Annotated in this window: 46 protein-coding genes and 8 pseudogenes (1 of these 54 only partly in view); 30 read left to right on the top strand and 24 right to left on the bottom strand. The window is 39.0% G+C overall.

Annotated elements, in window-relative coordinates:
* From ftsY to rpoH, 4 genes and pseudogenes are all read left to right on the top strand, one after another.
* Nucleotides 1-982: pseudogene (gene ftsY, locus P4S65_RS02250) on the top strand (signal recognition particle-docking protein FtsY) (it extends 697 nt beyond the left edge of the window).
* An 85-nt stretch (nt 983-1,067) separates the two neighbouring features.
* Entirely contained in the window at nt 1,068-1,745 is a 678-nt protein-coding gene (gene ftsE, locus P4S65_RS02245; protein WP_096793829.1) for a cell division ATP-binding protein FtsE, read from the top strand.
* A pseudogene (ftsX, locus tag P4S65_RS02240) lies at nt 1,742-2,727 on the top strand (permease-like cell division protein FtsX). The gene ftsE and the pseudogene ftsX overlap by 4 nt, the downstream one beginning before the upstream one ends.
* A 334-nt stretch (nt 2,728-3,061) precedes the next feature.
* A complete protein-coding gene (rpoH, locus tag P4S65_RS02235) occupies nt 3,062-3,925 on the top strand; it encodes an RNA polymerase sigma factor RpoH (protein WP_007376032.1) in 864 nt (287 codons plus the stop codon).
* Between the two features lie 480 nt (nt 3,926-4,405).
* Here rpoH and P4S65_RS02230 read toward each other — a convergent pair whose 3' ends face one another.
* The 4 genes and pseudogenes from P4S65_RS02230 to gpmM all read right to left on the bottom strand — a co-directional run bounded on the left by P4S65_RS02230 (nt 4,406) and on the right by gpmM (nt 9,212).
* Nucleotides 4,406-5,173, bottom strand: coding sequence for a divergent polysaccharide deacetylase family protein (locus P4S65_RS02230; RefSeq protein WP_373462520.1), 768 nt, complete (start codon nt 5,171-5,173; stop codon nt 4,406-4,408).
* A 66-nt stretch (nt 5,174-5,239) separates the two neighbouring features.
* The gene (locus tag P4S65_RS02225) at nt 5,240-6,472 is read right to left on the bottom strand and encodes a S41 family peptidase (protein ID WP_442961710.1); all 1,233 of its coding nucleotides are present in this window, start codon (nt 6,470-6,472) and stop codon (nt 5,240-5,242) included.
* Between the two features lie 57 nt (nt 6,473-6,529).
* Nucleotides 6,530-7,666 (bottom strand): annotated as a pseudogene (locus tag P4S65_RS02220) (murein hydrolase activator EnvC family protein).
* Nucleotide 7,667: 1 nt separating this feature from the next.
* Entirely contained in the window at nt 7,668-9,212 is a 1,545-nt protein-coding gene (gene gpmM / locus P4S65_RS02215) for a 2,3-bisphosphoglycerate-independent phosphoglycerate mutase (protein WP_008136787.1), read from the bottom strand.
* A gap of 264 nt (nt 9,213-9,476) precedes the next feature.
* Here gpmM and P4S65_RS02210 point away from each other — a divergent pair, with 264 nt between their 5' ends.
* From P4S65_RS02210 to gpsA, 4 genes are read left to right on the top strand one after another with little or no spacing between them, the layout of a single operon-like run.
* Complete coding sequence (locus tag P4S65_RS02210; RefSeq protein WP_007376037.1) at nt 9,477-9,908, top strand: rhodanese-like domain-containing protein; 432 nt, start codon at nt 9,477-9,479, stop codon at nt 9,906-9,908.
* A 31-nt stretch (nt 9,909-9,939) separates the two neighbouring features.
* On the top strand, nt 9,940-10,197 hold the full coding sequence (gene grxC, locus P4S65_RS02205) for a glutaredoxin 3 (protein WP_002957783.1): 258 nt from the start codon (nt 9,940-9,942) through the stop codon (nt 10,195-10,197).
* 34 nt (nt 10,198-10,231) lie between these two features.
* On the top strand, nt 10,232-10,717 hold the full coding sequence (gene secB, locus P4S65_RS02200) for a protein-export chaperone SecB (RefSeq protein WP_007376038.1): 486 nt from the start codon (nt 10,232-10,234) through the stop codon (nt 10,715-10,717).
* Between the two features lie 3 nt (nt 10,718-10,720).
* On the top strand, nt 10,721-11,728 hold the full coding sequence (gene gpsA, locus P4S65_RS02195) for an NAD(P)H-dependent glycerol-3-phosphate dehydrogenase (RefSeq protein WP_096793827.1): 1,008 nt from the start codon (nt 10,721-10,723) through the stop codon (nt 11,726-11,728).
* Nucleotides 11,729-11,769: 41 nt separating this feature from the next.
* On the opposite strand, the gene P4S65_RS02190 is transcribed toward gpsA, so the two are convergent.
* The 4 genes from P4S65_RS02190 to trmL all read right to left on the bottom strand — a co-directional run bounded on the left by P4S65_RS02190 (nt 11,770) and on the right by trmL (nt 15,808).
* Nucleotides 11,770-13,257 carry a methyl-accepting chemotaxis protein gene (locus P4S65_RS02190; RefSeq protein ID WP_096793826.1) on the bottom strand — a complete coding sequence of 496 codons (1,488 nt, stop codon included), beginning with the start codon at nt 13,255-13,257 and terminating at the stop codon, nt 11,770-11,772.
* A 198-nt stretch (nt 13,258-13,455) separates the two neighbouring features.
* Nucleotides 13,456-14,181: a substrate-binding periplasmic protein gene (locus P4S65_RS02185; protein ID WP_096793825.1), complete on the bottom strand. Its 726-nt coding sequence runs from the start codon at nt 14,179-14,181 to the stop codon at nt 13,456-13,458.
* Nucleotides 14,182-14,191: 10 nt separating this feature from the next.
* Entirely contained in the window at nt 14,192-14,866 is a 675-nt protein-coding gene (locus P4S65_RS02180) for a TorF family putative porin (RefSeq protein WP_096793824.1), read from the bottom strand.
* Between the two features lie 477 nt (nt 14,867-15,343).
* On the bottom strand, nt 15,344-15,808 hold the full coding sequence (trmL, locus tag P4S65_RS02175) for a tRNA (uridine(34)/cytosine(34)/5-carboxymethylaminomethyluridine(34)-2'-O)-methyltransferase TrmL (RefSeq protein WP_007376043.1): 465 nt from the start codon (nt 15,806-15,808) through the stop codon (nt 15,344-15,346).
* 159 nt (nt 15,809-15,967) lie between these two features.
* Between trmL and P4S65_RS02170 the strand changes: the two genes are divergently transcribed.
* Nucleotides 15,968-16,810 carry a cation diffusion facilitator family transporter gene (locus P4S65_RS02170; protein WP_081824583.1) on the top strand — a complete coding sequence of 281 codons (843 nt, stop codon included), beginning with the start codon at nt 15,968-15,970 and terminating at the stop codon, nt 16,808-16,810.
* A 103-nt stretch (nt 16,811-16,913) separates the two neighbouring features.
* Here P4S65_RS02170 and P4S65_RS02165 read toward each other — a convergent pair.
* The 3 genes and pseudogenes from P4S65_RS02165 to P4S65_RS02155 all read right to left on the bottom strand — a co-directional run bounded on the left by P4S65_RS02165 (nt 16,914) and on the right by P4S65_RS02155 (nt 19,944).
* Nucleotides 16,914-17,858 (bottom strand): annotated as a pseudogene (locus P4S65_RS02165) (alpha/beta fold hydrolase).
* Nucleotides 17,859-17,861: 3 nt separating this feature from the next.
* Entirely contained in the window at nt 17,862-19,277 is a 1,416-nt protein-coding gene (locus tag P4S65_RS02160; protein ID WP_337119493.1) for an ATP-binding protein, read from the bottom strand.
* On the bottom strand, nt 19,255-19,944 hold the full coding sequence (locus tag P4S65_RS02155; protein ID WP_007376047.1) for a response regulator: 690 nt from the start codon (nt 19,942-19,944) through the stop codon (nt 19,255-19,257). The genes P4S65_RS02160 and P4S65_RS02155 overlap by 23 nt, the downstream gene beginning before the upstream one ends.
* 189 nt (nt 19,945-20,133) lie before the next feature.
* Between P4S65_RS02155 and P4S65_RS02150 the strand changes: the two genes are divergently transcribed.
* Nucleotides 20,134-20,622: a periplasmic heavy metal sensor gene (locus tag P4S65_RS02150; RefSeq protein WP_008136801.1), complete on the top strand. Its 489-nt coding sequence runs from the start codon at nt 20,134-20,136 to the stop codon at nt 20,620-20,622.
* A gap of 59 nt (nt 20,623-20,681) precedes the next feature.
* Here P4S65_RS02150 and yacG read toward each other — a convergent pair whose 3' ends face one another.
* The 7 genes and pseudogenes from yacG to nadC all read right to left on the bottom strand — a co-directional run bounded on the left by yacG (nt 20,682) and on the right by nadC (nt 27,600).
* Nucleotides 20,682-20,924 (bottom strand): DNA gyrase inhibitor YacG, encoded by a 243-nt coding sequence (yacG, locus tag P4S65_RS02145; RefSeq protein WP_337119492.1) that lies wholly within the window; start codon nt 20,922-20,924, stop codon nt 20,682-20,684.
* A 115-nt stretch (nt 20,925-21,039) separates the two neighbouring features.
* Nucleotides 21,040-22,715 (bottom strand): annotated as a pseudogene (gene pilB / locus P4S65_RS02140) (type IV-A pilus assembly ATPase PilB).
* A gap of 278 nt (nt 22,716-22,993) precedes the next feature.
* Nucleotides 22,994-23,542, bottom strand: a complete 549-nt coding sequence (gene coaE, locus P4S65_RS02135) for a dephospho-CoA kinase (RefSeq protein WP_337119491.1) — start codon at nt 23,540-23,542, stop codon at nt 22,994-22,996.
* Between the two features lie 99 nt (nt 23,543-23,641).
* A complete protein-coding gene (locus P4S65_RS02130; protein ID WP_337119490.1) occupies nt 23,642-24,526 on the bottom strand; it encodes a prepilin peptidase in 885 nt (294 codons plus the stop codon).
* A gap of 15 nt (nt 24,527-24,541) precedes the next feature.
* Nucleotides 24,542-25,739: pseudogene (locus P4S65_RS02125) on the bottom strand (type II secretion system F family protein).
* A gap of 99 nt (nt 25,740-25,838) precedes the next feature.
* Nucleotides 25,839-26,294: a pilin gene (locus tag P4S65_RS02120; RefSeq protein WP_316825808.1), complete on the bottom strand. Its 456-nt coding sequence runs from the start codon at nt 26,292-26,294 to the stop codon at nt 25,839-25,841.
* A gap of 460 nt (nt 26,295-26,754) precedes the next feature.
* Entirely contained in the window at nt 26,755-27,600 is an 846-nt protein-coding gene (nadC, locus tag P4S65_RS02115) for a carboxylating nicotinate-nucleotide diphosphorylase (RefSeq protein WP_337119489.1), read from the bottom strand.
* A gap of 773 nt (nt 27,601-28,373) precedes the next feature.
* Here nadC and ampD point away from each other — a divergent pair.
* The 7 genes from ampD to P4S65_RS02080 all read left to right on the top strand — a co-directional run bounded on the left by ampD (nt 28,374) and on the right by P4S65_RS02080 (nt 38,272).
* On the top strand, nt 28,374-28,928 hold the full coding sequence (gene ampD, locus P4S65_RS02110) for a 1,6-anhydro-N-acetylmuramyl-L-alanine amidase AmpD (protein ID WP_337119488.1): 555 nt from the start codon (nt 28,374-28,376) through the stop codon (nt 28,926-28,928).
* Nucleotides 28,929-28,941: 13 nt separating this feature from the next.
* Nucleotides 28,942-29,793: a beta-lactamase regulator AmpE gene (gene ampE / locus P4S65_RS02105; RefSeq protein WP_337119487.1), complete on the top strand. Its 852-nt coding sequence runs from the start codon at nt 28,942-28,944 to the stop codon at nt 29,791-29,793.
* 403 nt (nt 29,794-30,196) lie between these two features.
* A complete protein-coding gene (gene pdhR, locus P4S65_RS02100; protein ID WP_002957764.1) occupies nt 30,197-30,946 on the top strand; it encodes a pyruvate dehydrogenase complex transcriptional repressor PdhR in 750 nt (249 codons plus the stop codon).
* Nucleotides 30,947-31,034: 88 nt separating this feature from the next.
* A complete protein-coding gene (gene aceE / locus P4S65_RS02095; protein ID WP_337119486.1) occupies nt 31,035-33,701 on the top strand; it encodes a pyruvate dehydrogenase (acetyl-transferring), homodimeric type in 2,667 nt (888 codons plus the stop codon).
* Between the two features lie 10 nt (nt 33,702-33,711).
* Complete coding sequence (aceF, locus tag P4S65_RS02090) at nt 33,712-35,631, top strand: pyruvate dehydrogenase complex dihydrolipoyllysine-residue acetyltransferase (RefSeq protein WP_337119485.1); 1,920 nt, start codon at nt 33,712-33,714, stop codon at nt 35,629-35,631.
* A 205-nt stretch (nt 35,632-35,836) separates the two neighbouring features.
* Nucleotides 35,837-37,261 (top strand): dihydrolipoyl dehydrogenase, encoded by a 1,425-nt coding sequence (gene lpdA / locus P4S65_RS02085; RefSeq protein ID WP_007378726.1) that lies wholly within the window; start codon nt 35,837-35,839, stop codon nt 37,259-37,261.
* Between the two features lie 324 nt (nt 37,262-37,585).
* Nucleotides 37,586-38,272 (top strand): tRNA-uridine aminocarboxypropyltransferase, encoded by a 687-nt coding sequence (locus P4S65_RS02080; protein ID WP_007378727.1) that lies wholly within the window; start codon nt 37,586-37,588, stop codon nt 38,270-38,272.
* Between the two features lie 108 nt (nt 38,273-38,380).
* On the opposite strand, the gene P4S65_RS02075 is transcribed toward P4S65_RS02080, so the two are convergent.
* Nucleotides 38,381-38,794 carry a hypothetical protein gene (locus tag P4S65_RS02075; protein ID WP_337119484.1) on the bottom strand — a complete coding sequence of 138 codons (414 nt, stop codon included), beginning with the start codon at nt 38,792-38,794 and terminating at the stop codon, nt 38,381-38,383.
* Nucleotides 38,795-39,648: 854 nt separating this feature from the next.
* Here P4S65_RS02075 and P4S65_RS02070 point away from each other — a divergent pair.
* From P4S65_RS02070 to P4S65_RS02055, 4 genes and pseudogenes are all read left to right on the top strand, one after another.
* The gene (locus P4S65_RS02070; RefSeq protein ID WP_096793811.1) at nt 39,649-40,653 is read left to right on the top strand and encodes an extracellular solute-binding protein; all 1,005 of its coding nucleotides are present in this window, start codon (nt 39,649-39,651) and stop codon (nt 40,651-40,653) included.
* Nucleotides 40,653-42,283 (top strand): annotated as a pseudogene (locus tag P4S65_RS02065) (ABC transporter permease). Before P4S65_RS02070 ends, P4S65_RS02065 begins: the two are co-directional and overlap by 1 nt.
* Nucleotides 42,284-43,333, top strand: a complete 1,050-nt coding sequence (locus P4S65_RS02060) for an ABC transporter ATP-binding protein (RefSeq protein ID WP_033038668.1) — start codon at nt 42,284-42,286, stop codon at nt 43,331-43,333. It begins immediately after the preceding pseudogene.
* 48 nt (nt 43,334-43,381) lie between these two features.
* Nucleotides 43,382-44,281, top strand: a complete 900-nt coding sequence (locus tag P4S65_RS02055; RefSeq protein ID WP_096793808.1) for a Dyp-type peroxidase — start codon at nt 43,382-43,384, stop codon at nt 44,279-44,281.
* 13 nt (nt 44,282-44,294) lie between these two features.
* Here P4S65_RS02055 and argR read toward each other — a convergent pair whose 3' ends face one another.
* Entirely contained in the window at nt 44,295-44,762 is a 468-nt protein-coding gene (gene argR, locus P4S65_RS02050) for a transcriptional regulator ArgR (RefSeq protein ID WP_006794541.1), read from the bottom strand.
* Between the two features lie 225 nt (nt 44,763-44,987).
* On the opposite strand from argR, the gene mdh reads away from it, so the two are divergent.
* The gene (gene mdh, locus P4S65_RS02045) at nt 44,988-45,920 is read left to right on the top strand and encodes a malate dehydrogenase (protein ID WP_002957751.1); all 933 of its coding nucleotides are present in this window, start codon (nt 44,988-44,990) and stop codon (nt 45,918-45,920) included.
* 84 nt (nt 45,921-46,004) lie between these two features.
* Here mdh and ispB read toward each other — a convergent pair whose 3' ends face one another.
* Nucleotides 46,005-46,976: an octaprenyl diphosphate synthase gene (gene ispB / locus P4S65_RS02040; protein ID WP_182695569.1), complete on the bottom strand. Its 972-nt coding sequence runs from the start codon at nt 46,974-46,976 to the stop codon at nt 46,005-46,007.
* A 422-nt stretch (nt 46,977-47,398) separates the two neighbouring features.
* On the opposite strand from ispB, the gene rplU reads away from it, so the two are divergent.
* The 5 genes from rplU (at nt 47,399) to P4S65_RS02015 (ending at nt 50,300) form a co-directional block, all read left to right on the top strand.
* Nucleotides 47,399-47,710: a 50S ribosomal protein L21 gene (rplU, locus tag P4S65_RS02035; RefSeq protein ID WP_002957748.1), complete on the top strand. Its 312-nt coding sequence runs from the start codon at nt 47,399-47,401 to the stop codon at nt 47,708-47,710.
* Nucleotides 47,711-47,726: 16 nt separating this feature from the next.
* Entirely contained in the window at nt 47,727-47,984 is a 258-nt protein-coding gene (gene rpmA, locus P4S65_RS02030; protein ID WP_002957747.1) for a 50S ribosomal protein L27, read from the top strand.
* 141 nt (nt 47,985-48,125) lie between these two features.
* Nucleotides 48,126-49,283: an Obg family GTPase CgtA gene (cgtA, locus tag P4S65_RS02025; protein ID WP_007378734.1), complete on the top strand. Its 1,158-nt coding sequence runs from the start codon at nt 48,126-48,128 to the stop codon at nt 49,281-49,283.
* Nucleotides 49,284-49,355: 72 nt separating this feature from the next.
* On the top strand, nt 49,356-49,847 hold the full coding sequence (gene folA, locus P4S65_RS02020; RefSeq protein WP_008136828.1) for a type 3 dihydrofolate reductase: 492 nt from the start codon (nt 49,356-49,358) through the stop codon (nt 49,845-49,847).
* 78 nt (nt 49,848-49,925) lie between these two features.
* Nucleotides 49,926-50,300, top strand: coding sequence for a DUF3718 domain-containing protein (locus P4S65_RS02015; protein WP_337119483.1), 375 nt, complete (start codon nt 49,926-49,928; stop codon nt 50,298-50,300).
* Nucleotides 50,301-50,590: 290 nt separating this feature from the next.
* Here the strand turns inward: P4S65_RS02015 and P4S65_RS02010 are convergent.
* The 3 genes and pseudogenes from P4S65_RS02010 to coaBC all read right to left on the bottom strand — a co-directional run bounded on the left by P4S65_RS02010 (nt 50,591) and on the right by coaBC (nt 55,390).
* Nucleotides 50,591-53,357: pseudogene (locus P4S65_RS02010) on the bottom strand (prolyl oligopeptidase family serine peptidase).
* 140 nt (nt 53,358-53,497) lie between these two features.
* Entirely contained in the window at nt 53,498-54,085 is a 588-nt protein-coding gene (gene slmA / locus P4S65_RS02005; RefSeq protein WP_007378613.1) for a nucleoid occlusion factor SlmA, read from the bottom strand.
* Nucleotides 54,086-54,196: 111 nt separating this feature from the next.
* A complete protein-coding gene (coaBC, locus tag P4S65_RS02000) occupies nt 54,197-55,390 on the bottom strand; it encodes a bifunctional phosphopantothenoylcysteine decarboxylase/phosphopantothenate--cysteine ligase CoaBC (RefSeq protein ID WP_008138084.1) in 1,194 nt (397 codons plus the stop codon).
* 142 nt (nt 55,391-55,532) lie between these two features.
* Between coaBC and radC the strand changes: the two genes are divergently transcribed.
* From radC to rpmG, 3 genes are all read left to right on the top strand, one after another.
* Nucleotides 55,533-56,207 carry a RadC family protein gene (gene radC / locus P4S65_RS01995; protein WP_007378615.1) on the top strand — a complete coding sequence of 225 codons (675 nt, stop codon included), beginning with the start codon at nt 55,533-55,535 and terminating at the stop codon, nt 56,205-56,207.
* 271 nt (nt 56,208-56,478) lie between these two features.
* Nucleotides 56,479-56,715 (top strand): 50S ribosomal protein L28, encoded by a 237-nt coding sequence (gene rpmB / locus P4S65_RS01990; RefSeq protein WP_004335549.1) that lies wholly within the window; start codon nt 56,479-56,481, stop codon nt 56,713-56,715.
* 11 nt (nt 56,716-56,726) lie between these two features.
* A complete protein-coding gene (gene rpmG, locus P4S65_RS01985) occupies nt 56,727-56,882 on the top strand; it encodes a 50S ribosomal protein L33 (protein ID WP_004335545.1) in 156 nt (51 codons plus the stop codon).
* Nucleotides 56,883-57,671: the final 789 nt, after the last annotated feature.

The raw sequence follows: 57,671 nt of genomic DNA, 5'->3' as shown, positions 1-57,671 counted from the left end.
CGAGTATTGAGGCTGAAAAACTTAAAGCGGAGAAGGAAGATAAACCCAAAAAAGAAGGTTTTTTTCTCGCCTTAAAAAAGGCTTATTAAAAACTCGCGTTAATATTGGATCTGGATTTGCGTCTATATTTAGCGGCAAAAAAATTGATGACGATTTATTTGAAGAGCTGGAAACCCAGCTATTAACTGCCGATTTGGGCGTTGATACAACCATGAAGTTAATCGATCGATTAACAGATGGGGCTAATCGTAAACAGTTAAAAGATGGCGATGCACTTTACGAGCTAATGAAACAAGAAATGGCCACTATGCTTAAAACTGCAGAGCAGCCTTTAGTGATACCAACTGATAAAAAACCATTTGTAATACTGATGGTGGGTGTGAATGGTGTAGGTAAAACCACGACTATTGGTAAACTGGCTAAGCAATTTCAAAACGAAGGTAAGTCGGTTATGTTGGCTGCTGGTGATACGTTTAGAGCGGCTGCTGTTGAGCAACTTCAAGTATGGGGTGAGCGCAATAGTATTCCTGTTATTGCACAACACACCGGCGCTGATAGTGCTTCAGTTGTTTTTGACGCATTTCAAGCCGCGAAAGCTCGTAAAGTGGATGTATTAATCGCCGATACAGCTGGGCGCTTGCAAAATAAAGATAATTTAATGCAAGAGCTTGAAAAAATAGCGCGTGTAATGAAAAAAATTGACCCTGATGCGCCGCATGAAGTGATGTTAACGATTGACGCAGGCACAGGGCAAAATGCGATTAGCCAAGTGAATTTGTTTAATCAGTGTGTAGGCTTAACTGGTATTACCCTTTCAAAACTTGATGGAACTGCAAAAGGTGGTGTTATTTTTGCGGTGGCTGATAAGTTTAATATTCCAATTCGTTATATTGGTGTTGGCGAAAGTATCGATGATTTACGTACTTTTAAGAGTGATGACTTTATTGATGCGTTATTTAGCCAAGATGAGGACGACGTTTAATTTACTAAGAGGGAGCTTGCTCCCTTTTTAATTGCGAGGAATACCAATTGCATTCGTGTTTATGATGAGGTTGGCATAATAAAAAATGATAAATTTTCAGCAAGTAAGTAAAACCTACCCAGGAGGGCATCGGGCCCTTGAAAAAGTTAATTTTCATATTAAGCCGGGCGAACTTGCATTTTTAACTGGTCACAGTGGTGCAGGTAAAAGTACGTTATTAAAGTTAATTAGCTTAATGGAGCGCCCATCTGCGGGTAACGTGTTTATCAACGGTGTTGATTTAAATAAGGTTAACTCGCGTCAAATTCCCTATGCCCGTCGTGACATTGGTATTATTTTTCAGAATCATCGCTTATTAGAGCGCCATACTGTATTTGATAATGTGGCATTGCCATTAATTATTGAGGGTACTCATCATAATCAAATTGCAAAGCGGGTTCATGGGGCGCTCGATAAAGTGGGCTTAATTGATAAAGTGAAATGCCACCCGTCTATGCTTTCTGGCGGCGAACAACAGCGCGTAGGTATTGCTCGCGCGATAGTTAACTCGCCACCAATTTTATTGGCCGATGAGCCAACAGGTAACCTTGACCCTGAACTTTCGATGGAAATTTTACGATTATTTGAAGATTTTAATAAACACGGTACAACCGTGCTTATTGCCACTCATGATTTAGGCTTGGTTGCGCGTATGAAATATAGAAGCTTAACTTTAAAAGACGGGCGAATGCTTCAAGACCCCTTAGCGCAGGAGGTTTTATGAGCTTACTATTTAAGGGGCGCCAAAATAAAAACGAAAAGCAAAAAAATCTATATTAGCTGGCGGTTATTTTTTTATTATTAATATTTTTCGTCAAGGAATACACAGCCTTGGTGAAATGTGGCGTACGCCTTTAGCTTCGATGATGACAATTGCTGTACTAGGTTTGAGTTTAACGCTACCAGCAACACTTTATTTAGTGGTTAAAAATGTTCAACAAGTCAGTAGCGGGTTTGAAGAAGCAAGCGAAATATCTTTGTTTGTAAAAGAGACGATGAGCGAGCAACAAACACAAACTTTGGTGAAACGTTTAGCACTGTATCCCGAAGTTGAGAGTGTGGCATTTATTTCAAAGCAGCAAGCACTTACAGAGTTTAAAAGTGTCTCGGGGTTTGGGCAAGCATTAGAGTACTTAGATAGTAACCCACTTCCTGATGTTGTGTTGGTCACGCCAACTAAGCGTGATCGTCAGCCTAATGCAGCTAGAGCTCTTTTAACTAAGCTGGAAGCTGAGCGTGAGGTTGATTTTGGTAAGCTCGATATAGCATGGTTAGAGCGTTTAAATGCATTGTTGAGTTTGTTAAAAGAGAGTGTAATAACGATCACGCTACTGTTACTTACTTCAGTCACGCTTATTATTGGTAATACTATTCGTTTATCTATTATGGATAAAAAAGAAGAAATACAAGTAATGAAATTAGTTGGGGCTACTAATACATTTATTCATGCACCATTTTTATGGACGGGTATTTGGTATGGTGTTATCGGTGGGCTATTTGCCTTCATATCGGTTGCTTTAATGATGTGGTGGCTATCTTCTGCTGTTAGTAGTGTAGCGGGTGTTTACCAAACAAGTTTTTCGTTAATTGGTTTAACATTAAAAGAGTTTGGCCTGTTAGTTTTACTTGCAACAAGCTTGGGCTTTATTGGTTCGTATCTTTCTGTAAATCGATACATTAAAGAAATAGAACCCGACAAAGTATAATTCGAATCTATTAGTCGTTCGATGCTTATGTACCATATAAGTGAACTAACCCTGCTCGGTATGCGTATGCTATCGGGTTGGGTAGTACCTCCTTTATTAAAACTGTCATGTTTGTGTACTATTCTCCTCAAGGTAATAAGTTATAAATGAGGTGCTGCGATGAGGTGAACCTCTTGCATCCCTTTAATTCATCACTTATTCAGCCGCTTATAGTAGACTTAAATAACGCAAAAAAACCTCTTGATTTATGATTAAAAAAAGTTTTAAATTGGGGTTAGCACTCTTGGTTAAAGAGTGCTAAGATGGTTTCAAATGTTTATCACCGAGGTGAAAAATGAGTAAAGATTTATACGCAATGGCACTTACAGTCGGACAACAAAGCGCAAGCATGGACGGTTACCTTCAAGCGGTAAGCACTATTCCTATGCTTAAGGTTGAACAAGAACAAGAGCTTGCTAAAAGGCTTCAGGAAGAAGGCGATCTTAGTGCTGCCAAGCAACTCATTATGTCGCATTTACGCTTTGTAGCACATATTGCTAAAAGCTACTCGGGCTATGGTTTACCACAAGCAGACTTAATCCAAGAGGGCAATATAGGCCTGATGAAAGCGGTAAAGCGTTTCGACCCTACAGTGGGAGTTCGTTTAGTATCGTTTGCAGTTCATTGGATTAAAGCAGAAATTCATGAGTTTGTGCTTAAAAATTGGCGCATAGTTAAAGTTGCGACAACTAAAGCACAACGTAAATTGTTTTTTAATCTTCGCAAAAATAAAAAGCGTTTAGGTTGGTTTAACCAAGCAGAAGTTAGCACTGTTGCGAGCGAGTTAGGTGTGAGTGAAAAGGAAGTTCGTGAAATGGAATCGCGTATGAGCGGCCAAGACATGGGCTTCGACTTGACAGGTGACGACGATGATAACGCACCAACAAGTACTTACTCTCCAGTACAATATTTAACGGATGGTGCAGCTGATCTGGCTGACGACGTTGAACAACAACAGTGGAAAGAGCAGGCGCATACGCGTTTATTTAGCGCACTTAAAACACTTGATGAACGCTCGCAAGATATTGTTAGCGCACGTTGGTTGTCTGATGATAAGGCGACTCTTCAAGAGCTGGCACAAAAGTACAGTGTATCAGCCGAACGTGTTCGTCAGCTTGAAAAAACAGCGATGAAAAAGTTACAAAGCGCTATGAGCTAAACACAGCTCAAGCAGCAAAATTTAAAAAGCCCTGCATGAAAATGCGGGGCTTTTTTGTTTACGGCCGTAAGCTTTCACCTGCCTAGTGCTAAAATTGATAACTGGCTCTACTTTAAATAAGTAACTGAGAATATCTATATATGTTTTTATGGCTGGTAAAATTATAATTAATGTAGTTAACGCGACAGCCCAAGGTTTACTAAACCACCATACTTTTGAAGTTTGAAAATAGTTGGGTGGGGCTTTTAATTTTTCTCTTTCAGAAATCATGGTAGGTGAAATCTCTATAACTTCAGCAACAATAAATTTTATTAAATGAAAATTACGTAGCTTGTTAATTGAAGCTTCAGAGTAAAAGCTTTGGCTATGGAGTTTAATTGTTTGTATTTCTTTACCATGATTCAGAAAATAATCAGCAAGGAAAAAAATTAGTTATTTTTCATGTTTGCTATACATATAATTTCCTTATTAAAGTACATATCATCGAGCACTAACCCCTTTGCCCTCAGCCTGCGCCAACTGAATGTATTTACGCTCAACCAGCTGCGAAACCGGCACAAGTTCAAAGCCTTGATCTATTAACTGTGGTAACGCTTCACGTAAAAAATCAATAGTTTCAGGATAAGGGTGGGCGATAGCAATGGCAAAATTGTGATCGGTTGCTTGCTGTTTTAATTCATCAAACCTTAACTGCAATTGCTCGGGGGTGATAATGTTGTCTAAAAATACTTGGCGGCTAATATTAGCAACACCTAAAAAGTTTGCCGCATTTTGAGCTTGGCTTAAATCTGTGGTACGACTATCTAAAAAGTATAAATGGCGTTTTTTAAGCACTTCCATTGTCCATTTCATAGCTTGGCTTTGTTGTGTTAGTGCTGAGCCCATATGATTATTAACGCCCTTAACTTGTGGCAGACTAGCTAAGGCAGTGCCTAGAGTTTGCTGGAGCTGCTCTTTACTCATACTTAATGTAAGCGCGCCGGGGCCTAGTTTTTTCCCATTTAGCGCCTGCATGGGCACATGAAGTAATAGCTCTTTATTTGACTGACTCGCTAGCGAAGCAAAAGCTTGCGAATAGGGGGTGTGAGGTAAAATTGAATATGACAATTGCCCCGGTAAGGTTAAGAACTCTAAATCTCTTTGATGGTAGCCTATATCGTCAATTACGATTGCTATTTGCTTCGCTTTAACATCAAAAGAGACAAAGCAAGTGACTAATAAAAGCCACGTTATAATGCTTGCGTTAATATTTTTCAAATTTATAATTTTTATTATCTTATTAAGCTCAGTAAGTTGCTCTAAATAAAGCGAATGTTATTGCATACTGAGCAACTGTTTTGCTTTAACTAATTGTAAATCAGCCAAATTACTTGAAAGTAATTGCTGAGTACCTTTAGTCTGTTCGTTTTTTATTATAACGGCTTTATTGTTTTGTGAAAGGTTTGTTTGATTAATCGCCACATCGGGCGTTATTCCTACACCATCAATTGATTTACCTGAAGGCGTAAAGTATTTTGCTGTAGTCAGTTTTAAGGCTGTATTACCGTCACCTAATGGGATGAGAGATTGAACAGAGCCTTTACCGAATGACTGGCTTCCTACAATCTTTGCACGATTATTATCTTTTAAAGCAGCCGCTAAAATTTCAGCTGCTGAAGCCGAGTTTTCATTTATGAGTACCACAATTGGTGCACCTTTTAACACATCACCGTGCTTGGCGTAAAAGGCTTGATTTGCATCAAAAAAACGCCCCTTAGTGGTTACAATAGTGCCGCTTTGTAAAAACAGGTCTGATACTGCCACAGCACTTTTTAAGGTGCCACCAGGATTGTCGCGTAAATCGATGACCAGTCCTTTGAGTGGGTAACCATAGTGATTTTGCATGGCTGCAACTTGTATTGCTACCTCATGTAGTGTGTGATTGGAAAAGCTATTGATAGCTAAGTAGCCAGTGCCGGTATCTAAAAGCTGACTGGTTACACTTTCTAAATCTATTTGGGTGCGGGTAACATCAAAAGGTATATGGGTTTTATTTGTATTACGTTGCACTGTTAAGTGAATGCTTGCAAACTTACTGTCCCTTATTAAAGCAGCTACTTGGTCAATTGTAAGTGTTGCAACAGTATGGTTATTAATACTAATTATAATATCGTTAGGTAAAATCCCTGCATTTTTGGCCGGAGAGTTATTAACAACATCGATAATAGTCATTTGCTCGTCAATATTTTTAACTTCAATACCAAGACCTGTGTAACGACCGTTTGTGTTGTCAAATAATGCAGTGAGTTCATGCTCGTCGAGGTATTTAGAATAAGGATCGAGCTTTGAATATAAGCGTTCAAATTGATGATTGTTGTATTTTATATGCATGCTATTTTGTAATTCTAAGTCATCAACATAATAAGCATGAATATTAAATAAAATTTCGTCTATTTGTTGCCTCTTCAATTGTTTTACTGAGCTGGCAGAGGCGCTATTGATAAAGAAAATAAAGACAAGTAAACACAGGCTTAAAATGAAACCTGTGTTTTGTTTTTTTCGTAGAATGTCGTTGGGGTTTTGTTTTTCATCAGCTGCTCCAGAGCGGTGCAGCGGTTTATTCAATTAAATGCGTCTGCACCATTTTACAGGATTTACTGCGCGTCCTTTGTGGCGTATTTCAAAGTATAGACCAGAACTTGCTTGTCCGCCGCTTTGGCCAACTAAAGCTAAAGTTTCACCTTCTCTAACCATATCGCCAACATCTCTGAGGAGTGTCTGTGCATGGCCGTATAAACTCATAAAGCCTTCACCATGATCAACAACGATCACCCAGCCATAACCTTTTAGCCAATCGGCAAATACAACTTGGCCATTGTGCACGCTATTAACATTCACGCCTTCTTTTGCACCAATTAACACGCCTTTCCAATCAATACCGCCATGCTTACGCTGGCCAAAGGTGTGCTCTAACTTACCTCTGGTCGGCCAATTTAGTTTACCCTTACTTTTATTTAGGCCGAGTAATTCGATCTTTTGCGTTTTCTCTTTTTCAAGCTCTTCAATGGTTGTAATTAAAGTTTGTTGGTTTTCTTTAAGGTAATTAATAGAGCTTTTGGTACTTGTGAGCTGAGCTTGTAAGTTTTTAAGATTTGCTTGGCGTTCACTTTGAGCGTTAAGCAAAGCAGTTTGACGCCTTTTTTGCTCGTCATGTAAAGCGATTAACCTTTGTTTTGTTTTAGCCAGCTCTATCTGATTAGAAGCTATTTCCTCTTGAAGGGCTTTTAGGTCTTCAATTTGCTCTATCCTGGCTTTATTTAAGTAATTGTAATAACTGAGAGTGCGCTCAAATTTTGCTGTGTCTTCTTGGTTCAAAATCATTTTAGAGTAGTCATCGCCGCCAGCCATATAGGCACTTTTTAATTGCGCGGCTAAAATGCGCTGAAATAGGGCGTGTTTTTGATCAAGTTGTTCTGCTTCTTGTTGTTGCAGTTTTTGCTGCTGTTGGTTTTTTAACCGATTGCTCAGCCATATTAAGCGCTTTAGCATTTTTTGCTATGTTGAGCTCATGACTTTTGAGATTTTTTTGTAGTTTTGCTATTTTTTTCGTTGTTCATTATATTGCGCTTGATTTTGTTCAAGCGCGTTTTGTACTTCGGATAAATCTTTTTTAGTGCGGTCTTCGTTAGCGACTGCAGGTGCAGCCGCTAACGAAGTAAGTATTAAGCCGCACTTAATTAACCGGTTAATACGTTTATTCATTTTATTTCAACATCATGATAGGCGTACCAGTCATTTCTCTTGGTTGCTCCATACCCATTAAGTGAAGCATTGTTGGGGCTACATCACTTAAGGCTTTACCTTGCATTGGCTCTGCATCGCGACCAACATAAATAAAATGCACCGGTTCGCTAGTGTGGGCGGTATGTGCTTGGCCTGTTTTGAGATCAGCCATTTGCTCAGCATTACCATGGTCAGCTGTTATTAACGCTTCACCACCAAACTCTTCTAGCGCATCAATAACACGTCCAATGCAGCTATCTACAGCTTCACAGGCTTTAACAGCAGCCTCAAATACACCAGAATGACCAACCATATCGCCGTTAGGGTAGTTGCAAATAATAGCATCGTATTTACCGCTTTTTATTGCAGCTACCAGCTTGTCGGTTAACATTTCTGAATTCATTTCTGGTTGTAAATCGTACGTTGCTACTTGCGGCGAAGGAATTAGTTCGCGTGTTTCGCCTTCAAATTCACTTTCGCGCCCGCCACTAAAGAAAAACGTAACGTGTGCGTACTTTTCGGTTTCAGAAATACGTAGTTGAGTTTTACCATTTTTTTCAAACCATTCACCTAAAACATTAACTAAAGGCGTAGGACCAAATGCCACTGGTGCGTTAATGTCGGCTGCGTATTCTGTCATCATTACAAAAGCACTAAGTTCAGGCGTTCTTTTTTTAGTAAACCCATCAAAATCAGGTTCAACAAATGCACGTGTAATTTCGCGGGCTCTATCTGCTCTAAAATTAGCAAATATAATAGTATCGCCATCATTTATTGTTGCTGGTGTCGCGCCTGCAGGGGTAATTGTGGTGGCAGCTACAAATTCGTCGTTTTCGTCGCGCTCATATGCAGCTTCAAGTGCTATTACGCCGTTATCGTAATTAAAATCGCCCTCGGCAAGAGTCATTACGTTATAGGCTTTCTCTACACGATTCCAGCGATTATCTCGGTCCATGGCGTAGTAACGGCCAATTAATGAAGCCAAACGACCGCATTTAAGCTCGCTAAATAATGCTTCAATACGTTCAATAGACGCTTTAGCGCTACGTGGTGGTGTGTCACGGCCATCTAAAAAGGCGTGAAAATAGACTTCTTTAGCACCACGTTTAGCAGCAAGTTCAATACTTGCAACGATATGATCTTCGTGGCTGTGCACACCGCCGGGGCTCAATAGGCCCATAATATGAACGGCTTTACCTGCTTTCACAGCTTTATCTATATTTTCAACAAGTGCAGGTGTTGAATCAAATTCGCCATCATTAATGGCTTTGGTGATACGAGTAAAGTCTTGATAAACGACGCGTCCAGCCCCTAAGTTTACATGGCCAACTTCAGAGTTGCCCATTTGCCCATCAGGAAGACCAACATCAAAGCCCGAAGCTGAAATTAATGTATGAGGGCGTGTAGCCCATAAGTTGTCTAGTACTGGCGTGTTTGCCGCCAAAATAGCATTACTTTGCTCATCTTCGCGATACCCCCAACCGTCTAAAATCATTAATACCAGTGGTTTTTTATGTTCTGTCATAGTCACTCCTGAAAGTTAGCACCTGTTTGGCTTTAGCATACCGTGTTTTGTAACTAGGGTCAGCATGCAAAGCCGCATATTAATTTTTTTCACTCTGCTGAAAAACGTAAACACACACTTAGATAAGGTATATATGGGGCGTTTTATGTACTTTTAAACAACGTCTAAACTCGCATTTTAAGTTGGTTTGGGTATACTTGCGTGGCTAAAGTCTAAAATATCTAAAACACTACGTTTTAGGATGTAATTTATAGTGGAAGTCGAATGGATCAATATATTGAATTTATCACCAATCACCCAATTTTAAGCCTTGCTTGGGTGGGTATTGTATTTCTTATTGTTAGTGGCTGGATAAAAAGTAAGTTTTCAGCTGTTCGTCAAATAAATCCTCAGCAGCTTACGTTACTTATTAACCGTGATGACGGTCAAGTAATCGATATACGTGCGCAAAAAGAGTTTAATGCAGGGCGTATTTCTGGTGCTGAGCACTTAAGCCCAGAGAATGCGAAAAAATCTGACTTTTCAAGCCTTGAAAAGTACAAGACTAAACCCATTATAGTTGTATGTACTACAGGTATGACTGCCCAAGGTACTGCAGCCGCTATGAGTAAAGCTGGTTTTGAACGAGTTTACTTATTAGCCGGTGGCATGGGTGCGTGGCAATCTGCTAGCTTACCAACTACAACAGGTCGCTAATCAGTTTAGCTAGGCCGATAGAGGATTTATTATGAGTAATGTTGTTTTATACACCAAGGCGTATTGTCCATTTTGTCAGCGTGCTCTTTCGCTTTTAAACAGCAAAGGCGTTGAATACACAAATTATGATATTGGTGTACAGCCTGAGCTACGCGATGAAATGATTGCCAAAGCAGGTGGTGCAAGCACAGTACCGCAAATTTTTATTAATGATGAACATATCGGTGGCTGCGACGACATGATGGCTATTGAAGCGCAAGGTAAACTTGACGCCAAGCTAAACGCTTAATTTAATTATAATAACGAACAAGTTAGGAATAACAATGAACGAAGAAACTCAAAACGTAGCAGCTGCAGAAGCCGGCGCACAATTTACTATTCAGCGTATTTACACTAAAGATGTGTCTTTTGAAACGCCAAACTCTCCGGCCATCTTTCAAAAAGAATGGACGCCAGAAGTTAAGTTAGATTTAGATACACGTTCTAACAAGTTAGATGAGGGTGTATTTGAAGTTGTTTTGGCATTGACAGTAACAGCTTCGCTTGGTGAAGAAACTGCGTTTTTATGTGAAATTCAACAAGCGGGTATTTTTACTATTGCTGATGTTGAAGAAGTGCAACTTGCACATATGCTAGGTGCATTTTGCCCTAACGTGTTATTTCCATATGCACGTGAGGCTGTATCAAACCTTGTTAACCGTGGTACATTCCCACAGCTTAATCTTGCGCCAGTAAATTTTGATGCGTTATTTGCACAGTACATGCAACAACGTACTGCGCCAGCTGACCAGGTTACAGCAGACGCATAACTTATGAGTACAGCAACTACAGCTGTTACTGTATTAGGGGCGGGGTCTTACGGCACCGCCCTTGCTATTTGTTTAGCCCGAAATGGTCACAACGTGACGCTTTGGGGAAGAAATAGCGACGACGTTGCCACGCTTGCAGCTGAGCGGAAAAATCAACGTTACTTACCAGATGCCCCTTTTCCTGACACCCTTACTCTTGAAGCCAACTTACAACGTGCCGTTGCTAGCAGCGCTATTGTACTTGTTGTTGTGCCAAGCCATGCTTTTGGCGATACACTTGCGCAAATCAAACCAGCATTACAAAAAGGCGCAAAAGTAGCATGGGCTACCAAAGGGCTTGAGCCTAATACTGGGCGCTTGTTGCAAGAAGTTGCACTGCAAGAATTGGGAGATGATATTCCACTTGCGGTGCTTTCGGGTCCCACGTTTGCAAAAGAAATGGCGATGGGTTCACCTACGGCTATTTCTGTGTCTTCTACGTCGCCTGAATTTGCCCAGCAGCTTGCGGATTTACTTCATTGTGGTCGCTCATTCCGAGTGTATAACAATGATGACTTTATTGGCATTCAACTTGGTGGTGCGGTTAAAAATGTAATTGCAATTGGTGCCGGTATTTCGGATGGCGTAGGCTTTGGTGCAAATGCACGTACAGCGCTCATAACGAGAGGACTTGCCGAACTTACTCGTTTAGGTTGTGCTCTGGGTGCTAAGCCAGAAACCTTTATGGGAATGGCTGGCCTTGGTGATTTAATATTAACCTGTACAGATAACCAATCACGTAATCGTCGATTTGGTTTAGCGCTGGGTAAAGGCGAAAGTGTAGATGCTGCTATTAAGTCAATTGGCCAAGTTGTTGAAGGCTTTAGAAATACTAAAGAAGTGTATTTGTTAGCGCAGCGCACTGGTGTGGAAATGCCAATTACTGAACAAATTTATAAAGTTCTTTATGAAAATAAAGACATGAAAGATGCAGCTATGGCGCTATTAGGCCGAGAGCAAAAGTCGGAATAAAAAATAAGCCTTTTAGCTAATATCTGAAAGGCTTATTTTCTTTACGTTTTAAAAACAGTTACTGATTTTTTCAGTTTAAGAGCGAGTGTTTTCATATCTTCTGAATATGTTTGAACTTGTTCAATTTTCCCCATGCTGTTTTGACCAGCACTGACAACTTCATTGATATTTTTACTTAGATCTTCAGCAACAGTGCTCTGCTCTGATACAGCACTAGAGATGTGACTCGACATATGTGTAATAGATTCTATTACTTCAGATATATTTTCTATTAATTCACTGGCTGCATTTGCAGCACTCATGCTTTCTTGACTCATACTTTTACTTAAGCCCATAACATTAACAGCAGATTGTGAGCCTTGTTGTAATTTGTTAATTGTTTCATGAATTTCAGCTGTACTCGTTTGTGTTCTACTTGCTAAAGAGCGTACTTCATCAGCAACAACAGCAAATCCACGGCCTTGCTCACCAGCTCTGGCTGCTTCAATAGCGGCATTTAATGCTAGCAAATTGGTTTGTTCAGCTATCGCTTGAATAACATCCAGCATAGATACAATATCTTGCACGCTATTTTCAAGACTAGCAATTACAGTTGATGCTTCATCTAATTGTCCCACCAAGTTCTCTATTGAATTTATAGAGCTTAGGAATGCATCATGAACTTTTTTTGCATCTATATTTGCTGTTTCGGCGGAGCTTAGCGTTAATTTGGCATTATTTTCAATTTCTACCGCAGACGATGCCATTTGCGTAATTGCAGTTGCTATCTGGTCTGTTTCTGATTGTTGTTCTGTTAAATAGTGAACACCTTCGCTGCTAACATTAGAAATACTCCCAGCAACGTTAAAGGAATCCTCTACTGATAGTTTCACACCGTTAATAAGCTCAGCAATTTTGTGTTCAAATTGGTTGAATGAAGCCGCGAGTTGGCCTATTTCGTCGTTGCGACGAACAATTATCTCTTGTGTTAAATCACCATCGCCATTGGCAATGGTTGCCATTTTTTCAGCCACTTCAGATAATGGTTGAGCAACTAATTTTTTGAAAATATAGATTAAAACTCCAGCTAAAATAGTGACGAGTAGTAATATTTCTATAACTGAAAAAATAGCCAGTTCAAGTAGCACAGCCTCAATATGACTAAACTCAATATAAAGATTAATTTTGCCTACTTTATTTTGTGTTCCTGCATCATCGTAGAATAACTCAGTTTGTGTCATTGATGGTGTTTCTGCACCATCTGTTTCAACGAATACCTCTCCATTCGTATCGTATACTACTATTTTGGATATATTTTGGGATGCAACTTCGGCATTTATTAGCTTTTTGGCTAATTCATCTTGGAAGTTCCACATCGCATTGGGTAGTGACAGCCCAACACGCTCTTTTGCAAGATTGATTTCAGTATCAAGCTTTAGCCTTAATTGATTGCTTTGTGCGGTGTAATCATAAATACCAAAGCAAAGCAAAACAAAAACCATAGCGCTTAATGTAGTAATAACCAGCCTAAATAGAATTGAACGAGTCAAAATATCTCCTTACTTAATCGGAACTCTGGTTAAAGTTGTTGATAACGTTTTGAACGATAGTTAATTTATTTTTCTGTCCAGGTATTTTAGGAGAGCAAAGCGAATTTACGCGTTAATAGCTGGCTCGTTGCAACTAAATTCAACGAGGTTAATGTTGAAAATAGTTGCTTGGGATATATTTACTATTCAAAGTCCAAATTACTTAAGATAATTTGCCATAATGGTGTTTACATCTATTTTTGTAAGCCCCTGATTATAGATTTTCTGCCATTTTTGCCCTTCAGCATCATTTCTAAAGGCAATGTGTAGTTTTTTATCTTCTAATAATGTTGTGTTCATTGCTACCTTATTTTTTAGTGCTGATAGCGACTTATCGGTATCCAGTAAGTACTTAAGTACGTTTGCGTCTATTACTGCAGCATCAATTCGCCCCGCAGCTACTTTTTTAATATTTAATACATCAGAAGGAGCTGCGTCTCCTTTAATTGTGCCAGAGGCAATCATGTCATCAAGTTCTTTTGTATTAACATAGTCTTGTACAACACCAATACGTTTACCTTTAAGGTCTCCCACCGATGAATAGGCAATTGGTTTAGCGTTATTTTGTAGCAGCCCCAGAGGTCCAGTCCCTGTTGCATCAGAAAAAACAAAATCCGATGTTTCATGCATATATTCTGGAAAGTAGCCAACATACTTAGAATTTGCTTGTGAAGCAGAGTTAACGGCACGTGACCAAGGATAAAAATCTACGATAAGCTCATGTCCTTCGGCCTTAAATGCTGCTTTTGCGACTGCGACTGATGCTCCTTGTTGTTCTAATGATTTATCTGAATAAGGAGGCCAAGCCAAGGATGTTAAATAAACTGTTTCAGCAGCTATAAAATTAGAAAAAGTAAGTAAAAGAAAGAATAATGTGGTTTTCATTTATAAACCCTTAGAAGTTAAATGTTCTTGAAACGGTTGCTAGTAAAGTTGCATCACCGTACGTTTCTAAATCTGTGTCTTCATAACCAGCAGTAAAATTCCACTCATTCCAAGTATAGTTTGCAGTTATACGCCAATGCATATAATTATCATCACCAGGCTCCCATTCCCACTTGTCATCGTCGAAACTCATAGAGTAATCGGCGCCTACATCAATTGAAAAAACGTCATTAATCGGAACGTTGTGCGTCAGCATAATGATGCTATGCCCAGCCCCTGTAGCAAAGTAATCCCATGCGTACCAAAAGTTAAGGTTAGTGTTGCCATAATTGAATTTGGCGTAAGTTTCAGCGTAGTTATAATCGGAGCTAAAATCTTCACCATGGTAAGTATATTGCGCAATACCAATATCTAGATTAATCGAGTCTGTTAAGCTTGTGTAATAGCCAATGTAGCCATCGGCTTCTATATCAGTGCCTTCACCAAAGTCGACATTAGAGCCCCAAATTCCGGCATACAACCCCGAGTTTCCGGCCCAATCAAAACTTGCTTGTAAAGCCGGGTCTTCTTGAGTTTGACTTACACCATTGAATAAGTAATCAGATGCTAAGGTAACTGTCGCTGATGTAGCAGCAATACTCGATGTAGAGCATAAAATAAGTGAGCAAAGAAATATTTTTTTCATAGAGTTTCAATGTAATTAAATAATTGTATGACATTGAGCTTAGTTCAATAATTATGATTATGAGAACTGTATAGTAAAAAATGAATGTTAATTTGATACAGGATAGTCTTTATTTTGGGGCGGTTTAAATGAGATGCATACAGATAACCTGAATTCCGGTTAAGGGATTTACTAATATATTGAACAATAATGATATTTTAATTTATTTTTCTATAGCAAGGGATTTGCAGTGAAAGCAAGGTGAATTTACACGCCAATAATGGGCCTATTGTAAGTAAGTTCAGGTTAGATAATACGCAGCCGAAGATAGGTTATTGCTTTTATTCCTGGGCTGTAATTTTGTAGTTCAACATTTTAAGTTTGTTGTATTTTCTGATAACTGCATACATTAGCTAATAGTGTAGCCAAGGGCTTTAATTTAGAGCTCATTTAAACTAAGAGCCATATCTTGGCTTACAATATTAGTAAGTGCATTAGTTATTGTGCGTTAGGGAAACCCAATTGACGCCAAGATTCATAAACAAATACAGCCACGGCGTTTGACAAGTTCATACTACGACTATTTGCTTGCATAGGAATACGAACACGTTGCTCATTTGGTAGGGCTTGGATCATATCATCAGGAAGGCCACGGGTTTCTGGACCAAATACAAGGCAATCGCCAGCTTCGTAACTTGCTTGATGATGAAACTGGCTACCTTTAGTAGTACATGCATATACTTTTTTAGGCTTACATTTTTCAAGGTATGCCTCAAATGAAGCGTGACGTTGAACATGGCTGAATTCATGGTAATCAAGGCCTGCACGTTTTACACGTTTATCATCCCATTCAAAACCCAAGGGCTCAATTAAATGCAGTGAATAGCCTGTGTTTGCGCACAGACGAATAATATTACCAGTGTTAGGAGGAATTTCAGGTTGGTATAAAACGATATCCAGCATAATAAGCCTTTTAAATGATCAGTAGTTTAACGATTTTCAGTATACACGAAACCTTTTAAAAAAATGATATACTCACTGTATTGAATACACCTATTAACGGATACAAACGTGCACAACCGCAGTTACGAATTTTGGGTTAAAACTTCTAGTATTGTTACCATGATAATGGTTAGTTTAATGATTACTGCAAAAACGTGGGCGTGGCTTGCATCGGGTTCAGCATCAATGCTTGGCTCACTAACAGATTCGTTAATGGATATAACGGCTACTGCAATGAGCTTTTTAGTTTTAGGTTATGCGCTGCGCCCAGCTGATGATGACCACCGATTTGGTCATGGAAAAGCTGAAGCTATAGCAGGGCTCGGCCAAGCCGCATTTATTGCAGGCTCAGGTTGCCTACTTGCTTTTCATGGTATTGAGCGATTATTTAACCCAATACAGCTCAGTCATTCTTTATTAGGCGTGTGGGTTAGCATTTTTGCTATTGCGTGTACCTTGGTTATTGTATTTGTACAAAATAAAGTGATTAAGTACACCGATTCAATCGCAATAAAAGCTGATTCAGTACATTACAAAGGCGACTTGATTTTAAATGCCGCCGTGTTGCTCGCTATTTTATTAGCATACTATGGCGTATTGTATGCCGATCCTGTTTTTGCTATTGGCGTAGCGGGTTACTTACTTTATAACAGTTGGGAAATAGCCAGAGATAGTGCCGATCACTTAATGGATAAAGAGCTGCCAGATGACGAAAAGCAAAGCATATTTGAAATAGCTAAAGCGCATGCTGATGTACATGGCGTACATGGCATTCGTACTCGCCAAGGCGGTAAGATAAAATTTATTCAAATGCATTTAGAGCTTGATGACAATTTAAGTTTGATTCGTGCGCATAACGTGGCTGATGAAGTAGAAGTATTGATAACCAAAGAGTTTGAATCTGAGGTCGATATTCTGATCCACCTCGATCCATTGTCGGTGCTTAACTTAAACTCGGATTAAGCGATTTTTAGCATATTGATTTGTAATGCCAACCTGTATAAATCTTTGAGCAATTTAACGAATTAAATTGCACTATTACAATAAAATTTAACACAATTAGCTATTAAATCGTCACCGATTCACAAAACTGATATAAGCTTTTAAGCAGTGGTTGGCGTATTTCATCGCGCTCAAAAAATAGTTCGTGTTTAGCGTCGGCAAAGCTCTCAAGTATTGTATTTTCGTGCCTGTTTGCCAGTTTATATTGCGCACTGTTATCAACTATTTCATCATTTTGAGCACTGGCAATATAAAGTGGAATATTAACCGTTAATTTATTCACGGATGAAATAAATGCAAAAGTAGTGTGTAGCCAACCATAAGTCACACCACCAAGTTGTAATTTAGGCTCTTGTTTATAGGCTTTCCTAAATAGTTCGTAACGTATTGGGCTACTGGTTAAGGTATTTATAGCAAACTCATCAGGCGTATAATCTGTTTGCCCGAGCGCATAGCTGTATTGAAAGCCAAGTAATGTTGCAGTACTTGCGACTAATTTAGCTAAAGGTTTTGGTGTGCCTTTGGTGTAAATGTCGAGCATTGGCGCAGATAAAAACGCGCCACTAAAAGTGTGTTCAAAATGTGCAAGATAATCAAATGCAATAGCCCCCCATTGAGTGACTGACTAATACCTTTTTACCTTGCCAATAATTATCTACAACTTCTTTATTAAATAAATGAAGGTCGGCGGCATAATCTTCAAAGCGCTTTACGTAGCCTTTGTGCTTGTTTTTTAAATGCCTGTAAGAACGACCTTGGCCTTGATGATCAATTATAAACACCGCATAATTATTATTATAAAGTTCCCATAGTAACTCTTTATATTTTTCTAAGCCCTCTATACGACCTGAGCTAATAACAATCGCAATGTGTGGATTTTTTGGGATAGCGTAAGCGTAAAAAGTTGTCCATAAGGTGTATTTAAATAAGATTTTGTCAGTGTATTATCATAAAAGTTACTAATGGCCGGTTGGTTACTTTTAAGCTCGTTCTCACTACTATAAAACATTGTTTACTCTTTAATTATTGGCAACGTTATATTTGCACATAAGCCGCCTTGTTCTTTATTCGATAATACTAAGTTGCCACCATGTGCAGTAATTGCATTTTTGGCAATTGCCAAGCCTAACCCCGTACCGCCGCTAACTCGGTCTCGCGCATCTGACTGTCTAAAAAATGGTTCACAGAGCTTATTAAGTTGGTTATTAGGGACTCCAGGTCCATCATCACATATTTCTATATAAATGGCATCAGTATGCTTTAGAGTAATGCTAATAGTGCTATTGGCGTATTTAATCGCATTGCGTAGTAAATTTTCAAGTGCGCTGGCAATTAGTGTTTCATCACAGTTAACACTAATGTCTGCACTTCCCATAATCTGTAATTGCTTGTTGTTTTGTTTTGCTTCAAATTGTGCGTCGTTAAGCACATGGTCAATTATAATTTGCAATGATTGTTGTTGAAGTGAAAGTGCCTGACTTTTCGCCTCTAAACGAGACACTTGCAGTACATCAGCAATCATTTTGTCTAGTTGATTCGCTTCTTTTTCTATGCGCAGTAAATAGGACTGACTCGCTTCATTTGCTTGCATTTGAGCAAGGCCCGTTGCCATTTTTAAGCGGGTAAGAGGTGAGCGTAACTCATGTGATATATCTGCAAGTAAGCGTTTTTGCGAGCTAATTAATTGCTCTAATTGATTAGCCATGCTGTTAAAATCACGACCGAGTATACCGAGTTCATCTTTTCTGCTTACTGAAATGGCCGCTCGAGCACTTAAATCACCACCAGATAATTTAACAGCTGCTTTTTTTAGGCTATTTATAGGGGCAATTAAGTTACGACTAAATAAAAAGCTTAAAATTAGAGAAGCGATGATGGCGATAGAAATTTTCATCCATCCAGGCATAAGCTTTAAGCGAAGGAACAAAGGTGGCTGATGATTTATGTCTATTTCATACAAGTAAAAGTTGCCCGAGGGTACTGTAATTTGAATAGGGCCAAATGCTTGATACTTTTCAGTAAAAATAATTTGCGGTGACATTGTCTTAGTAAAATTAAGTAGGCTCAAATCAACGTCATTCGGGACTTCTTTATTTGTTAATGAGTCTTCTTGTTGCTCAGCACTTAAATATAATAACTTACGTTTAGATAAGCGTGGGTGAGACAACATATCACTCAGTGTCCGCTTATGTTTTACAACAGAGCGTTCTATACTTTTGGCTGTATAGAGTAAGTTTTTTTCCATCGGACCGTGTAATGGCTCGTTACTAACGGCGTTGATTGCCGTAATGTTGCTTAAGAAAACCAGTGCTGTAATCGTGCCTATTATAGTTAGCCAAAACCATATAAATATTTTAAAGAATAAGTAATGCTCAGGATGTTTAAGCCAAGACAAAGAGCCTACTTTATTCTCCTTGGATAAAGACATAACCTGTTCCTCGCATTGTTTTGATTCGCTCGCCTGAAATATGCTCAGCTATTTTTTTACGGATATTGCTTACATGCATATCAATAGAGCGATCGAAGGAAGCTAAGCGACGGCCAAGTACCTCTTCACTTATGAGTTCTTTACTGACTACTTCGCCTGCATTTTTGCTTAAAAGGGCTAGTATTTCGTATTCGGTGCCTGTTAATGTAAGTGTATGATCATTAACAGACGCTTCTCGAGCGGCTAAGTTAACAGTGATCCCATTAACCTGTAACTTATTACTGGTAGTAATGTTAAAGCTATTAATATGTTCTATACGGCGTGTAATCGCTTTAACACGCGCAAGTAACTCACGGTGATTAAATGGTTTAGGGATATAGTCGTCTGCGCCAAGTTCTAATCCGAAAATACGATCGAAATCTTCCCCTTTTGCTGTAAGCATTATTACCGGCGTTAATTTTGTTTGTCTAAGTTGTTTAAGTACTTCAAAGCCATCTAGAGTTGGCAGCATCACATCAAGTAGTATTAACGCATAATCGTTTACTTGCGCTAGCTTAAGACCTTGTTCGCCGTCATGTACGCTTTGTATTTCAAAACCTTGGGCAGTTAAATATTCACTTAATAGCTCACAAAGGCCGGTATCGTCGTCAATCATTAATAGTTTCATTTACAAACCCTTAGAGTTGCTTATGGCGTTATTTTACCCACTAAATTGTGCAAAAGTGAATCTTTACACAACCTTTACACTGCTTTGCGTTACTTTGCATTGAGTTAGGTATAGTTAACTTAGTTGATTAAGCAGTCGCAACCACACAAATTGAACCAATAGTTAAACCAAATAATTAAGGTAATGATTATGACTAAATTAAATACACTTTCTAAATTAGTACTTGTTTTTGGCCTGGCAACAGCAACACTTGGTGCCGGTAGTGTTATGGCTAAAGCTGACGGGCATAAACAAGGTCATTCTCAAGCTCGTTTTTTACTTTCTGAGCGCGGCGTTGAAAAATTAAGCCTAACAGATGAGCAGCAAACTAAGCTAAAAGCTATTTTTGCAGCGCAAAAAACACAAATGAAAGCATTACGTAGCGACGATAAAGAAGCTCGTAAAGCGATGCGTGAAGCGCATAAAGCAAAAATGGATGCGTTACTTTCGGCTGCAACATTTGATGAAAATGCAGCTAAAGAGTTATTAAATGAACGCCATGAAAAGGGTGAACAATTTGGTTTAATTAAACTAAAAACGCAGCACCAAGTAATGCAAGTACTTAACGCTGAGCAAAAAGAGAAATTTGCTAAAATGCAAAAGCGTATGAATAAAAAGCACCGTAAACAAAAAAGTTAATTTTACTTTTTTGTAAATACTAAAAAACCAGCGTAATGCTGGTTTTCGTTTTTAGGGCATTATGGAGATAAATTATTTAAAAAGTCATCTTCATTTTTGGCCATCATAGCTTCAATATCTTCAATCATATCTTGGCTAAACTCTTGTGCTGATGTAATTGGCGCTGAAATTTTATTATTTTCAAACGACCACTCACCAAGATCAATTAGTTGGCAGCGTTTAGAACAAAAAGGCCGATGTGGGCTCTGTTCTGACCACTCAACTTTAGCTTTACAGGTTGGGCAGTTTACAATAGTAGGCATAATTTACTCTCTACAATCTTTTTTTGCATTTTACATTACTTAGATATGAGTCTCTAGGTATAAGTAAGGCTCTGAATTTAGTGTTCAGAACCTTGTCGCTTTTAACTATGGATCTTTAAAAACTTGTTACTCGATTAATTTCAGCAAGCGAAGTCATTCCATCAGCCGCTTTGCGAATACCTGATAATCGCAAGTTATTAAATCCTGCTTTAAGTGATACTTCTGCTATTTCTAATGAATTACCGCCACGCATTATAATTTGTGCTATCTCTGGTGTTATTTGCATTACTTCATAAATACCGACACGACCCTTATAACCATCAGTGCAATTATCACATCCTTTAGGTGCATAGAGGGTCATTTCACTAATTTGTTGCTCGCTAAAACCTTGGCGGGTAAGTTCTTCGTTTGGTAATATTTCCGGTGTTTTACATTTAGGGCATAAACGTCGAGCCAAGCGCTGGGCTATAATCAAACTAATTGAACTTGCTACGTTATAAGCTGGTACTCCCATATTTAATAACCGAGTTATCGTTTCAGGTGCTGAATTAGTATGCAGAGTTGATAGTACTAAGTGACCTGTTTGCGCCGCTTTTATTGATATTTCAGCTGTTTCGAGGTCACGTATTTCACCTACCATGACGACATCAGGATCTTGGCGTAAAAATGCACGTAATGCATTTGCAAAGGTCATATCGGCTTTAATATTAATTTGCACTTGGTTTATACCTTCGAGATTAATTTCGACAGGATCTTCTGCGGTACTAATATTACGCTCTGGTTGATTAAGTATATTTAAACCAGTGTAAAGTGATACTGTTTTACCCGAGCCCGTTGGTCCTGTAACTAAAATCATCCCTTGAGGCTGAGCAAGCGCATCCATATAGAGTTTTTTCTGTTCCGGCTCGTAGCCTAATACATCAATACCTAGCATTGCGCTTGATGAATCAAGAATACGCATTACTATTTTTTCCCCCACAGGGTCGGCATTGTACTTACACGAAAATCGATACTTTTACGTTCAGTAATTTTTAGCTTTATACGACCATCTTGTGGTTTACGTTTTTCGGCAATATCTAGGCGTGACATTACTTTTATTCGTGCAGAAAGTTTTGTTGCTAAGGTATTAGGTGGGCTGGCTACCTCATGTAAAATACCATCAATACGAAAACGGATGCGGTACTTATGCTCATAAGGTTCAAAGTGTAAATCAGAGGCGCCTTTTTTAATGGCATCCATTAGGATTTTATTGATGTAAACAATGATAGGTGCATCATCTTTTTCATCATCTTGTGGGGTGGCTTCTTTAGTGTTTTCACTATCTAAGTCAGCAAATTCTTTAAATTCGTCATCGCTTAAATTTAAGCTACCAGTTGCATCAAGCAATTGGTCAATTTTTTTATCAAGTTCAATGTAGTCAACTACTACTATTTCACAGGATAAGCCGGTACTAAATTCATAGTTTTCAAACGCACCATAATCGGTCGGATCAGACGCGGCTATGTATACTTTTCTACCTTTTTGCACCAAGGGTAAAATATGGTGTTTACGGATCAGCTTTTCTTTTACAAGTTCGGCAGGGATCCTTGCAGGTTCAAAGTCTTTTAAATCGAAATAAGGTACGCGAAATAAATCAATACATTGCTCAGCTAAATCTTTGCTATCGATGTTTCCACATTTGGCAATAAGCTCGGCGGTTGAGGCAAAATCTCGTTGTTTTACTTTAACGGTATCTGCATCAATACGGCCAAGGGTAATAAATTTTCTTAGTAACGGTGAGTTAATATTCATTGCGCACCTGCTTAATTCGTTAATGATTAGCAATTTATCAGAAAAAACAAGGAGATTATATTACTCTTCATCAGATGGACTAGTTTTGCTAACTAAATATTGTTTTATAAATTATATTATTGTTTTAAATTACTTAACCTGAACTCTGATTAAGGGATTTATTAACATATTGAACCATAATAATATTTAAATTTAGTTTTCTCTAGCTAGATATTTCAACGCAGTTAGCGCTGAAAGTAACAGCTTAAGATAGATTTATTATCCAGAGTTCGGGTTATCTAACTCGCATTTTTTAATGCTAATTGCATATAACGAGTATGTAGAGACCGAAGAGATAATTTGACTAACGCTAAATCCCTATCATTATTTAAAATATCATCTGCTTTTTTACGTTTATTTTCACGAGACATTTGTGTTGCAATAATACTATTTACTTGTTCAAGGCTCACATTATCACGCTTAAGTGTGCGCTCGACTTGGACACTTTTAGGTACGTCAATGAGTAGGGTTCGGTTACAGTACTTATCGAGACCATTTTCAAATAATAACGGGGCAACTAAAACCACGTAAGTACTATTAGCGGCATTTAAATCAGCGACTATTTTTTTGCGAATAAGAGGATGCAGCAAGTTATTTAGCCACTGTTTATCTGCATCGTTAGTAAAAATGCGCTCTCGTAAGGCACTTCTGTTTAGCGTGCCATCGCTAAGTAATAACGTATTGCCAAAGTGCGTTATTATTGCATTTAAACCGCAGCTCTTGGGCTCAACTACTTGGCGAGCAATAATATCCGCATCAACAATGGTTATATCAAGTTTCTCAAACATGTCACTAACTGCTGTTTTTCCGCAGCCAATACCACCTGTTAAACCCAAAACCCAATTGTTTTTTTATTGCTAGAGAGTTTAATTGTTTGCTCACTCATTTTAATAACCAATCAAATTAAAATAAATGTTTTGTAATTCAGTGCCCCATAGCATAGTGATCCAGCCTGCAATGGCAAGGTAAGGACCAAATGGAATCGGGGTCGCTTTGTCTTTTCCTTGAATACTGAGTAATACAATGCCAATAACAGCGCCAACAATGCTTGAAAGTAATATAATGCTAAGTAGTGATTTCCAACCAAGTAATGCACCAAATACAGCGAGTAATTTAAAGTCGCCATAGCCCATACCTTCTTTATCCGTTAGTAACTTAAATAGCCAAAATACACTCCATAGGCTCAAATAACCAAAAACAGCCCCCATAATTGCATCGCTCGGCGCTACGGTATAGCCCATTATTGACGCTATTAAAGCAAGCCATACTAGTGGTAATGTAAGTTGATCGGGTAATAGCATATGGTCTATATCAATAAAGGTTAGTGCAACTAATGCCCAAGTAATCAATATATACAGTAAAGCTTGTTCACTTGCGCCCATAGTATAAGCAATAAATAAGCTTAATATTGCTGTAATGGCCTCGACTGCAGGATAGCGTATTGATATAGGGTTATTACAACTTGCACATTTTCCTTTTAAAAATAACCAGCTAATAACAGGAATATTTTGCCAAGGTTTAATAGCCGTTTTGCACTTTGGGCAGGTTGAGTTTGGCTTTACTAAATTAAATTGCTCGTTATTTATTGCTTTACTATTTTTAAGCTCGTCTTCTAACAGTATTCTGCACTCACTCTGCCATTCTTTTTGCATCATAAGTGGTAGGCGATAAATCACTACATTTAAAAAGCTGCCCACACATAAACTAACCAAGCCAACGGTGGTTAGATAAAACCACAGCTCATTTTGCATTACTTCTACAATACTTTGCATATAAAAACCAAATAATTAAATAACAGAACCGAGTTGGAAAATAGGGAGGTACATAGCAACAATTAAACCACCAACAAGTACACCTAATACAGCCATAATTAATGGCTCTAGTAAGCTCGATAAGCCATCTACAGCATCGTCTACTTCTTGCTCATAAATAGTCGCGACCTTAGCTAACATACCATCGAGCGAGCCAGATTCTTCACCGATAGCAACCATTTGAATTACCATGTCAGGGAAGATTTTTGAGTTTCTCATTGCCCAGTTCATTTGGTTACCTGAGCTAACCTCTGCTTTAATATCTAAAATAGCATAACGGTACACTGCATTGCCCGAAGCACCTGCTGCTGAATCAAGTGCATCAACTAATGGAACACCGGCAGCAAATGTGGTCGAAAGTGTTCGCGCGTAACGTGCCACAGCCGCTTTGTTTAAAATCATGCCAATAACAGGGAGCTTAAGTATGGCTCTGTCGGTTGCATCCCTGAGCTTTAGGCTTCTTAATTTAGCCTCTTTAAAAGTGCAGCCAAAAGCCACTATCGCAATCAGAATCATCCACCAAGATTCTTGCATAAAATCTGAAATACCAATTACAAATAATGTAAATGCAGGGAGTTCAGCCCCAAAGCCCGCAAAAATGTCTTGAAATTGCGGCACTACGAAAATAAGTAAAATTGATGTAACCATTAGTGCGATAACAAGTACGGCTATAGGGTAAAACATCGCTTTTTTTATTTTTGATTTAAGCGCTTCTGATTTTTCTTTATAAATAGCTATGCGATCAAATATTTTATCAAGTGCTCCTGACTGCTCGCCAGATTCAACTAAATCACAATATAAGTCATCAAAATAACGTGGATATTTTCTAAGTGCTGAGGATAGGGGTGACCTGCTTTTACATCATCGCCTACAGCTGAGATAAGCTTAGTAATGCTTTTATTAGTTGAGCCAGTTGCAATCATCTCAATAGATTGAATTAAGGGTACGCCAGCCATTAACATAGTGGCAATTTGGCGAGTAACCAAAGCGATATCTTTGGGTGTTATTTTTTGAGTGTGTACACCAAATAAAGGTTTTGCTTTACGCTTAACTTTTGAGGGGTGACCCCTTGTTTGCGAAGTTGTGCTTTAACTAGTGCGATGCTGCTTCCCGAAAGCTCCCCTTCAAGCCGTTTACCTCGGGCACTAACACCGACCCACTGAAAAGTATCAATTTTTTTGAATCAGATTGTATTGCCATTTGTGACTCTCACTAATCAATACAAATAAAAAAGGTAGCCAAATATGACTACCTTAATGTTGTAGTTTTCTAATTATTTCGTAGTAACATTGTGGCATGAACTCGGTACGTACTTGTTTTTAGTCGCTGCATCAATAGAACAAGTCCAATTAATTTCACCGGCTGGTGGAGTACCTTTTACTAAAGCTGCTGAGCCTGTTTTTGGAGTCATTGCTATTGCAACTGCACCAGCTTTTGCTTCAGATGTTACTGTGATAACGCCTGTATCAGCAGCAACTGCAACTATGCCACAGTTTTCAGTTTTAGCATTCGCGTTAAAACCAGAGTTAAAGTCAGCACCTTCAGATGCATTCATTGCAACAGTTGTTTTTGCTGCGCCTGCTAGGCTAATACACTCTGATACACGAGCTTTAACAGTGTAGTCTTGATAAGCCGGCAGTGCTACAGCAGCAAGAATACCGATGATTGCTACTACAATCATTAATTCAATTAGGGTGAAACCCTGTTGTTTTTGAGTCATTGTTTTCATGTTTCCTCTCCTAAAGGATAGATTTTTGTAGGTTAAATCATATAAGCGGCAAAATTGCCTAACTTAATTTAGCTGATTTAGTTTACAGTTTTACTTAAAAAAACTTTATTTCACGTTAACTTTTGAGTGTTGATCACAAAAGCTATAAATTCATTGTGTGCTACTACGTTGTATCAATCAAATTATACGTTAGCAACGAATACTAGACACTTGATAAAATAATTTAGTGTATTTAGTTTTTAAACTAAATTGCCAAGTAACTATTTTGGCTGAACTTATAAAATAAGTTGATACAACAGTGCGAGTCTAGCACTGTTTATTGTTATTTAGCATACGTATTTAATGTTAAAGGTACTTTATTTAACAAAGTATTAAAGAGTAGTCCTTTTTTACTATTAAATGCTCAATTATTTAAAATGTCAATGAATTAGCTATGTTTAAACCTTTTTTGGCGTGTTTTTTATTCAAAACGCATTGATAAATCGATTGATTGTAAATTTTTTGTAAGTGCACCGCTTGATATGAAATCGACGCCCGCTTGAGAATAGGTTTTGAGTGTTTCTAGTGTCATATTACCAGAGACCTCAAGTTTGGCGCGTTTATGCGTTAATGTAACTGCCTGCTTAATTTGCTCAATGCTAAAGTTATCAAGCATTATAATGTCGGCACCAGCCTCAATAGCTTGTTTAAGCTCTGGAAGTGATTCAACTTCAACTTCGACAGGTTTGTTTGGGTGGTTTTGTTTTGCTTGAGCCACTGCTTTATCAATTGTGCCACAGGCTGCTATATGGTTTTCTTTAATTAAGAACGCATCAAATAAGCCAATACGATGATTTGTGCCACCGCCACATTTTACTGCGTATTTTTGTAATGCGCGAAGCCCTGGTATTGTTTTGCGAGTGTCGAGTAGTTGTGTAGTGGTACCGCTTAACTCTTTTACATAATGCGCTGTAGTAGTCGCTGTACCTGATAAGGTTTGCACAAAGTTAAGTGCAGTACGCTCGGCAGTTAATATTGAACGTGCTGAACCAGTGGCTGTAAATAATGTGCTGTTTGCTTTAATTACGTCGCCATCATTTACTAGTACGGCTACTTTTACAGTCGGGTCTACTTGTTTAAATACTTCAAGGATGATGTCTTTTCCGCAAAAAACGCAGTCTTCGCGCGTTATTACTTTGGCATTTGCTTGCTCGTTTAGTGGGATCAGTTGTGCGGTAATATCGCCATCTTGCGCAGTTTGGTAATTTAAATCTTCGTCGAGTGCAAGAGTAACAAGTTGACTAATTAAGGTGTGCGAAATAGACATAGCAAAGCTCATAAGCGTTAATAAATTAAGGAAATTTTACTATGTTTGTAGATGAAAGAGAAGCGATTGGCTTTGTTCCGATATAAAGATAAGCGCGCAAAGTAAATTTACACCTACGGTTTGGTGTATGTTGTAGGTGAGGTTTTACACCTCGCTTTTAATTTAAAAAGTTACGTTACATGAGCGGACGTAAATTCGCACCTACGGTTTGATGTATGTTGTAGGTGAGGTTTTACACCTCGCTTTTAATTTCAGAAGCTACTTTACATGAGCGCGAAATAAATTCGCACCTACGTGTGGGTTTAAATTATTTGTAGGTGAGGTTTTATACCTCGCTTTTTAAACACCCAAGCCAAGTTACATGAGCGGACGTAAATTCGCACCTACGGTTTGATGTATGTTGTAGGTGAGGTTTTACACCTCGCTTTTAATTTCAGAAGCTACTTTACATGAGCGCGAAATAAATTCGCACCTACGTGTGGGTTTAAATTATTTGTAGGTGAGGTTTTATACCTCGCTTTTTAAACACCCAAGCCAAGTTACATGAGCGGACGTAAATTCGCACCTACGGTTTGGTGTATGTTGTAGGTGAGGTTTTATACCTCGCTTTTTAAAAACCCAAGCTACGTTACATGAGCGGGCGTAAATTCGCACCTACGGTTTGGTGTATGTTGTAGGTGAGGTTTTATACCACGCTTGTTACTATCATTGTTTTAATAAATCCTTTAGCATCAGCGATATGTATATCTTGATATTTATATAGCAAACGTATCATGAAAATAGATTTAAGTGGTGTTTTAAGTACGGTAGTGCAGCGGCCTTGTTCGCATTTTGATGAGCGCCCTGATGAGGCTGATATTTCTTTATTGGTGATTCACAATATATCATTGCCAGCAGGGCAGTTTGGTACACCTTTCGTTGATGAGTTATTTATGGGTAGCATTAACTGTAATGCTCATCCGAGTTTTAGTGACTTAAAGAGTTTACGTGTATCTGCCCATTGCTTTATTAAGCGCACCGGGAATATTTTACAATACGTGCCATTTAATAAGCGCGCATGGCACGCTGGCTTATCTGAATTTGAAGGGCATGCGGCGTGTAACAATTTTAGCATTGGTATTGAGCTTGAAGGAACTGACACCACTCCTTATACTTTAATGCAATATAATGCGTTAGCTGTTTTGAGCAAATCAATAATGCAGCGCTATCCAAAAATAACGCCTTCACGTATTGTGGGGCACTGCGATATTGCTCCAGGGCGAAAAACCGACCCAGGTAGTAGCTTTAATTGGCAATTGTTTTTAAATATGCTTGAGCAATCAAGCTAAGAGAGTAACTACAATGATTTTGGTTTCTATAATAATTGCACTAATACTTGAGCGTCTAGGTGCTCGGTCTAATTATTGGCAAATAAGTTATTACGCAAATGGTTATTTAAATCGCTCTAATAAATTACTTGGTGATAAGGGCTTATTTAGCTCAACACTGGGATTTTTAGTTTGGCTTGCACTCCCTGTTATAGCTATAGCGCTAGTTTATTGTTTGTCAGATTTTGTATTGTGGCAGTTGGGTATTAACATCGCGGTACTTTTAGTGTGCTTTGGTTGTGCTAAGCAGCGTGCTTTATATAAATCGTATTTAAATGCGTTAACGCGCGACGATGGTACTGCAGCATCTTTATATGCACTACAAATAGGGCAAAAACGTACTGAAGCGCAAGAAAACGGTGAAACTTTTGGGCAAACATTGGCGTGGGTAAATTTTAGATTTTACTGCGCGGTTATTTTTTGGTTTGTTGTTTTAGGTGCTCCAGGTGCGGTTTTATATGCACTGGTACGTACTTTAGCTGATTTAGTACGAGAGGATCATAAAGTAATCTTTGCTAAGCGCTTTAAACTCATACATAAACTACTATTTTGGCTTGATTGGTTACCTGCGCGTATTACTAGCTTTGGTTATTTAGTAATAGGTAACTTTAATAAAGGCACAAGTTGCTGGTTACGTTATGCGCTTGATTTTTCAAGTCCTAACCGTAAAGTTGTGACGTATACCGCATTAGCTGCTGAACAAGTAGAAAAACGTTATTATGGTTGCACTTACGAAGCCACCTGCATGATTAAGCTAGTAAAACGTAATGTATTATTTTATTTAGTGTTAATCGCGCTATTAACCTTGTTTGGCGGACTGTCTTAGTAACGCTGAGTTCTCTTCTATAAAATCGTTTAATAAAATGAGTGGTGGGGCATTTATATAAAGTGCAGCATCCCACCCTCCGTACTTATTTTTTGATATCGCTTTTTCGTTAGCGAACCCTCAATTAAAGTAGAGTTAAAACTCTAATTCCATCTGGTCAGACCAATTGTTTTCATCCTATTAACGTTATAACAATTTTTGTAAATTGCGCATTGTTTAATCTTCGTTCAAAATGCGTTACGCTACTGCCAACGTATAAATACACTGTAAATTGACAGCTATTAGGCTTTTTGATACCGTATTGAAAATTTTTGGTATGACCAATTTACCTTTTGGGTAAATCATACGACTTAAAGCCCCGTTTTGTGGGCTCTTGGTATTTATACAACGCGGACGTTGATTCATGTCTTTAAAGATTAAAGCAGCAAAATTATCTGATGTTATTTTACAGCAACTTGAGAACATGATTCTTGAAGGCTCGTTAGCACCAGGTGAAAAGTTGCCACCAGAGCGTGAACTAGCAAAGCAATTTGAAGTGTCTCGCCCGTCACTGCGAGAGGCAATTCAAAAGTTAGAAGCGAAAGGTTTAGTTACGCGTCGCCAAGGTGGCGGCACGTTTGTAAAAAATCAGCTCGAAGAAGGGCTTACTGATCCACTTTTTGATTTGATTAGTAAACACCCTGAGTCGCAGTTTGATTTACTTGAATTTCGTCATGCATTAGAAGGGATTGCTGCTTACTACGCAGCACTGCGCGGGACCAGCAACGATTTTAGCAAAGTAAAACAAAGCTTTGATGAAATTGCCTTAGTTAATGATGATTTACAGCAAAAAGCAAAAGCAATTAATGCATTTCACTTTAGTGTGGCTGAAGCTTCGCATAATGTCGTGTTATTGCATTTAGTTAGAGGTATGAAAGCGCTGCTTGAGCAAAATGTACTGCAAAATTTAACTGTTCTATTAAAAAAGTCAGATATTAGCAGTCAATTAGCCCAACACAGGCGTTTATTAATGGATGCCGTTATTGACGGTAATCCAGAACAAGCCCGTTTAGCAAGTAATGCGCACTTAGCATTTATAGAAGAAGCATTGCTTGAAGCAGGCAAAGAACATTCGCGAATTGAACGTAGTTTAAGACGCACTAAACAAAATTAAGTTAGTACATAATTACTTTGAACACACATTAAGTAGCTGTGATATTAAATTAACAATATTCGTATTTTAAACATAAGGAAACCTCCATATGTCTGAAGTCAATAAAATTGACGTAGACGCGCTAGAAACACAAGAGTGGTTACAAGCTCTTGAATCAGTTGTGCGCGAAGAAGGTGTTGAACGAGCTCAGTTTTTACTTGAGCAAGTATTAGAGCAAGCCCGTTTAGACGGCGTTGATATGCCAACGGGTATTACCACGAACTACGTTAATACTATTCCTGTAGATCAAGAACCTGCTTACCCGGGTGATGTAAATCTTGAGCGTCGTATTCGTTCAATTATCCGTTGGAACGCGATTATGATCGTTCTACGTGCATCTAAAAAAGATCTCGACTTAGGCGGCCATATGGCGTCTTACCAATCATCTGCTGCATTTTATGAAGTGTGTTTTAACCACTTCTTTAAAGCACCAAATGATGTAGACGGTGGTGACTTAGTTTATTACCAAGGTCATATTTCTCCAGGTATTTACGCACGTGCATTTGTTGAAGGGCGTTTATCGGCGGCACAACTAGATAACTTCCGTCAAGAAGTTGATGGCGAAGGCTTACCATCGTACCCACACCCTAAGTTAATGCCTGAATTTTGGCAGTTCCCTACGGTATCAATGGGCTTAGGTCCTATTTCATCAATTTACCAAGCACGCTTCTTAAAATACTTAGATGGTCGTGGCTTAAAAGACACTAAAAATCAGCGTGTATACGCGTTTTTAGGTGACGGTGAAATGGATGAGCCAGAGTCACGGGGTGCTATTTCTTTTGCTGCACGTGAAAAACTAGATAACCTTTGTTATTTAGTTAACTGTAACTTACAGCGCTTAGACGGCCCAGTTATGGGTAACGGTAAAATTATTCAAGAGCTAGAGGGCTTGTTTAAAGGCGCTGGCTGGAACGTAATTAAACTAGTGTGGGGCAGCGGTTGGGATATTCTTCTAGCTAAAGACACAACGGGTAAATTACTACAGTTAATGAACGAGACTGTGGATGGTGATTACCAAACATATAAAGCGAAAGATGGCGCGTACGTACGTGAAAACTTCTTTGGTCGTTACCCAGAAACAGCTGCACTTGTTGCGGACATGACAGATGACGAAATTTTCGCGCTTAAGCGTGGTGGTCATGAATCGTCAAAACTATTTGCTGCATTTAAAAAAGCAGAAGAAACAAAAGGTCGTCCAACTGTAATTCTTGCTAAAACTGTAAAAGGTTACGGTATGGGTGAAGCAGCTGAAGGTAAAAACATTGCGCACCAAGTGAAAAAAATGGACATGTCGCATGTTGCACATTTACGTTCACGCCTTGGCCTTGATGACTTAGTATCTGAAGATCAATTAAAAGAATTACCATACCTAGAGCTTGAAGAAGGTTCACCTGAGTACAAATACTTACATGCGCGTCGTGATGAGCTTAAAGGTTACACACCTAAGCGTATTCCACGTTTTAGTGAAAAACTAGCATTGCCAGAAGTAGACGCATTCAAGCCGCTACTTGAAGAGCAAAAACGTGATATCTCTACCACTATGGGCTTTGTTCGTGCACTTAATATCTTATTAAAAGATAAGGGCATTGGTAAAAACATCGTACCAATTATTGCCGATGAAGCGCGTACATTTGGTATGGAAGGTTTATTCCGTCAAATTGGTATTTACAACCCACATGGCCAAAACTACACGCCGCAGGATCGCGATATTGTTTCTTACTATAAAGAAGCGACTTCAGGTCAAGTACTGCAAGAAGGCATTAATGAGTTAGGTGCTATGTCGTCATGGGTTGCTGCTGCAACTTCATACAGCACTAACGATTTGCCAATGATCCCATTCTACATTTACTACTCTATGTTTGGTTTCCAACGCGTTGGTGACATGGCATGGATGGCGGGCGATCAACAAGCACGTGGTTTCTTATTAGGTGCTACTGCGGGTCGTACAACGCTAAATGGTGAAGGCTTGCAACACGAAGATGGTCACAGTCATATTCTTGCTAATACGGTTCCTAACTGTATTTCTTATGACCCAACTTACGCGTTTGAAGTTGCTGTTATTGTACAAGACGGTATTCGTCGTATGTACGGTGATGACCAAGAAAATATTTACTACTACCTAACGCTTATGAACGAAAACTACCATCAGCCAGCTATGCCAGAAGGCGCTGAAGAAGGTATTCGTAAAGGTGTTTATAAGCTTGAAAGTTACGCAGGTAAAAAAGCCAACGTACAGCTATTAAGCTCAGGTACTATTATGACTGAAGTACGTAAAGCCGCTACGATTCTAAGCGAAGAGTATGGCATTGCGTCTGACGTGTTCTCTGTAACGTCTTTCAACGAATTAACGCGTGAAGGTCAAGATGTTGAACGTTTCAACATGCTTAACCCTGAAAGCGAGCAAAAAACAGCATATATCACAAGCGTATTAAACGACTCTGTGACTGTTGCAGCAACGGATTACATGAAAAACTACGCAGAACAAGCGCGTTCATTTATTCCAAGCAGCAACTACAAAGTGCTAGGTACAGATGGTTACGGTCGTTCTGATAGCCGTGAAAACCTACGTCGTCACTTTGAAGTTAACGCGGGCTACGTTGTTGTTGCTACGTTATCTGAACTTGCTAAACGCGGTGAAGTTGAGAAGTCAGTAGTTGTTGAAGCACTTAAAAAGTTCAACATCGACACTAACAAACTTAACCCACTGTACGCATAAGAGGTTTGCAATGAGTATTGAAATTAAAGTACCTGATATTGGTGACGACGAAGTAGAAGTAACCGAAATATTAGTAAGCGTTGGCGACAAAGTAGATGTGGACCAATCACTATTAAATGTTGAAGGCGACAAAGCATCAATGGAAATACCTGCTTCGCAAGCGGGTACAGTGAAAGAGATTAAAGTGAACGTTGGCGACACCGTTACAACTGGCTCTTTAGTATTTTTGTTTGAAGGCGAGAGTGAAGGCACTGGCTCGACTAATGCATCAGCCGCTGCTCCAGCTAAATCTGAAGAGGCAGCACCTGCTGCTTCTACAGGTTCTTCGACTAAAGAAGTAACCGTACCAGATATTGGCGATGACGAAGTTGAAGTAACTGAAATCATGGTTGCTGTTGGCGACACCGTTGAAGAAGAGCAATCTATCTTAAACGTTGAAGGCGACAAGGCTGCAATGGAAGTGCCAGCACCATTTGCTGGAACGGTTAAAGAAATTAAAGTCGCCGCTGGCGATACAGTTAAAACAGGCTCGTTAGTGTTTGTTTTTGAAGTAGCAGGAAGTGAATCTGCAGCACCGGCTAAAGAGTCGGCTCCTGTAGAAGCGCCAGCAGCTAGCTCAACAGCAAACGCAGCACCAAGTACTAAAGAAGTTAATGTACCTGATATTGGTGGCGATGAAGTTGAAGTAACTGAAATTATGGTTGCCGTTGGCGACGAGGTTTCAGAAGATCAATCAATCTTAAACGTTGAAGGCGACAAAGCTGCAATGGAAGTACCCGCTCCATTTGCAGGTACAGTTAAAGAAATTAAAGTAGCCGCTGGCGATAAAGTATCGACTGGCTCATTAATTTTTGTATTTGAAGTTGCAGGCAGCGCGCCAGTAGCAGCACCTGCACCAGCTGAAAAATCAGCACCTGCAGCTGCGGCTAAAACAGAGTCGGCTCCCGCTCAAGCAGCACCTGCAAAAGCAAGTAATGAAAGCTTCACAGAAAACAGCGCGTATGCTCATGCATCACCTGTTGTTCGCCGTTTAGCGCGTGAGTTTGGTATTAACCTAGCTAACGTTAAAGGCACTGGTCGTAAAAACCGTGTGGTTAAAGAAGACGTGCAAAACTATGTTAAAACACTGGTTAAGCAAGTTGAATCTGGTCAATTATCAGCAGGTAGTAATGCTGGTGGCAGCGAGCTTGGTCTAATTCCATGGCCTAAAGTAGATTTTGCTAAGTTTGGTGAAATTGAAGAGAAAAAACTATCTCGCATTCAAAAGCTATCAGGCAAAAACTTACACCGTAACTGGGTACAAATTCCACACGTTACACAGTTTGACGAAGCTGATATCACCAGTCTTGAAGTATTTCGTAAAGAGCAAAATGCACTTAGCGAGAAGAAAAAGCTGGGTGTTAAAATCACACCACTTGTGTTTGTGATGAAAGCAGCGGCTAAAGCACTTGCAGACTTCCCAACATTTAACTCTTCACTGTCTAACGATGGCGAAAGTTTAATTCTTAAGAAGTACATTAACATTGGTGTTGCTGTTGATACGCCAAATGGTTTAGTAGTGCCAGTGTTTAAAGATGTTGATAAAAAAGGCATTATTGAATTATCACGAGAACTAATGGAAGTATCTGTTAAAGCCCGTGACGGTAAGCTTACATCGTCTGATATGCAAGGTGGTTGTTTTACTATCTCTAGCCTTGGCGGTATTGGCGGTACGGCATTTACGCCGATTGTTAATGCGCCAGAAGTTGCTATTTTAGGTGTATCTAAATCTGAAATGAAACCTAAATGGAATGGTAAAGAGTTTGAACCTAAACTAATGGTTCCACTTTCTATGTCATACGACCATAGGGTTATTGACGGAGCATTAGCTGCACGCTTTACTGTGACCCTTGCAAGTTACATGAGCGATATTCGCCAGTTGGTGATGTAACCAGTTTAGAAAAATTGGTATACGCAATAAAATAAATAGAATCGAATCCCAGCCAGTTGTTTTTAGCTGGGATTTTTACCATTTGCAATGATACAATCTTTGTACGAATTGCATCACTTTGTGCGCTGCTCACTCTTTCTGCCTTGCAGAAACATGGCAGTTAAATTTTAGGGCAGTGTCCCGTTCAAACAATTAAGGTAAAAGCATGAGCAACGAATTAAAAACTCAAGTTGTTGTACTAGGCGGTGGTCCTGGTGGTTATTCTGCGGCTTTCCGTGCTGCTGACTTGGGCTTAGAAGTTACATTAGTAGAATCTCGCGAAACATTAGGTGGCGTATGTCTTAATGTTGGTTGTATTCCTTCTAAAGCACTTTTACACGTAGCTAAAGTGATTGATGACGCAGCTGAAATGTCATCTCACGGTGTTACTTTTGGCGCACCAAAAATCGATCTTGACCAAGTTCGTACTTGGAAAGATTCTGTAGTTGGCCAGTTAACTGGTGGACTAGAAGGCATGGCCAAAATGCGTAAAGTGAAAGTTGTATCTGGATACGGCAAATTCACTGGCAGCAATACTTTAGTAGTTGAAGGCGCAGACGGCGCTACAACTATCACGTTTGATAACGCGATTATTGCAGCAGGCTCTAAACCAGTTAACTTACCTTTCATCCCACAAGATGACCGTGTAATTGATTCAACTGGTGCACTAGAGCTTAAAGACGTACCAGAAAAATTACTTGTACTTGGTGGTGGTATTATCGGTCTTGAAATGGGTACGGTATACCGTGCGCTAGGTTCTGCAATTGATGTTGTAGAATTTGCTGATCAATTAGTACCAGCAGCTGATAAAGACATTATCAAAATTTACCAAAAATACGTAAGCAAAAAATTCAACGTAATGCTTTCAACTAAAGTTGTTGGTGTTGAAGCTAAAGAAGACGGCTTATACGTAACGTTTGAAGGTAAAAACGCACCAGCAGAACCTGTACGTTACGACAAAGTACTTGTTGCAGTTGGCCGTACTCCAAACGGTAACTTACTTGATGCTGAAAAAGCGGGCGTAAACGTTGATGAACGTGGCTTTATTAATGTTGATAAGCAATTACGTACTAATGTAAGCCATATTTTTGCAATCGGCGACTTAGTTGGCCAGCCAATGCTTGCGCATAAAGCGGTTCATGAAGGTCATGTTGCTGCAGAAGTTATTTCTGGTCAGAAGCATTTCTTCGACCCTAAATGTATTCCTTCAATAGCGTACACAGACCCAGAAATCGCTTGGGTAGGTGTTACTGAGAAAGAAGCAAAAGAGCAAGGCTTAAAAGTTGAAACTGCGGTATTCCCGTGGGCAGCATCTGGTCGTGCAATTGCATCTGCTCGTACTGAAGGTTCTACTAAACTTATCTTTGATAAAGAAAGTGGCCGTATAATCGGTGGTGCTATGATCGGTATTAACGCGGGCGAAATGCTTGGCGAAATCGGTTTAGGTATTGAAATGGGTGCTGATGGTGAAGACTTAGCGCTTACAATTCATGCTCACCCAACATTGAACGAATCAATCGGCCTTGCAGCTGAAATTTTTGAAGGTTCGATCACTGACCTACCAAACAAAAAAGCAGTTAAAAAGAAGTAATTTAACTCTTTAGCATTTGTTTGAAAAACCCAACTTAGGTTGGGTTTTTTTATGTCTGGTTTTTAATTTAAGAGATGTTGAATTAATTCAATGATACCAATCTGTTTATATATGGGGTCTATTTAGCGTTAAGAAAATTACGCTAGAACTAGGCAAAAGTTTTTGTATCTAGTTGTTCTAAATAAAAAATTTTTAACGAAGTTATAGTGCAATTTAATTCGTTAAATTGATCAAAGATTTATGCAGGTTGGTATGGCTATAAATATAAGATTAAATAACAATAAGTCGTTACAATGCGCGCTTAATTAATTGAAGGTAAATACAGTGAAAAACTCAGTTTTAGCATTACGCGCTCAACAAATAAGTGAATCCCGTCGAGAGTTTAATGCTCGAGGCGGTAAATTAGATCGCTGTGAGCAATGCTTAATAGCTAAGCACTACTGTATTTGTAAAGGTGTTGAACAGGCTGATTGTACGGCTGCAGTCTGTTTATTGATGTACCATAATGAAAGCTTTAAACCTTCAAATACCGGACGTTTAATTGCTGAAATAGTGCCTGATAATCACGCTTTTAGATGGGACAGAACAGATCCTAACCCAGCGCTTTTAGCTTTAATAAATGATTCGCAGTATCAGCCAATGGTCGTGTTTCCTGCTGAAGATGTAGAAGAGGGCAGAGCTATTACCGAAGTGAGTATTGAATTAGGTAAAAAGCCGCTATTTATATTTTTAGATGGTACGTGGCGAGAAGCAAAGAAAATGATTCGTAAAAGTCCCTATTTAGATAACCTGCCAGTGCTTTCTGTTACTGCTGATAAATTATCTGATTACCGATTACGTGTAGCCCCTCATGCGCATCAACTAGGCACTGCTGAAGTGGCTATTATGGTGTTAGCCCTTGCGGGCGAAATGGATGCATCAACAAAGCTTGAGCAACATTTTATAAAGTTTCGCGATGCGTATTTATTAGGTAAACGTAATAAAGGCAGGCCTGAGTCTGATCAGAGCTAACTTAAGCCGATTGTTTGCTCGTGTATTCTAAGTAAGTTATCGCTTTATTTTGAAGTGCTGTAAAACTTTCTTCAGATGTTAACTTTACAACTGTTTCATATAGTTGATTCATACTTGTATGCACTTGGCTAAATGAATGGAAGTCACTGCTTTCCATTTTTTTGCTTCTTCTACTCTTTTTAAAAAATACTTATTAATATTAATATTAACTTTACCATTAAAATTTGTGCGGCCTATTGCATTTGCTAGCTTATTTAATTGATAACTAAATTCGTCATCACGGGCGGTTTCACCTCTTTGGGTTGTTCTGATATCACTTTCTAATTGAATAATAACGTTGAGTATCGTTTTAAACTCACTCATAGACATGTTAGAAAAATCGTATCCTTCTGGATTAAACAAAGCAGAATAAGGATTTTCTTTTGGGGTAGGAGCCGTAAAAATACAAATATACTCTGCTGTGCTATTTACTGGGCTATTAAGTGTGGAGACGTTTTTACTCGATTTAAAATTTATATCCATAAACTATTTATGTTCCTTCATATAAATTGTGCTCTGAAGCTGATGAGATTGCTATTTCCTCTATTATTAATATGTTTGACTTAATTACCTATGCAAATAAAAGCGCGCTCTATCTCTAGGCGCGCTTGCGGAATCTTCTAATTTTCTGCATCCTGCAATTGAACTTAATCAACTCCAATTTTTACTAATCCATGTTATTACAATATTACTTTTTAGTTCTATGTAATCTAGGCTATCCGGGCCTGTCTCCTTTAATTCCTGAACATCCTGTAAGGTAAATACTATTACCAAATCCTTCCATTGCACTTCCTAGTGCATCCGTGTATTAATCAATCCATTGTGTTGCCTAAAAGGCCTGTCCATCTATTCCTTAAACATCCTGTCAAACAACTTAAACCCTTGTTGTTATCCCTTTCGCACCTTCCTGATGCTATCCATTTTTACAACATTCCATTGTGTTACTCATCCTGAGCCTGTCCTAAAATCCGTATTTCCTTGGTAACCTAATCATTGGTTGGTCGAATAAATAATTTGCTTGTATTTAATCGATAAGCATCACTGCTTGGTTGATGGGTAAATTATAGGTGAATGGAGCAACTTAAATAGGGCTGAAACCATATTTAATTAGTATTTATGCAATAGCTAAAGTTTATTAATGCTTTATTTTCAATTAGTTATTTAACTAATGCTTGTTTTATATGTTGCTTTTTACTCATTAGCTGTCACATCCGTGAGAGATGTCTTACATGACATTTCTGTTTTAGACACCTTTTACCTACTTACAGCTATTTAAGGTGTGCACTTTTTAACTGTTCACGGTAGAATTATTTGATAATAATTATTATTTAGGTGGAATAATGAAGACACTCGCTATCACTTTAGGATTAATAGTATCGGCGCCAGCCTTTGCAAACGACGTCGTTAATATTTACTCTTTTCGCCAACCGTTTTTAATACAGCCAATTTTGGATGATTTTACAAAACAAACCGGCATCCAAACGAATGTTGTTTTTGCTAAAAAAGGATTAATTGAACGTGTTAAGCGCGAGGGAAAACATAGCAAAGCCGACTTAGTACTAACTTCTAACTTTAGTGCACTTATTCAATTAGAAGATTTAAAGTTAACGCAAACTATTAAAAGTGACAGCGTAAATGATAATGTGCCTGCAGCATTTCGTGATGGCGAAGGCCAGTGGGTTGCGCTAACAAAGCGTGTACGTAATGTTTATTCATCAAAAGAGCGAGTAGGTGCGTTACCAAACCTAACTTATGAAGAGTTGGCTGATCCTAAATATAAAGGGCAAATTTGCACTCGTTCGGGTAAGCATCCTTATAATTTGGGGCTTGTTGCATCAATGATAGCTCACCATGGTAAGGCTGATACTAAAACATGGCTTGAAGGCGTCAAAGCTAATTTAGCGCGCAAACCCCAAGGTAACGACCGTGCTCAAGTTAAAGCTGTTAAAGAAGGTTTGTGCAATTTAGCGTTAGGTAATAGTTATTACCTTGGAAAAATGTTGCAAGATAAAGAACAAAAAGGTTGGGCGGAAGCGGTAAATATTAATTTCCCGAACCAAATTAATCGTGGCTCGCACATAAATGTATCGGGTGCGGTTATTACTAAGTTCGCTAAAAATCCTGAAAATGCCTTGAAACTCATAGAGTATATGACCGACAATAAAGCACAAAACATGTATGCCTCACTAAATATGGAGTATCCAGTTAAGCCAGGTGTGCAATTATCCAGTTTGGTTGCGTCTTGGGGGAGCTTTAAGGAAGACAGCTTGCCACTCGATGAGATCAGTAAATATCGTCCGTTAGCGCTTAAGCTGATTGATGAGGTGAAGTTCGATCTTTAATGACTTATAAATTTAAGCTGTCTAAATGGCAGCTCTTTGCGTGGTCGACGGGTTTGATTCTGTCGGCCCCGTTGTTTTTTCTTCTTTTTGAATCTCTGCAAGGTAACTCTGAGGTGTTTTCTCATCTTTGGGATACAGTGCTTTGGGATTACATTACTAATACTGTGTTGCTGGTTTTAGGCGTTTGTGTGCTTAGCTGTGCTATTGCGCTGCCACTCGGTTGGCTTACTGCTTACTGTAGTTTTCCTGGTAAAAAGCAGTTTGAATGGGCACTTATGTTGCCCCTTGCTATGCCTACCTATATTATTGCCTATGTATACACTGATTTATTAGACTATGCGGGCCCTGTGCAAATAGCACTTAGAAAATGGTTTGGCTGGCAATCACCTAGTGACTATTGGTTTTTTGATATACGTACACTACCTGGCGCTATCGTTATGATTGCCTTGGTACTTTACCCGTATTTATTTTTAATTTTTAAAACAGCCCTTCGCGAACAGTCATTCAAATTAGTACAAGCTAGTCAATTAATGGGGCTATCTCCTAAACAAAGTTTTTTTAAAGTAAGTTTGGTGCTCTCTCGCGGCGCAATTGTTGCGGCTCTTGCACTCATTAGTATGGAAACTATGGCTGACTTTGCAACCGTCAGCTATTTTGCCGTGAGCACATTAACGACCGCCGTATACGATACATGGTTTGGTTATTATTCGCTTACAGCGGCCGCTAAAATATCGGGTGTAATGCTCTTACTTTTATTTTTGGCATTAATGGCAGAACGCTTTAGCCGCCGTAACCAAGCGGTATTTGAGCGCCAATCAAGTGTAAATAGCGAATCTCTCTATGTATTAAAAGGAAAGTCGGCTTGGCTAGCAACTGCATTTTGTGGCTTTATTTTACTTATCGCTTTTTTAATTCCCATTGCAGTACTCGTAAACTACGCAATTACCTACTTTGATAAAGCGTGGAACATTGAGTTTTTTAGCTATGCTTGGCAAAGTTTAAAAGTAGCAGGGATAGTGAGTGTAATAACCATTACGTTGAGTATTTTTGTGGTTTTTTATCAGCGTGTTGCAAAGCAAACGTATCCGCTTATTCCTGGGCGTTTAGCCAGTACGGGCTATGCATTGCCTGGTACAGTGCTCGCTATTGCTGTTTTATTACCACTTACATTATTAGAAAACACCATCAATGAAGCGCTCGAACCATATAATTTAGATATAGGTTTACTGCTTACAGGCAGTATTCTTACTATTATTATTGCTTACATTGTTAGGTTTTATGCCATCGCACACGGAGCGATAGAATCGAGTTTTTACGCATTAGCCCATCACTCGATATGGCAAGTCAATCAATGGGTAAAAGCCAAGGGCAAACATTGCGTTTAATACATCTACCTTTATTACGCCGTGGACTACTTACGGCGGCATTACTGGTGTTTATTGAGTGCATGAAAGAGCTACCTGCGGCGTTATTGCTCAGACCGTTTAATTTTGAAAGCTTAGCAACTCATGTATTTCAGTATGTGAGTGACGAGCAGTTAGAGCTTGCTTCAATTTCGGCATTATTTATTGTTATTGTCGGGTTTATTCCTTTGTATCTTATTAATCGTTCTATGGAGCAACGTAGTTAAATGAGTAGTTTAATTTTACAAGGCGTGAGCTATCACTATAACGGCACAAAGGTTATTCACGATTTAGATTTAACAGTGGGCAAAGATGAAATTGTTTGTCTGCTCGGTGCAAGTGGTTGCGGTAAAACAACCACATTAAAAGCCATTGCAGGTTTAATTGAAGCCAAGCAAGGGTCTATTTTTATAGACGGTAAATTAGTGAGTAATGAGCAATCATTTGTCTCACCTGAGCATCGTAACATCGGCATGATGTTTCAAGACTATGCATTGTTTCCGCATTTAACGGTGGCAAATAATATCGCATTTGGGCTTAGTAAAATGAGTAAAGCCCAAAAGCAGCATCGTGTTGATGAAATGCTTAAGCTTGTTCATTTAATTGGCTGTGCCGATAGATTTCCTCATCAGTTATCGGGTGGTCAGCAGCAACGCGTAGCGATTGCTCGCGCATTAGCTTATAAACCTAGTTTGTTATTGCTTGATGAGCCTTTTTCAAACATTGATACACAAGTACGCTTTGAGCTAATCGCCGATATACGTCGAATTATTAAGGCAACACAAGTCTCTGCTGTATTTGTTACGCACTCAAAAGAAGAGGCATTTGCCTTTTCCGATACACTTGCCATTATGCATCGCGGTAAAATTGCGCAACAAGGCACGCCAGAACAGCTTTTTGCAGCCCCAAGCTCAAAGGAGGTTGCAGAGTTTCTGGGTCAAGGCATATACTTAGAGGCAGAAGTATTAACGACAACTGAATATAATACACCGTTCGGCTTAGTTAAATCATATATTGGACATGAGCATAGAGCGAGTGTAGGTAAAATATATGTTCGTCCTCACCAGATTGAATTGGTAAGTGATAATCTATGTGACAGGCACTGTGAACGAGCTACAATATTAAGTAGTCGCTTTATTGGTTCAGCGTATGTTTACACAGTCGTTATTGCTGAGCAAGAAGTTGAAGTTGCTGCACAATATGACCAATCATTTGAAAAAAATGAACAGGTTATAATAAAAATAAAACCTCACACGGTGAACTTTTTCGAATCATAATTAATTTGTTATTCGCTGTGTTTTTATCTATAAAACTAAGGAATAACAATGGCGCAAGCGCAATCAGGGATTTGTGCTGAAGCAAACTTACACGGTTTGCACTTATTTTTTAATGTGTTTGATGGTCAAGATGAATCGCTACGCGTAAAACTAAAGCAAGTAAGCGCTATTGAAGAAGAATTTAGCGATCAGTTTTCAGAATCAATGCTCTCTTGTATGGTCGCTATTGGTGCGCAATATTGGCCACATATCCTTCCGGAGTACATTCCAAGCGAATTACAGAGCTTTCCTAATATAAATCACAGCGATCACCAAATGAGCGTGCAACCGTGTGATTTGTTTGTGCAAATTCGCTCTGACCGTGAAGACGTTAACCATTTATTTGCCCTGCAAGTATTAAAGTTATTTGCTCCTGATGTAGAGCTGGTAGAGCAGGTTCGTAATTTTCGCTTTTTAGATGGACGAGACTTTAATGGCTTTATTTATGGTGGCGATTCTGCTCATGGTAGAAAAAAGCGTGCGACGGCACTAATAAATAAACCGGGTAGCTTTGAAGATCAAGGAAGTTATATTCATGTACAACGTTATAAGCATGACTTAACTGTGTGGCAGCATTTATCATTAAGTGAGCAAGAGCAAATAATGGGTCGTACGCGCCTTGATAACACACTAATTACCCCCGCGATCGAAACCAGCCATGCTTCGCGTAGTGAGCTAAAAGATGAAGACGGGCAACCGCTACTATTAAATCAAAGCATGCCTTATGGCGATGTGTATGAGCAGGGAATGTTATCAATTACATGTGCATGTAAAGGAACCGCGTTCGAAAAAATACTTAAAAGCCGTTTAGGCGAAGGTGATTGTTACGACCACTGGCTTGATTTTACTCAAGCCGATATGGGTTCTGCTTTTTTTGCACCTTCGGTCGGATTTTTAAAACAGATTTAATTACGATTAATAATCAAACCGTATCAAATAAAATGCGAACGCGTTCAAGCGTCACGTCTATTTCAGATATTTTAGCCGGGGCGATAAAAATAGTGTCATCGCCGGCAATAGTTCCTAGTACGCCATCTGCTTTACCTAATGAATCTAATAAACGTGCAATAAGCTGAGCCGCACCTGGGCTGGTACGAATGATGATCATCATTTCGTTGTGCATAATGTCGATTACTAATTGGCGTAATGGGCTTTTAGCCGTAGGTACACCCATTTCAGCAGGTAAGCAGTAAACCATTTCTTGTTTGGCATTACGTGTGCGTACAGCGCCAAACTTACTTAACATGCGTGATACTTTACTTTGGCTTATATTGTCAAAGCCTTGCTCTTTTAACGCATCAACTATTTCGCCTTGAGAGCCAAAGTTTTCTTCTTTTAAAAGCGATTTAAATGCTTTTACCAGTGCTTCTTGTTTATCTTGTGGTTGCATAGCCTTTATTCATTTTTGTTATTTATGCTGCAAATTCTACACAATAATGAATAATTATGCAGCAGTTGTTTAGTTAACTTGCCAGTTTGATGCGTTAAATCACAAAAGTTTACGACTATGGTCGAAAATATACTTGAAATAGACAGGATAAATTTGTTTTTAGTCGCTAATTTCATTATCTTAAGAGCCACAAATATTTCCTACCTCAAATGACGGAGAATTCCAATGAAAGTTGCTGTATTAGGTGCTGCAGGCGGTATCGGCCAAGCGTTGTCTTTATTATTAAAAACAGGCTTACCAGCTGGCTCTGAATTATCACTTTATGATGTTGCACCAGTAGTACCAGGTGTTGCGGTTGACCTTTCTCACATCCCAACAGATGTTAAAGTTGCAGGCTTTGGCGCAGACGATTTAAATAAAGCGCTTGAAGGTTCTGACATCGTTCTTATCCCAGCGGGTATGCCACGTAAACCAGGTATGGATCGTGCTGATTTATTCAATGTAAATGCTGGCATCATCAAAACGTTAGCAGAAGGCATTGTTGCCAGCTGTCCTAAAGCGTTAGTAGGTATTATTACTAACCCAGTAAACGGCACAGTTCCAATTGTTGCTGAAGTATTCAAAAAAGCAGGTACTTACGACGCTAAACGCGTATTCGGTATTACTACGCTTGACGTTATTCGTTCAGAAGCATTTGTTGCTGAACTTAAAGGCGTAGACGTAGCAACTGTAAAAGTACCAGTAATTGGTGGTCACTCAGGCACAACGATTCTGCCTCTACTTTCTCAAGTTGAAGGTGTTTCTTTCACAGATGAAGAAGTTGCTGCACTTACTCCACGTATTCAAAATGCGGGTACTGAAGTTGTAAATGCTAAAGCAGGCGGTGGTTCAGCTACGCTATCTATGGGTGCTGCTGCAGCGCGTTTTTGTATGTCTTTAGTTAAAGGCCTACAAGGTGAAGAAGTTGTAGATTACGCTTACGTTGCTGTTGAAAATGGCGATGCAGAGTACTTTGCACATCCAGTACGTTTAGGTAAAAACGGCGTAGAAGAAATTCTTTCTTACGGCGAACTAAGCGCATTTGAAACAAAAGCAAAAAATGACATGCTTGAAACTCTGAAAAAAGACATTAAAGAAGGTGTTGATTTCATGGCGTAATAGCCGGTTTAAGCAACAAAAAAGCCTGCATTTGCAGGCTTTTTATTGCTCAGAATTAATGTCACACTGTGTAACTAGTTAAAACTAGTGGTCGCGGTCAACCGCAATACGGGCAAGGCTTATAAGTGCTTGCTTATAGTCAGACTCAGCTAAAAAGTCTAAACAGGCAATGGCTTTTTCGGCCTCAAGCTCTGCTTTTTGCATTGTAAACTCAAGCGCATTAGTTTGTTTTAGTGCAGTTAAAATTTCTTCTAAATGCTCCATACCATTACTGTGCTCTATTGCATCACGAATAAGTTGCGTTTGCTGCTCGCTACCATGTTGCATAGCATAAATAAGCGGAAGGGTTGGTTTGCCTTCAGCTAAATCATCGCCAATGTTTTTACCTAGCTGCTCAGCATCCGCATTGTAATCGAGTACATCATCCACTAACTGAAACGCGGTGCCTAAATGCATACCGTATAAGTTTAATGCGTCGAGTGTCGCTTGGTCTTGCTCAGTAATAATGGCAGCAAGGCCTGTAGCTGCTTCAAATAATTTAGCCGTTTTAGAGTAAATAACCTGCATATAGCTGGCTTCAGTCGTATCTGGGTCATTGCAGTTCATTAGCTGCAATACTTCACCTTCAGCAATAATGTTTGTTGCATCGGCAAGTACTTGCATAACCTGCATTTTTCCAAGGCCAACCATAAGCTGAAATGAGCGAGTGTAAATAAAGTCACCAACCAATACGCTAGCAGCATTACCAAATTCAGCATTTGCAGTAGGCGTGCCACGTCGTAAGTTTGATTCATCTACAACATCATCATGTAATAGCGTTGCTGTATGAATAAACTCAACAATTGTTGCAAGTGTTATGTGATCTTTACCCTGATAACCGAGCGCCTTGGCTGCTAAAATTGCGAGCATTGGACGAACACGTTTGCCGCCACTGCTAACTATATATAAACCAAGCTGATTAACTAACGCCACATCTGAGCGCATTTGCGCATGTATAAGTTGATTGACGTCATTCATATCGCTTTCGATTAACGCCTGGATAGCTTTTATATCCATTGATCTCCGAGCCAATTTTTATGTGTGAACGGCGCAGATTGTACAACAAAAAATGCACTAGCTCGATATTTTGTGACGATTGATTGAAAAAACACTATTAAAGTACTGAATAAGAGCTTAATTGGTTGAGATAACTGATTAATAGATAACCAATATGCAATATGAGTCGCGCTTAGATATTATACAGCGAGAGCTCTATTTAAGCGCATTAACTTATTTCGCTTAACAGCTAAAAAGCACTTGGCAAAAGGGTCAATTAATATAAACTGGGGGAAATATTGAATTACTCTCAATGCAGCTACTTTTTATTCATTTTAATTACAAAATAGGCTTGCTAGTTATTTCGCGTTAGCGTAAACTTCGCGCCCTATCGAAGAATATTTTAGTTGCACCGATTTGAGGGTGCACAGACGGAGTTAATTATGTACGCGGTTTTCCAAAGTGGTGGTAAACAGCATCGTGTGACTGAAGGTCAAACGATTCGTCTTGAAAAATTAGACGTTGAAACTGGTGCGGCAGTAGAATTTGATTCAGTACTTTTAGTTGCTGATGGTGAGAAAATCGAGATCGGTGTACCGTTCGTAAACGGTGGCAAGATAACAGCTGAGGTTGTTTCACATGGTCGCGGTGAGAAGATTAAGGTTGTTAAATTTAGACGCCGTAAGCATTCTCGTAAGCAAATGGGCCATCGTCAATGGTTCACTGAAGTTAAAATCACTAGCATTAGCGCTTAATTAGAGGTACTTAGAAATGGCACATAAAAAAGCAGCTGGTAGTACTCGTAACGGTCGCGATTCAGAAAGCAAACGCTTAGGTGTTAAGCGTTTTGGTGGCGAATCAGTTCTAGCGGGTAGCATCATTGTTCGTCAGCGTGGAACTCGTTTCCACCCTGGTACAAACGTAGGTATCGGTAAAGACCACACTATCTTCGCAAAAGCAGATGGTAAAGTTCAGTTTGAACAGAAAGGTCCTTTAAACCGTAAATACGTAACTATCGTAACTGAGTAATCAGTAAGGTAGTTAAAAAACCCCGCCTTTGCGGGGTTTTTTGTTTTAAGAAAAAAATATATACCCAAGCCAAGCCTGCAATCAGCTTGGCTTCGGTATATAATAGTTAAATTAACAAGCCAATCCCTAAAGTGAGTAATCATGAAGTTTGTAGATGAAGTAGAAATTCGCGCAGAAGCTGGAGACGGTGGCAGCGGCATCGTGTCTTTCCGTCGTGAAAAATATGTTCCAGATGGTGGACCAGACGGCGGTGACGGTGGAGACGGTGGTAGTGTTTATCTACAAGCTGATGAAAACTTAAATACCCTCATTGATTATCAGTTTGAGCGTTTCCATAGAGCTGAACGTGGTACTAACGGTCGTAGCCGTAACTGTACAGGCCGAAAAGCCGATGACTTATTTGTTATGGTGCCTGTAGGCACACGTATCATGGATGTTGATACCCAAGAGGGACTTGGTGATTTAACGCAACATGGTCAACGTATTTTGGTTGCAAAAGGTGGTTTCCACGGCTTGGGGAATGCACGTTTTAAATCAAGTACTAACCGAGCACCTCGTCAAAAAACCTTGGGTACTGAAGGCGAAGTACGTAATTTAAAATTAGAGTTGCTACTATTAGCGGATGTAGGCTTACTAGGGCTTCCTAACGCAGGTAAATCTACGTTTATCCGTAGTGTATCAGCAGCAAGGCCTAAAGTAGCTGATTACCCGTTTACAACGCTTATTCCTAATTTGGGCGTAGTGCGTCCAGAAGCGAATAAATCATTTGTAATAGCTGACATACCAGGCTTAATTGAAGGTGCATCTGATGGTGCAGGCTTAGGCATCCGCTTCTTGAAGCATTTAGAGCGTTGTCGTGTGTTATTACACATTATTGATGTAATGCCGGTAGATGGTTCAAACCCTGTTGATAATGCATTCTCGATTATTAACGAGCTACATCAATACAGCCCTAAATTAGCTGAAAAGCCACGTTGGTTAGTTTTTAATAAAATAGACTTATTACCAGAGGACGAAGCAAAAGCGTTATGTGAAGCTATTGCAGAAGAACTGGGCGAAACTGAAAATATTTATCACATTTCAGCGATTAATAAACTCAATACTCAACCTTTAATTCACAACATAATGACACTGCTCGATAGCATGCCTAAAGAGAAGTTTGTACAGGTTGAAGATGAAGAGATTGAATTCAAGTGGGATACCTATCATGAAAAAGCCACTAAAGGTAAAGGCAATGATGATGATTGGGACGACTGGGATGAAGATGATTACGACGTAGAAGTTGTCTACGAGCGCTAATTAAATAGAATTTATAAAAAGGAGCTTATGCTCCTTTTTCTTTGTTTAAAAATAAAGTACTAGGTATTTAATATGATAATTTCAATGATTGCAGCAATGGCAAATAACCGTGTAATTGGCCTAGATAATAAAATGCCATGGCATTTACCTGCAGATCTTCAGCATTTTAAAAAAGTGACTACAGGTAAGCCTGTAATTATGGGTCGTAAAACTTTTGAATCTATCGGACGTCCTCTGCCTGGGCGACGTAATATTATTATTACTCGTAATCTTGGGTATCAAGCTGATGGAATTGAAACGGTAGCAACACCAGAGGCTGCATTGAATTTAGTTTCTGACGCTGAAGAAGTAATGATCATTGGTGGTGGAAATATTTATCAGCAGTTTTTAGAGCGTGCAGATCGCTTATATTTAACGTTTATAGATTTAGATGTAGAAGGCGATACACAATTCCCAGATTATCAAAAAATAGCTAAATGGGAGCTTAAAGAAGAGTTAAGTATGCAGCCTGATAATAAAAACAAATCTAGTTATAAATTCGTAACTTTATATAAAATTCAATAACATTATTGCGAAAATCTACGTGTGTTGGTACAATATTAACCAATCAACATAGGTAAAAAGTACCATAAAGGGTTTTTCATGTTTAAATTACCAAAGCTAGTTATTGTTACTGCTATTGCAGTAGGTTCATTTTCGTATGTAGCGCCTGCAAACGCTGAAGATCAATTAGCTGTATCTATTTGCGAGTATATAGCAGCGGACGATAAAAACCGTTTACGTAGTAAACTTAAAAGTTCTCGTGTAAAAATTCGTAATATCTACGATGCAATACAATGTAATGGTAATAACTTATTACGCCATGCAGTTGCAAGCAACGCAATAGATACTGGTGAATACATTGTTAAAAACCTTTCAAAAAGTTCATTAGCTGATGGCGCAGATATCGCTTGGGCTGAAGGTAACCATGCTGGTTCACCACTTATTGCTGTAATTAAAGACCGTGCTGGTCTGTAATTAAAAAGCATTTAAAAGCCGCGTTTTATACGCGGTTTTTTTGTAATTAAAAATCACGTAACTGTGATTTTTCAATAAAAAGCCGATATTACTATGTAATATCGGCTTTTTATTGAAAGGGTAATTATCTTATACCAATCTGCTTATATATGGGGTCTATTTAACGTTAAGAAAATTACGCTAGAACTAGGCAAAAATTTTTGTATCTAGTGTTTTAAATAAAAAATTTTTAACGACGTTATAGTGCAATTTAATTCGTTAAATTGATCAAAGATTTATGCTGGTTGGTACTACTCTTTAATAAAGGCCTCACCTTCCACCATCCATTTAGCAGCAGGTTTACCTTTTAAGTAATGATCAAAATACTGCATCATACGCACTGAAAAATCGACCTGATTAGGAAACTTTTTCAAATGATGCGGTTCGCCTTCGTACTGCAAGAAGGTAGCGTTCTTTCCTGCACGACGAAGTGCTAAATAATACTGGACGCTTTCATGCCAAGGTACGGCATCATCTTTATCACCAGACATTATCAAAATAGGCGTATTCACTTTGTCTGCAAAAAATACAGGTGAATTTTCTATATAAAGTTCAGGGGCTTCAAATAAGTTTTTACCTATACGGCTTTGCCCTGTTTCGTATTGGAATTGACGAGCAAGACCCGATTTTAATCGAATGCCGCTATAAGCACTGGTCATGTTTGATACTGGTGCACCTGATACAACCGCTTTGAACATATCTGTTTGGGTTATCATAAACGCACTTTGATAACCTGCCCATGAGTGCCCTTGTAAGCCAATTTTATTTTTATCAGCTATACCTAAATCAATAAGCTTTTGAGTGGCGTTAATCATTGTTTGTGTTGACGATTTACCCGGGTGACCTATTTCAAAACGAATATCAGGTAAAAATACAGCATAACCGTTTGAAGTAAACAGAGGGAAATTAGGGCGATGGTTTAATTCCATTTTTGGAAAGTCATACATACGCTGGCTCATGTAACGGTAAAAATACACAACTACAGGTACTTTATCGCCTTTTTTATATCCCGCTGGTTTTATTAGTACGCCTTGTAAGTCTTCGCCATCAAAGCCTTTATAGCTTATTAGTTCTGGCTTTTCGCCCCAGGCAAAATTATTAATTTGTGGGTTTAGAGTGGTCACTTGTTTTGGTGCACTAAAGCTAAAATCTGTTTGGTAGTAATCAGGAAATTGGCTATAAGTTTGCGAAGTGAATAAGTACTTGTCAGCTTTTTTGGCTTTTTTAACTACATCAAAGCGTTTATTACCACTAAGTACTTTGGTTATTGTGTTAGTGGTTAAGTCGAGTTTTGCAACTTCGCTTTGTTTAGTTTGTAAGTTAATAGCAGAGACAAGTAATGTATCGTCTTTTTTAAAGCCCACTTGGGTTTTATCAAGCTTAATAACACGGTACTGCGTATTGCTTTGCTTACCATTAGTTAGGCGTTTAGCTTGCTGCGTTTTTACGTCAAATGCCCAAATATCGTATTTACTGTAAGCAAGTATTTGGCTGCTATCGGTCATCCAGCCAGCAAAACCATAACCAGGCTGAGTAGACGGGTAGTCGTGTTTATCATCTGCAAAGGTTGCCTGAATCGCTTTTGTAAGCGGCGTTACTTTATTATTTTTTAAATCTTTTAGCTGTATTTGGCTATCGTTAAAATAAGCTGCAAATTCACCGTTTGGTGCAAGGCTTGGTCTAAACGGATAGTTACTAATAATGGGAGTTTGTTTACCGGTGTTTATATTTACTGCAAAGTAATCAGCAAAAAAACCGCCGTACATTATTTTTTCTAGGTAGGGGATGTTAGATGAGCCAAGTAAAGATACATCTCGCTGAGGGTTTAGTGCAACCTCAGGCATATTAGTGGTACTGAGCTGTACCACTTTTTGCGAGTTAACGTGATATACCGCGCTGTAATGGCGGTTTTTATTAACTTCGTTCCATTGCTGTTCTTCACGCGGTTTTATTTGCGCATCGTTGTTGTGCCATACATCTAAACCTTTATGTTCACGTATGGTATCAAAGTCGTACAATGAGGCTTCGTCGGTATATTCTTTGGCTTTTACTTTAGCTGCTAATTTTGGATGGTTTTCAAAATATAAGCGCTCGCCATTTTCTGACCATTCAAGGGTGGCTGTTTTACCTAGGGTCCATGCTTTATTAGGTGAATCTATAGTTGCAAGCTTCTCGTTTTTATATAGCTGTAAAGTGTAGCTTCGACGGCGGGTGTCATCATTTACATAGTTACCCAATGTAAACGCTGCAATATTGTCAGTTGGGTGCCACGCTATTTTATTTGCGATTACGCCCGGTTCATCAATTAATGCACTGCTATTAAAGTCACTTAGCTCAATTAACGCTATTTGGTTGTTATTACCGTCGCTGTAACTTTGACTCACTAATAGCTGGCTGTTAGCTGAGTTAATTGCGTAGCTAAATACGTTTTCTATTGTATGGCTGCGTTTATCAGATAAATTTACGATAACAAGTGGATAGCTCTTATCTTTTTTATCGGGCGTGATAGCGTTGTCTTCTTCGTTTTTAGTGCTATCGGATTTATCTTCTACTTTTGCGTCATCGTCTTTTTTATTTAAACGATAAGCAAGCCACATACCATCATCAGATAACGTGTAATCTTTTACATCAGCAAAGCTTTGTTGAGCACCTGATTGTGTGTTTACGAGTACCAGATTGTTTTTAAGTGTGTCTTTTTTTGGTTGTTTCTTTTTCAAGTAAGGTAGGTACTTGTGTAAAAGCGACCCAGTTAGCGGCTTTATTAATATGAGGCTTTGTACCGCGTTCTACTTCTGCGATGAGTGTATTGCTTTGTAGTGAGTAAACTTGGCCAGTTGCATTTCCACGATACGGCGTTGCACTAAAAGTGAGTACTTGGCCATTGTCAGATAGTTGCGTGCTTTTAGCTGATTTAAAACTAAATACGTCTTTAAATTGTAGCGATTCTTTGGCGTGTATGCCGGTGCTAGTTAAGCTGGCAATGAGTGCCGTGCTTAATAAGGTGAGTTTTGTTTTCATTATTGATTCTCGTATTATGACATTGTTTCATTGTAACGAGTTTGGTTCATAATTCGAGCGGATCAGATAAATGGCAGCTATATACGATAAAACGACCCGTAGGTCGTTTTATCGTATTTAATTTATTAATTTAGCAAACATTACAGCCAAATTTTTTGTAGCTCAAGCCATTGTTTTTCAAATTGAGTACTTGGTTTAACTTTAAAGTCGCTACGTACAAACTGATTCATTTTTCCTTCAACGTAAGCAAGTAAAAAGTTTGCAAGCGTAAGCTCATCACTTTGAAAGTTTTTACCTTCACGAAGCTTTCTCTCACGAAGTACTTGTTTAAACTGAGTTTCTAGTTTTTCAAAAAAACTTTGTACACGCTCACGTAATCGCTCTTGTTCACCTTGCAGAGCATCGCCAGTTAGAATACGTGTAATGCCTGGGTTTTTTTCAGCAAATGTGAGTAGCAGCAATAAAATATTATATATACGTGCTTGGCTTTCTTTTTCGTTTTCTAAAATAAGGTTAATGCGCGATAAAAGAGTATCTTCAATAAACTCAATTAAGCCCTCAAACATACGTGCTTTGCTCGGAAAGTGGCGATATAACGCAGCTTCAGATACACCTACCTCAGCAGCTAGCTTAGCTGTAGTGATTCGTTGCCCTGGGCTGGTTTCTAGCATTTGTGCGAGTGCTTGCAGTATTTGCTCTTTGCGATTACTTCTTTTTGTCGCAGGCATGAACATTCCTTTTTATTAGTTATTCTTAGTGGCGCAGTTAAGAACCCTAGTCATTTTTTGTTCAAATGAATGGCGTATGTTAATGTTTTATTCAGTTTGTTTCCAGCCTTTTTATAGATGTTTGGCCAGCTGTTCGATCACCTTGCGGGCTATTTCTGTTTTACTTGTTGGTGGTAATTCTAGTTGTTCATTATGCCAGTACAGTGTTAAAGCATTATGATCGGAATTAAACCCTAAGCCACTTTTTGACACGTCATTAGCGCAAATCATATCTAGGTTTTTGTTTTTTAGTTTACCTTTAGCGTAGTTTTCTACGTTTTGTGTTTCAGCGGCAAACCCTACTGTATAAGGGCGGTTTTGCTTAAGATTAGCAACAGCAGCAATTACGTCAGGGTTTTTAGTTAAAGTCAGTGTGAGTTCGTCGCCTTGCTTTTTCATTTTTTGAGTCGCAATATTTGCAGCTCGGTAATCTGCAACAGCAGCACAGCCAATAAAAGCATCTGATTGTGGCGCGTAAGCAAGTGATTCAGTTAATAACTGCTCAGCGCTTTCTATATTAATAAGATTTGCGCCAGTAGGGGCTTTTATAGTTACAGGGCCTGAAATTAAGTTAACCTTTGCGCCAAGTAATAAAGCCGCTTCTGCAAGTGCGTAGCCCATCTTCCCTGAGCTGTGATTTGATATAAAACGCACCGGATCGAGTGGCTCTCGCGTTGGACCTGCTGTTATTGTAATTGTTTTGCCAACAAGCAGTTGTGGGTGCTCTTTTGTAATACATAGCTGGACAAGTTCATGTGGCTCTAGCATGCGTCCTGCGCCAACATCGCCACAAGCTTGCTCGCCTTTGCCTGGCCCCCAAATAAGTACGTTACGTGCCTTTAGCGTTGCCAAGTTAGCCTGTGTGGCTGCGTGGGCATACATTTGTTGATTCATTGCTGGCGCAACAGCTACTTTTGCAGGTGTCGCCAGTAGCAGCGTAGTTAGTAAATCATCAGCAATACCAGCGGCCATTTTGGCGATAATATTACACGTTGCAGGAGCAACTAAAATTAGATCAGCCCATTTTGCAAATTCAATATGGCCCATTGCAGCTTCGGCTGAAGGGTCTAATAATGAATCTGAGACAATTTCGCCGCTTACAGCTTGCATAGTCAATGGTGTAATAAAGTGCTTAGCGGATTCAGTCATGACTACTTTTACTTCACAACCAGAATCTTTTAATCGCCTTACTAGCTCAGCGCATTTATAAGCCGCAATACCACCGCTAATGCCAAGTACAATTTTTTTGTTCGTTAAAGTGATCATGGTTGTTTATCAGTCTTATTTAATATTGTGTCTAAAATAACAAATCTTTGCTTATTGAGCTAAGTTTTAATACTAAAATAACGGGCAAAATTTGAATTTTGCATTACATTTATAGAACACTTTTGCTCCTCAAGGATGAATAATGCAACTCACTGCACTACCTAATTCGCTTCGCCCTCGTGAAAAGCTCATTGAAAAAGGGGCCAAAGCATTAAGTGATGCAGAGCTTCTAGCTATATTTTTACGTACTGGGTTACCGGGTATGAATGTTATTGAGCTGGCTCAACATTTATTGAATGAAAATAAAACACTGCATAATTTATTTAACGCCAGTATTGAAGAGTTTTGCTCTCAAAAGGGATTAGGAACTGCTAAGTATGTACAGCTACAAGCTGTACTTGAGTTAAGTCAACGTTACATGCAGGAACGTTGCCAACGAGATGCCGTATTTAATTCGCCAAATTCAGTCTACGATTACCTGACAATTCAAATGCGTGGTTTGCAGCAAGAAGTGTTTATGGTGTTATATCTCGATAGTCAAAATCGTTTAGTTAAAGACGAAATACTTTTTTATGGCACAATTAATTCTGCCAGTGTTTATCCGCGTGAAGTGGTAAAGGCTGCGCTAAAGAATAATGCGGCTGCTGTTATTTTTGCTCATAATCACCCAAGTGGCATTGCAGAGCCAAGCCAAGCAGATAAACTCATCACTAATAAATTACAACAAGCGCTGCAATTGGTCGACATAAGTGTGCTCGATCACATCATTGTTGGCGGTGAAACTTGTGTTTCGTTTGCTGAGCGAGGCCTAATTTAGCTCCTTAGATAGATAAATGTGCTAAAAATGAGCTGTTTAATACGTTTTGGCAAATTAGTTTAATTTAAATGCAGTTTTTACTTTCCCTAAGGGCATTCGATCTTTATAATTGGCCGCTATCAAATTTACATATGAGCTGGTTGGATAGATCAGTATTTGATCTTTGCCTGTAAAAGCTGTATAAAGAGCGCCCTTCGATTTATCTCTAGGGCAGAAATACACGGCCTTAGATTAAATTAAGCTCGAGCGAAGTTATTGGAGATATATAGACATGTCTAAAGTATGTCAAGTTACAGGTAAGCGTCCAGCGGTTGGTAATCACCGTTCACACGCGAGAAACGCGACTAGACGTCGTTTCCTACCTAACCTACAAACACACCGTTTTTGGGTTGAAAGTGAAAAACGTTTTGTAACATTACGCACTACTACTAAAGGTATGCGTATTATCGATAAAAAAGGCATCGACACGGTTCTTACAGAAATCCGTGCTCGCGGCGTTAAAGTTTAAGGATCTGAATCATGCGCGATAAAATCCGTTTAGTTTCAACTGCCGGTACTGGTTTTTTCTACACTACTGACAAAAACAAACGTAACATGCCTGAGAAGATGGAAATCAAAAAGTTTGATCCAAAGATTCGTAAACATGTTCTTTTTAAAGAAGCTAAAATTAAGTAATTTTAGTTCTTCTTTTAGAATGTAAAAACCCAGCCTAGGCTGGGTTTTTTGTTTTTGTGGTTAAGTAATTTAATATTGGTTTGAATAATTAACTAACCTGAACTCTGCTTGAGATAGATTTATTATCCAGAGTTCAGGTTAACTACATAGCTTTAATTTCTTAATTATACCAATTTTCTTGGGTCTGTTGATCTTTGCGGATTAAAATTTGTTCAAACTAGGGGCTATTTAATCGCGGCGCGAAATTTGTAACCTAGTGGGCTCGGTAACTGCTCCTGCGTTACTCTACTGGCTTACATCCATGTAAGAATAAGTAAAAACCGAGCAAAGCTTCCGCGTCCTGCTCACGCCCCTTACCTACATCCATGCAGGCAACAAAGAATAAATAGCCCCTAGGAAGAATCCTTTGGGCAGCGCCTGTTTGGTATTAATGCTACGTTATTGCCTATTTATGGGGAATAGCCACACTGCATAGGCTCTGCCTTGCCTGAATACCAAACAGAATGCTGCAAATTTAACCTTAAAAGAACAACATACCCTAATTAAGTGATCTACTTTGAGGTGAGAAAACCGTGTTGATAACAAGGCAAAAATTTCGTTATTTAGTTGTCCTATATCAGAAATTTTTAACACAGTTAGCGTCAGATTTAATCCCCCAAATTGATTAAGTATTATTGCGGATTGGTATTACTCACCGTATTAAAAATGATTCATAGTCGACTGTATGGATGTAGGGGATAAAGTAAGGCACTGAGTAATTAGTGATAACAACTATAGTCATACTTCACC

The sequence above is a fragment of the Pseudoalteromonas sp. B131b genome, from assembly GCF_037162545.1.
In the GTDB taxonomy this organism is placed as follows: Bacteria; Pseudomonadota; Gammaproteobacteria; order Enterobacterales; family Alteromonadaceae; genus Pseudoalteromonas; species Pseudoalteromonas fuliginea.
The sequence above is the reverse complement of the archived record's forward strand: the minus strand, read 5'-3'. Positions and strand labels throughout refer to the sequence as shown.

What these genes read in the sequence shown, in the direction of transcription:
- P4S65_RS02160 (WP_337119493.1), bottom strand. Translation starts at nt 19,277, where the DNA reads ATGTCTTTATCCAAGGAGAATAAAGTAGGCTCTTTGTCTTGGCTTAAA.
- radC (WP_007378615.1), top strand. Translation starts at nt 55,533, where the DNA reads ATGCAACTCACTGCACTACCTAATTCGCTTCGCCCTCGTGAAAAGCTC.
- P4S65_RS02170 (WP_081824583.1), top strand. Translation starts at nt 15,968, where the DNA reads ATGATAATGGTTAGTTTAATGATTACTGCAAAAACGTGGGCGTGGCTT.
- ampD (WP_337119488.1), top strand. Translation starts at nt 28,374, where the DNA reads ATGAAAATAGATTTAAGTGGTGTTTTAAGTACGGTAGTGCAGCGGCCT.
- trmL (WP_007376043.1), bottom strand. Translation starts at nt 15,808, where the DNA reads ATGCTGGATATCGTTTTATACCAACCTGAAATTCCTCCTAACACTGGT.
- rpmG (WP_004335545.1), top strand. Translation starts at nt 56,727, where the DNA reads ATGCGCGATAAAATCCGTTTAGTTTCAACTGCCGGTACTGGTTTTTTC.
- rpmA (WP_002957747.1), top strand. Translation starts at nt 47,727, where the DNA reads ATGGCACATAAAAAAGCAGCTGGTAGTACTCGTAACGGTCGCGATTCA.
- cgtA (WP_007378734.1), top strand. Translation starts at nt 48,126, where the DNA reads ATGAAGTTTGTAGATGAAGTAGAAATTCGCGCAGAAGCTGGAGACGGT.
- gpsA (WP_096793827.1), top strand. Translation starts at nt 10,721, where the DNA reads ATGAGTACAGCAACTACAGCTGTTACTGTATTAGGGGCGGGGTCTTAC.
- P4S65_RS02185 (WP_096793825.1), bottom strand. Translation starts at nt 14,181, where the DNA reads ATGAAAACCACATTATTCTTTCTTTTACTTACTTTTTCTAATTTTATA.
- ftsE (WP_096793829.1), top strand. Translation starts at nt 1,068, where the DNA reads ATGATAAATTTTCAGCAAGTAAGTAAAACCTACCCAGGAGGGCATCGG.
- P4S65_RS02120 (WP_316825808.1), bottom strand. Translation starts at nt 26,294, where the DNA reads ATGAAAACAATGACTCAAAAACAACAGGGTTTCACCCTAATTGAATTA.
- nadC (WP_337119489.1), bottom strand. Translation starts at nt 27,600, where the DNA reads ATGTCTATTTCGCACACCTTAATTAGTCAACTTGTTACTCTTGCACTC.
- mdh (WP_002957751.1), top strand. Translation starts at nt 44,988, where the DNA reads ATGAAAGTTGCTGTATTAGGTGCTGCAGGCGGTATCGGCCAAGCGTTG.
- coaE (WP_337119491.1), bottom strand. Translation starts at nt 23,542, where the DNA reads ATGTTTGAGAAACTTGATATAACCATTGTTGATGCGGATATTATTGCT.
- secB (WP_007376038.1), top strand. Translation starts at nt 10,232, where the DNA reads ATGAACGAAGAAACTCAAAACGTAGCAGCTGCAGAAGCCGGCGCACAA.
- P4S65_RS02180 (WP_096793824.1), bottom strand. Translation starts at nt 14,866, where the DNA reads ATGAAAAAAATATTTCTTTGCTCACTTATTTTATGCTCTACATCGAGT.
- P4S65_RS02075 (WP_337119484.1), bottom strand. Translation starts at nt 38,794, where the DNA reads ATGGATATAAATTTTAAATCGAGTAAAAACGTCTCCACACTTAATAGC.
- folA (WP_008136828.1), top strand. Translation starts at nt 49,356, where the DNA reads ATGATAATTTCAATGATTGCAGCAATGGCAAATAACCGTGTAATTGGC.
- P4S65_RS02210 (WP_007376037.1), top strand. Translation starts at nt 9,477, where the DNA reads ATGGATCAATATATTGAATTTATCACCAATCACCCAATTTTAAGCCTT.
- ampE (WP_337119487.1), top strand. Translation starts at nt 28,942, where the DNA reads ATGATTTTGGTTTCTATAATAATTGCACTAATACTTGAGCGTCTAGGT.
- P4S65_RS02155 (WP_007376047.1), bottom strand. Translation starts at nt 19,944, where the DNA reads ATGAAACTATTAATGATTGACGACGATACCGGCCTTTGTGAGCTATTA.
- P4S65_RS02015 (WP_337119483.1), top strand. Translation starts at nt 49,926, where the DNA reads ATGTTTAAATTACCAAAGCTAGTTATTGTTACTGCTATTGCAGTAGGT.
- grxC (WP_002957783.1), top strand. Translation starts at nt 9,940, where the DNA reads ATGAGTAATGTTGTTTTATACACCAAGGCGTATTGTCCATTTTGTCAG.
- yacG (WP_337119492.1), bottom strand. Translation starts at nt 20,924, where the DNA reads ATGCCTACTATTGTAAACTGCCCAACCTGTAAAGCTAAAGTTGAGTGG.
- coaBC (WP_008138084.1), bottom strand. Translation starts at nt 55,390, where the DNA reads ATGATCACTTTAACGAACAAAAAAATTGTACTTGGCATTAGCGGTGGT.
- P4S65_RS02150 (WP_008136801.1), top strand. Translation starts at nt 20,134, where the DNA reads ATGACTAAATTAAATACACTTTCTAAATTAGTACTTGTTTTTGGCCTG.
- P4S65_RS02130 (WP_337119490.1), bottom strand. Translation starts at nt 24,526, where the DNA reads ATGCAAAGTATTGTAGAAGTAATGCAAAATGAGCTGTGGTTTTATCTA.
- rpoH (WP_007376032.1), top strand. Translation starts at nt 3,062, where the DNA reads ATGAGTAAAGATTTATACGCAATGGCACTTACAGTCGGACAACAAAGC.
- pdhR (WP_002957764.1), top strand. Translation starts at nt 30,197, where the DNA reads ATGTCTTTAAAGATTAAAGCAGCAAAATTATCTGATGTTATTTTACAG.
- aceE (WP_337119486.1), top strand. Translation starts at nt 31,035, where the DNA reads ATGTCTGAAGTCAATAAAATTGACGTAGACGCGCTAGAAACACAAGAG.
- rpmB (WP_004335549.1), top strand. Translation starts at nt 56,479, where the DNA reads ATGTCTAAAGTATGTCAAGTTACAGGTAAGCGTCCAGCGGTTGGTAAT.
- aceF (WP_337119485.1), top strand. Translation starts at nt 33,712, where the DNA reads ATGAGTATTGAAATTAAAGTACCTGATATTGGTGACGACGAAGTAGAA.
- argR (WP_006794541.1), bottom strand. Translation starts at nt 44,762, where the DNA reads ATGCAACCACAAGATAAACAAGAAGCACTGGTAAAAGCATTTAAATCG.
- P4S65_RS02055 (WP_096793808.1), top strand. Translation starts at nt 43,382, where the DNA reads ATGGCGCAAGCGCAATCAGGGATTTGTGCTGAAGCAAACTTACACGGT.
- rplU (WP_002957748.1), top strand. Translation starts at nt 47,399, where the DNA reads ATGTACGCGGTTTTCCAAAGTGGTGGTAAACAGCATCGTGTGACTGAA.
- P4S65_RS02060 (WP_033038668.1), top strand. Translation starts at nt 42,284, where the DNA reads ATGAGTAGTTTAATTTTACAAGGCGTGAGCTATCACTATAACGGCACA.
- gpmM (WP_008136787.1), bottom strand. Translation starts at nt 9,212, where the DNA reads ATGACAGAACATAAAAAACCACTGGTATTAATGATTTTAGACGGTTGG.
- ispB (WP_182695569.1), bottom strand. Translation starts at nt 46,976, where the DNA reads ATGGATATAAAAGCTATCCAGGCGTTAATCGAAAGCGATATGAATGAC.
- slmA (WP_007378613.1), bottom strand. Translation starts at nt 54,085, where the DNA reads ATGCCTGCGACAAAAAGAAGTAATCGCAAAGAGCAAATACTGCAAGCA.
- lpdA (WP_007378726.1), top strand. Translation starts at nt 35,837, where the DNA reads ATGAGCAACGAATTAAAAACTCAAGTTGTTGTACTAGGCGGTGGTCCT.